This is a genomic window from Pseudomonas sp. FP2300 (genome assembly GCF_030687595.1).
In the GTDB taxonomy this organism is placed as follows: domain Bacteria; phylum Pseudomonadota; class Gammaproteobacteria; order Pseudomonadales; family Pseudomonadaceae; genus Aquipseudomonas; species Aquipseudomonas bijieensis.
Genome location: NZ_CP117440.1, coordinates 633,735 through 691,405, shown reverse-complemented (window position 1 = coordinate 691,405; position 57,671 = coordinate 633,735). Strand labels below are relative to the sequence as shown.

General features: G+C 62.1%; 49 protein-coding genes and 1 riboswitch (2 of these 50 cut by a window edge). Of the genes, 12 read left to right on the top strand and 37 right to left on the bottom strand.

Going from position 1 to position 57,671, the window contains the following annotated elements; genetic code table 11:
* A protein-coding gene (motB, locus tag PSH86_RS02935) for a flagellar motor protein MotB (protein ID WP_109752156.1) crosses the window boundary here: on the bottom strand, positions 1-857 show its 5' portion. It extends 181 nt beyond the left edge of the window; only the first 857 of its 1,038 coding nucleotides appear in the window; the start codon lies at positions 855-857; its stop codon lies beyond the left edge, outside the window.
* Positions 858-860: 3 nt separating this feature from the next.
* Positions 861-1,712: a flagellar motor stator protein MotA gene (motA, locus tag PSH86_RS02930; protein WP_003197198.1), complete on the bottom strand. Its 852-nt coding sequence runs from the start codon at positions 1,710-1,712 to the stop codon at positions 861-863.
* Positions 1,713-1,878: 166 nt separating this feature from the next.
* Between motA and PSH86_RS02925 the strand changes: the two genes are divergently transcribed.
* The 4 genes from PSH86_RS02925 (at position 1,879) to PSH86_RS02910 (ending at position 7,041) form a co-directional block, all read left to right on the top strand.
* Entirely contained in the window at positions 1,879-3,417 is a 1,539-nt protein-coding gene (locus tag PSH86_RS02925) for an HDOD domain-containing protein (protein ID WP_163855563.1), read from the top strand.
* A 42-nt stretch (positions 3,418-3,459) separates the two neighbouring features.
* Positions 3,460-4,275, top strand: coding sequence for a rhodanese-like domain-containing protein (locus tag PSH86_RS02920; RefSeq protein WP_109752154.1), 816 nt, complete (start codon positions 3,460-3,462; stop codon positions 4,273-4,275).
* A gap of 19 nt (positions 4,276-4,294) precedes the next feature.
* Positions 4,295-5,155: an archaetidylserine decarboxylase gene (asd, locus tag PSH86_RS02915; RefSeq protein ID WP_109752153.1), complete on the top strand. Its 861-nt coding sequence runs from the start codon at positions 4,295-4,297 to the stop codon at positions 5,153-5,155.
* Between the two features lie 125 nt (positions 5,156-5,280).
* The gene (locus tag PSH86_RS02910) at positions 5,281-7,041 is read left to right on the top strand and encodes a molecular chaperone (RefSeq protein WP_109752152.1); all 1,761 of its coding nucleotides are present in this window, start codon (positions 5,281-5,283) and stop codon (positions 7,039-7,041) included.
* Positions 7,042-7,225: 184 nt separating this feature from the next.
* Here PSH86_RS02910 and serB read toward each other — a convergent pair whose 3' ends face one another.
* Positions 7,226-8,440 (bottom strand): phosphoserine phosphatase SerB, encoded by a 1,215-nt coding sequence (gene serB / locus PSH86_RS02905; protein WP_003197189.1) that lies wholly within the window; start codon positions 8,438-8,440, stop codon positions 7,226-7,228.
* Positions 8,441-8,573: 133 nt separating this feature from the next.
* On the opposite strand from serB, the gene PSH86_RS02900 reads away from it, so the two are divergent.
* A complete protein-coding gene (locus tag PSH86_RS02900) occupies positions 8,574-10,091 on the top strand; it encodes an AhpA/YtjB family protein (RefSeq protein ID WP_109752151.1) in 1,518 nt (505 codons plus the stop codon).
* A gap of 236 nt (positions 10,092-10,327) precedes the next feature.
* Here the strand turns inward: PSH86_RS02900 and PSH86_RS02895 are convergent, their stop codons facing one another.
* From PSH86_RS02895 to PSH86_RS02850, 10 genes are all read right to left on the bottom strand, one after another.
* Positions 10,328-11,032, bottom strand: coding sequence for a membrane integrity-associated transporter subunit PqiC (locus PSH86_RS02895; RefSeq protein ID WP_163855565.1), 705 nt, complete (start codon positions 11,030-11,032; stop codon positions 10,328-10,330).
* Between the two features lie 179 nt (positions 11,033-11,211).
* Positions 11,212-13,476, bottom strand: a complete 2,265-nt coding sequence (parC, locus tag PSH86_RS02890; protein WP_116834037.1) for a DNA topoisomerase IV subunit A — start codon at positions 13,474-13,476, stop codon at positions 11,212-11,214.
* Between the two features lie 10 nt (positions 13,477-13,486).
* Positions 13,487-14,008, bottom strand: a complete 522-nt coding sequence (locus PSH86_RS02885; RefSeq protein ID WP_109752147.1) for a TIGR02281 family clan AA aspartic protease — start codon at positions 14,006-14,008, stop codon at positions 13,487-13,489.
* A complete protein-coding gene (locus PSH86_RS02880; RefSeq protein WP_305487713.1) occupies positions 14,005-14,991 on the bottom strand; it encodes an esterase-like activity of phytase family protein in 987 nt (328 codons plus the stop codon). Before PSH86_RS02880 ends, PSH86_RS02885 begins: the two co-directional genes overlap by 4 nt.
* On the bottom strand, positions 14,991-16,895 hold the full coding sequence (gene parE, locus PSH86_RS02875; protein WP_116834034.1) for a DNA topoisomerase IV subunit B: 1,905 nt from the start codon (positions 16,893-16,895) through the stop codon (positions 14,991-14,993). The genes PSH86_RS02880 and parE overlap by 1 nt, the downstream gene beginning before the upstream one ends.
* A 42-nt stretch (positions 16,896-16,937) precedes the next feature.
* Positions 16,938-17,546, bottom strand: coding sequence for a YqiA/YcfP family alpha/beta fold hydrolase (locus PSH86_RS02870; protein WP_116834033.1), 609 nt, complete (start codon positions 17,544-17,546; stop codon positions 16,938-16,940).
* Between the two features lie 590 nt (positions 17,547-18,136).
* Positions 18,137-18,493, bottom strand: a complete 357-nt coding sequence (locus PSH86_RS02865; protein ID WP_305487708.1) for a DUF6124 family protein — start codon at positions 18,491-18,493, stop codon at positions 18,137-18,139.
* Positions 18,494-19,416: 923 nt separating this feature from the next.
* On the bottom strand, positions 19,417-20,232 hold the full coding sequence (cpdA, locus tag PSH86_RS02860; protein ID WP_305487705.1) for a 3',5'-cyclic-AMP phosphodiesterase: 816 nt from the start codon (positions 20,230-20,232) through the stop codon (positions 19,417-19,419).
* Between the two features lie 99 nt (positions 20,233-20,331).
* Positions 20,332-20,784 carry a DUF1249 domain-containing protein gene (locus PSH86_RS02855; protein ID WP_003186471.1) on the bottom strand — a complete coding sequence of 151 codons (453 nt, stop codon included), beginning with the start codon at positions 20,782-20,784 and terminating at the stop codon, positions 20,332-20,334.
* Positions 20,775-21,392: an NUDIX domain-containing protein gene (locus PSH86_RS02850; protein ID WP_109752140.1), complete on the bottom strand. Its 618-nt coding sequence runs from the start codon at positions 21,390-21,392 to the stop codon at positions 20,775-20,777. Before PSH86_RS02850 ends, PSH86_RS02855 begins: the two co-directional genes overlap by 10 nt.
* 214 nt (positions 21,393-21,606) lie before the next feature.
* On the opposite strand from PSH86_RS02850, the gene PSH86_RS02845 reads away from it, so the two are divergent.
* Positions 21,607-22,353 carry a DUF3298 domain-containing protein gene (locus tag PSH86_RS02845; RefSeq protein WP_109752139.1) on the top strand — a complete coding sequence of 249 codons (747 nt, stop codon included), beginning with the start codon at positions 21,607-21,609 and terminating at the stop codon, positions 22,351-22,353.
* Here the strand turns inward: PSH86_RS02845 and cytX are convergent.
* Positions 22,322-23,614: a putative hydroxymethylpyrimidine transporter CytX gene (gene cytX, locus PSH86_RS02840; RefSeq protein ID WP_305487700.1), complete on the bottom strand. Its 1,293-nt coding sequence runs from the start codon at positions 23,612-23,614 to the stop codon at positions 22,322-22,324. The two genes, PSH86_RS02845 and cytX, sit on opposite strands and share 32 nt — an antisense overlap.
* 171 nt (positions 23,615-23,785) lie before the next feature.
* The gene (gene thiC / locus PSH86_RS02835; RefSeq protein WP_109752137.1) at positions 23,786-25,675 is read right to left on the bottom strand and encodes a phosphomethylpyrimidine synthase ThiC; all 1,890 of its coding nucleotides are present in this window, start codon (positions 25,673-25,675) and stop codon (positions 23,786-23,788) included.
* A gap of 175 nt (positions 25,676-25,850) precedes the next feature.
* A riboswitch (TPP riboswitch) is annotated at positions 25,851-25,956 on the bottom strand.
* 154 nt (positions 25,957-26,110) lie between these two features.
* On the opposite strand from thiC, the gene PSH86_RS02830 reads away from it, so the two are divergent.
* A complete protein-coding gene (locus PSH86_RS02830; RefSeq protein WP_109752136.1) occupies positions 26,111-27,550 on the top strand; it encodes a TolC family outer membrane protein in 1,440 nt (479 codons plus the stop codon).
* 132 nt (positions 27,551-27,682) lie between these two features.
* Here PSH86_RS02830 and waaA read toward each other — a convergent pair whose 3' ends face one another.
* Positions 27,683-28,957, bottom strand: a complete 1,275-nt coding sequence (gene waaA, locus PSH86_RS02825; protein ID WP_305487695.1) for a lipid IV(A) 3-deoxy-D-manno-octulosonic acid transferase — start codon at positions 28,955-28,957, stop codon at positions 27,683-27,685.
* Between the two features lie 22 nt (positions 28,958-28,979).
* A complete protein-coding gene (locus tag PSH86_RS02820) occupies positions 28,980-29,870 on the bottom strand; it encodes a LysR family transcriptional regulator (protein WP_109752133.1) in 891 nt (296 codons plus the stop codon).
* Between the two features lie 104 nt (positions 29,871-29,974).
* Here PSH86_RS02820 and PSH86_RS02815 point away from each other — a divergent pair, with 104 nt between their 5' ends.
* The 4 genes from PSH86_RS02815 (at position 29,975) to PSH86_RS02800 (ending at position 33,495) form a co-directional block, all read left to right on the top strand.
* Positions 29,975-30,307: a multidrug efflux SMR transporter gene (locus PSH86_RS02815; protein WP_109752132.1), complete on the top strand. Its 333-nt coding sequence runs from the start codon at positions 29,975-29,977 to the stop codon at positions 30,305-30,307.
* Positions 30,308-30,510: 203 nt separating this feature from the next.
* On the top strand, positions 30,511-31,686 hold the full coding sequence (locus tag PSH86_RS02810; protein ID WP_305487690.1) for an FAD-binding oxidoreductase: 1,176 nt from the start codon (positions 30,511-30,513) through the stop codon (positions 31,684-31,686).
* Positions 31,683-32,495 (top strand): aldo/keto reductase, encoded by an 813-nt coding sequence (locus tag PSH86_RS02805; RefSeq protein WP_109752129.1) that lies wholly within the window; start codon positions 31,683-31,685, stop codon positions 32,493-32,495. The genes PSH86_RS02810 and PSH86_RS02805 overlap by 4 nt, the downstream gene beginning before the upstream one ends.
* A gap of 34 nt (positions 32,496-32,529) precedes the next feature.
* Entirely contained in the window at positions 32,530-33,495 is a 966-nt protein-coding gene (locus PSH86_RS02800; RefSeq protein WP_305487685.1) for a metal ABC transporter ATPase, read from the top strand.
* 141 nt (positions 33,496-33,636) lie between these two features.
* Here PSH86_RS02800 and hldE read toward each other — a convergent pair whose 3' ends face one another.
* The 5 genes from hldE to PSH86_RS02775 all read right to left on the bottom strand — a co-directional run bounded on the left by hldE (position 33,637) and on the right by PSH86_RS02775 (position 39,771).
* The gene (gene hldE / locus PSH86_RS02795; RefSeq protein ID WP_305487682.1) at positions 33,637-35,058 is read right to left on the bottom strand and encodes a bifunctional D-glycero-beta-D-manno-heptose-7-phosphate kinase/D-glycero-beta-D-manno-heptose 1-phosphate adenylyltransferase HldE; all 1,422 of its coding nucleotides are present in this window, start codon (positions 35,056-35,058) and stop codon (positions 33,637-33,639) included.
* Between the two features lie 99 nt (positions 35,059-35,157).
* Positions 35,158-35,766 (bottom strand): adenylyl-sulfate kinase, encoded by a 609-nt coding sequence (gene cysC / locus PSH86_RS02790; RefSeq protein WP_249015882.1) that lies wholly within the window; start codon positions 35,764-35,766, stop codon positions 35,158-35,160.
* Positions 35,759-36,463, bottom strand: coding sequence for a sulfotransferase family 2 domain-containing protein (locus tag PSH86_RS02785; RefSeq protein WP_109752124.1), 705 nt, complete (start codon positions 36,461-36,463; stop codon positions 35,759-35,761). Before PSH86_RS02785 ends, cysC begins: the two co-directional genes overlap by 8 nt.
* Before the next feature lie 314 nt (positions 36,464-36,777).
* Positions 36,778-38,583, bottom strand: a complete 1,806-nt coding sequence (gene msbA, locus PSH86_RS02780) for a lipid A export permease/ATP-binding protein MsbA (protein ID WP_109752123.1) — start codon at positions 38,581-38,583, stop codon at positions 36,778-36,780.
* A 15-nt stretch (positions 38,584-38,598) separates the two neighbouring features.
* Positions 38,599-39,771 carry an O-antigen ligase gene (locus tag PSH86_RS02775; protein WP_163855578.1) on the bottom strand — a complete coding sequence of 391 codons (1,173 nt, stop codon included), beginning with the start codon at positions 39,769-39,771 and terminating at the stop codon, positions 38,599-38,601.
* Between the two features lie 107 nt (positions 39,772-39,878).
* On the opposite strand from PSH86_RS02775, the gene PSH86_RS02770 reads away from it, so the two are divergent.
* Entirely contained in the window at positions 39,879-40,484 is a 606-nt protein-coding gene (locus PSH86_RS02770; RefSeq protein ID WP_116834023.1) for a toluene tolerance protein, read from the top strand.
* Here PSH86_RS02770 and PSH86_RS02765 read toward each other — a convergent pair.
* From PSH86_RS02765 to glnE, 15 genes are all read right to left on the bottom strand, one after another.
* Positions 40,470-41,573 (bottom strand): glycosyltransferase, encoded by a 1,104-nt coding sequence (locus PSH86_RS02765; protein WP_109752120.1) that lies wholly within the window; start codon positions 41,571-41,573, stop codon positions 40,470-40,472. The two genes, PSH86_RS02770 and PSH86_RS02765, sit on opposite strands and share 15 nt — an antisense overlap.
* Before the next feature lie 48 nt (positions 41,574-41,621).
* Entirely contained in the window at positions 41,622-42,386 is a 765-nt protein-coding gene (locus PSH86_RS02760) for a hypothetical protein (RefSeq protein ID WP_109752119.1), read from the bottom strand.
* Between the two features lie 55 nt (positions 42,387-42,441).
* Positions 42,442-43,398 carry a glycosyltransferase gene (locus PSH86_RS02755; protein ID WP_109752118.1) on the bottom strand — a complete coding sequence of 319 codons (957 nt, stop codon included), beginning with the start codon at positions 43,396-43,398 and terminating at the stop codon, positions 42,442-42,444.
* 84 nt (positions 43,399-43,482) lie between these two features.
* Positions 43,483-44,883, bottom strand: a complete 1,401-nt coding sequence (locus PSH86_RS02750; RefSeq protein WP_109752117.1) for a PIG-L deacetylase family protein — start codon at positions 44,881-44,883, stop codon at positions 43,483-43,485.
* 8 nt (positions 44,884-44,891) lie between these two features.
* On the bottom strand, positions 44,892-45,788 hold the full coding sequence (locus tag PSH86_RS02745; RefSeq protein WP_116834021.1) for an antimicrobial resistance protein Mig-14: 897 nt from the start codon (positions 45,786-45,788) through the stop codon (positions 44,892-44,894).
* Positions 45,788-46,918, bottom strand: coding sequence for a glycosyltransferase (locus PSH86_RS02740; protein WP_109752115.1), 1,131 nt, complete (start codon positions 46,916-46,918; stop codon positions 45,788-45,790). The genes PSH86_RS02745 and PSH86_RS02740 overlap by 1 nt, the downstream gene beginning before the upstream one ends.
* Positions 46,902-48,659, bottom strand: coding sequence for a carbamoyltransferase (locus PSH86_RS02735; protein WP_109752114.1), 1,758 nt, complete (start codon positions 48,657-48,659; stop codon positions 46,902-46,904). The genes PSH86_RS02740 and PSH86_RS02735 overlap by 17 nt, the downstream gene beginning before the upstream one ends.
* A 358-nt stretch (positions 48,660-49,017) precedes the next feature.
* Positions 49,018-50,478 (bottom strand): lipopolysaccharide kinase InaA family protein, encoded by a 1,461-nt coding sequence (locus PSH86_RS02730; RefSeq protein WP_305487662.1) that lies wholly within the window; start codon positions 50,476-50,478, stop codon positions 49,018-49,020.
* A complete protein-coding gene (locus PSH86_RS02725) occupies positions 50,478-51,230 on the bottom strand; it encodes a lipopolysaccharide kinase InaA family protein (protein ID WP_109752112.1) in 753 nt (250 codons plus the stop codon). The genes PSH86_RS02730 and PSH86_RS02725 overlap by 1 nt, the downstream gene beginning before the upstream one ends.
* Positions 51,227-51,961 (bottom strand): lipopolysaccharide kinase InaA family protein, encoded by a 735-nt coding sequence (locus PSH86_RS02720; RefSeq protein WP_163855584.1) that lies wholly within the window; start codon positions 51,959-51,961, stop codon positions 51,227-51,229. The genes PSH86_RS02725 and PSH86_RS02720 overlap by 4 nt, the downstream gene beginning before the upstream one ends.
* Positions 51,961-52,767, bottom strand: a complete 807-nt coding sequence (gene rfaP, locus PSH86_RS02715; protein ID WP_109752110.1) for a lipopolysaccharide core heptose(I) kinase RfaP — start codon at positions 52,765-52,767, stop codon at positions 51,961-51,963. Before rfaP ends, PSH86_RS02720 begins: the two co-directional genes overlap by 1 nt.
* Positions 52,764-53,888, bottom strand: coding sequence for a glycosyltransferase family 4 protein (locus PSH86_RS02710; protein ID WP_163855588.1), 1,125 nt, complete (start codon positions 53,886-53,888; stop codon positions 52,764-52,766). Before PSH86_RS02710 ends, rfaP begins: the two co-directional genes overlap by 4 nt.
* Positions 53,888-54,946 carry a lipopolysaccharide heptosyltransferase I gene (gene waaC / locus PSH86_RS02705; protein WP_109752108.1) on the bottom strand — a complete coding sequence of 353 codons (1,059 nt, stop codon included), beginning with the start codon at positions 54,944-54,946 and terminating at the stop codon, positions 53,888-53,890. Before waaC ends, PSH86_RS02710 begins: the two co-directional genes overlap by 1 nt.
* A 1-nt stretch (position 54,947) precedes the next feature.
* Positions 54,948-55,982 carry a lipopolysaccharide heptosyltransferase II gene (gene waaF / locus PSH86_RS02700; RefSeq protein WP_109752107.1) on the bottom strand — a complete coding sequence of 345 codons (1,035 nt, stop codon included), beginning with the start codon at positions 55,980-55,982 and terminating at the stop codon, positions 54,948-54,950.
* Positions 55,983-56,326: 344 nt separating this feature from the next.
* Positions 56,327-57,671, bottom strand: partial view of a bifunctional [glutamate--ammonia ligase]-adenylyl-L-tyrosine phosphorylase/[glutamate--ammonia-ligase] adenylyltransferase gene (gene glnE / locus PSH86_RS02695; protein WP_109752106.1) — the 3' portion only. It continues 1,595 nt past the right edge of the window; only the last 1,345 of its 2,940 coding nucleotides appear in the window; its start codon lies off the right edge, out of view; the stop codon is at positions 56,327-56,329.

Genomic DNA, 57,671 nt, shown 5'->3' with positions numbered 1-57,671 from the left:
GGGTCGTCGGTTTGCGAACCTTCGATGGCCTGTTGGGCCTTCTTGGTCAACACCACGATATCGATACGCCGGTTGACCGGGTTGAACGGGTCCTTGCGGTCGAACAACGCCGAGGATGCGTAACCGACCACCCGCGCCACCTGTTCGTCCGGATAGCTGCCAGCCACCAGGGCACGACGCGCCGCGTTGGCGCGGTTGGCGGACAGCTCCCAGTTACCGAAATCACCTTTGCCGACGTAGGGCTTGGCATCGGTATGACCGCTGATGCTGATCTTGTTCGGCACCGCCTTGATGGTGTCGGCCATGGCCAGCAGGATGTCTTCGAAATAAGGTTTCAGGCGCGCGCTGCCGGAATCGAACATCGGCCGGTTCTCGGCGTCCATGATCTGGATGCGCAAGCCGTTCGGCGTGATCTCGAACAGGATCTGGTCCTTGAATTTCTGCAGCTGCGGGTTCTCCTCGACCTTGTTCTGCAATTCCTGCAGCAACAATTCCAGGCGCTCGCGCTCGATCTGCTCGGCCATGCCTTCGACCTGCTCGGAATCCACCGTCACCTTGTCGGGCTGGGGCTCGGATTTGACTTCAGGATTGAGGGTCGTGTCCGGCGCCAGGGTCGGTGAACCACCCAGGTCGATGATGTACGGCGTGCCGCTTTCAGTAAAACCGACCGGGTCCTTGAAGTAACCGGCGATGGCGATCTTCTGTTCCGGGGTCGCGGTGGACAGCAGCCACAGCACCAGGAAGAACGCCATCATCGCCGTCGCAAAGTCGGCGAAGGCGATTTTCCAGGCGCCCCCGTGATGCCCCGCGGCTATGCGCTTGACGCGCTTGATGATGATCGGCTGGTTATTTTCCATGACTTAACGACCGCGAACCGCTTGTTCCAGCTCGGCGAAGCTTGGACGGTGCGCCGGGTACAGGACCTTGCGACCGAACTCCACCGCCAGCGATGGCGGCATGCCCGAGGCCGAGGCCACCAGGGAAGCCTTGATGGCTTCGTAGACGTTGAGTTCTTCCTTGGCGTCATGGGCCAGGGAGTGGGCCAGTGGACCGAAGAAACCGTACGCAGCCAGAATACCGAAGAAGGTCCCCACCAGTGCCGCACCCACGTGCAGGCCGATGGACTTCTGGTCGCCGTCGCCCAGGGAAGCCATGGTTACCACGATGCCCAATACCGCCGCGACGATACCGAAGCCGGGCATGGCGTCGGCGATGCCGGTGACTGCGTGGGAAGGGTGCTCCAGGTCTTCCTTGAGGCTGTACAGCTCCATGTCGAACAGGCCTTCGAGCTCATGGGGCGCCATGTTGCCGGACGACATGATGCGCAGGTAATCACAGATGAACGCCGTCATGCGGGCATCTTTGAGCACCGCAGGATACTTGGCGAAAATCGGGCTGGCAGCGGCGTCTTCAATATCGCCTTCAATCGCCATCATGCCTTCGCGGCGGCTCTTGTTGAGGATCTCGTAGATCAGGCCCAGCACTTCGAGGTAGAAGGTGTGGCTGAAACGCGAACTGAACATGCCCAGGGACTTCTTGAGCACGTGCATCGTCATGTAGCCGGGGTTGGCCTGCAGGAATGCGCCAAGGGCCGCGCCACCGATGATCATCACCTCGAAAGGCTGGATCAGGGCGGCAATCTTGCCATGGGAGAGCACGTATCCGCCGAGTACGCTCGCGAACACGACAATGATGCCGATAATTTTAGCCATAGATAGAAAGTACTTATTTAAGTCGGGTTCAAGGTCATATTCGGAAGCTGAAAAATCTCTTCTTCTACTTATCGGCAAAACTGCGCCAGACTATAGCCAGTTCTGGCGAAAAGCCAGTTTGGCCCGCTTCGGGCGTAGAGAATTCATACGATGATCACGTCCAGCCATGACTAACGAAACTAAGGTTCCAACGCCGCGACCGACCACGCTCGAAGGCTGGGTAAAGCTGCTGGACGGCGTGCACCTACCAGTGCCCCAGGCCAGTCATGACTTGGTCTGCAAGGCCATTGCCGACAGCCGCCGCTCGTTGCGCGACATCGCCGAACTGATGCAGGACAGCCCGGCCCTGGCCCTGAGCGTCATCCGCGAGGCCAACCATCACACCCATGGCAGCCTTGCAGAACCGGCGGAAAATCTCGAAGTAGCCATCAACCGTCTCGGCCTCAAGCGCACCGAGGAACTGCTCGCTCGCTTGCCGTCGTTGCCGGGGCAAGAAATCCCCGTTGCCTTGCGCCAGCTGCAATTGATCAGCCAGCACGCCACGCAACAGGCCAATGGCTTTTTTGCCAGCCGCCTGGCGCGACTGTGGCAGGACATACACTGGGGCAGCCTGTTGTTTCTGTCGCCGCTCTGGCCCCTGGCACTGACTCACCCGCGGTTGCTGGGGGAGTGGGAGTTGCGGGTCGTCCATAAAGGTGAGCCCGCGAGCAAGGTCGAGCGCGAATTGTTCGGCGTCAGCCTGCTGAAGATCTGCCTGGCGCTGGTAGAAACCTGGCGCTTGCCGATCTGGGTGATGCAGGGCTATCGCCTGCTGCTCAATGAACGCCGCGAGCTGGTGAGAGTGCTGCGCATCGCCCGGGACAGCGAACACCCACTGCGCCAACAGAATCGCCTGGACGATGACCCGACGCTGCGGCGCTGGCTCAATCAACCGGCCAATACCGTATTGCTGGCCAACGGCCTGGCACTTTCAGCGCAACAGGCCTGGGATAGCCCCCACATTGTCCGCTGGCAATACCTCACCAGTTTGTATCTGCAGATGCCGATGGATGAGGTCCAGCAACAACTGCACCAACAAGCTGTCACCAGCGCCCGTCATGACGCCATGCCGGACCTCTGGCACCCGGCCGTGGCGTTGCTCTGGCCCTGGGACAGCCGTCGCATCCACCCCGGATTGCTCCCCCCCGCCCCACCCAGCGCCGAAGACCTGAGCCAGTGGCGCAAGCAATGCTCCGCACTGTTGGTGGAACCGAGCCCCTTTCGCAATGCCATGCACTTGACCACCTCGGCACGGGACGTGCTGGTGGCCTGTGGCATGCGCCGGGTGATGATCCTGATGCCCGACCGCAGCCAGGCCAGCGTGCGCGTACACCAGACCGCCGGCCTGCCGAAAGAAGCCGCGGCCATGAGTTTTACCATCAGCCAGAGCAAGATATTGCAGCGGTTGCTGGCCCAGCAGGCCCAGGTTCGCCTGAACCCGGACAACAATGCGCAGTTTTCGGCGCTGCTGCCACCGGGCCTGCGTAGCCTGTTCCGGGGTGAGCACCTGCTGTTGCGCTCACTGACCTGCAATGGCCGAGTCATCATGCTGGTGGCGGTGGACCAGGGCGGCGGGCCGTTCTCGGACGTGACCGTGCAAGCCTTCGGCAAAACCGTGCAATGCATCGAACGGGCCCTGCATACCTTTACCAACCGCGGCCGCTGAACTTGCTACAATCCTTTCCCTTTGCGCCCCTGGAGACCTCACATGCCTGACTTCTCTGGCTTGCCACTGGTGATCGAGCCGAGCGAACTGCTACCGCGCCTCGACGCCCGCGAACTGATTCTGGTGGACCTGACCAGCGCCGCCCGCTACAGCACCGGGCATATTCCCGGTGCACGCTTCGTCGATCCCAAGCGCACCCAGCTCGGCCAGCCGCCAGCCCCGGGCCTGCTGCCAGCCAAAGCCGACCTCGAAGCACTGTTCGGCGAGCTCGGGCATAACCCGGATGCGGTCTACGTGGTCTACGACGATGAAGGCGGCGGCTGGGCCGGGCGTTTTATCTGGCTGTTGGACGTGATCGGTCACTCGAACTACCACTACCTCGACGGCGGCTTGCTGTCGTGGCTGGCCGAAGGCCTGCCGGTGTCCGTCGACGTCCCTGCACCGGTTGCAGGCCCGGTCAGCCTGACACTGCACGATGCTCCCACCGCTACCCGCGAGTATCTGCAAAGCCGTCTCGGCGCTGCCGACCTGGCCATCTGGGACGCTCGCGGCCCGCTGGAGTATTCCGGCGAGAAAGTCGTCGCAGCCCGAGGCGGACACATTCCCGGAGCGGTCAATTTCGAATGGACTGCTGGCATGGACCAGGAGCGCAACCTGCGCATCCGCAAGGACATGCCGCAAATCCTCGAACAATTGGGCATCACGCCCGACAAAGAAATCATCACCCACTGCCAGACTCACCACCGCTCCGGCTTCACCTACCTGGTGGCCAAGGCGCTCGGTTATCCACGAGTCAAAGGCTATGCCGGTTCCTGGGGTGAATGGGGCAACCACCCCGATACCCCCATCGAGCTTTGAAGGTTCTTAAGGACAGTTAATGAAAAACCGTTTGTTCATCCTCACTCAATACCTGCTGCCCCACCACCTGCTGTCGCGGCTGGCCGGCTGCATTGCCGAATGCCGCGTGCGCTGGTTCAAGAACGCCTTCACCGCGTGGTTTGCCAAGCGCTACCAAGTGGACATGTCCCAGGCCCTGGTGGAAGACCTGACGGCGTACGAGCACTTCAACGCCTTCTTCACCCGCGCCCTGAAAGACGGTGCGCGTCCGCTGGACCCAACCCCGGGCGCCATCCTCAGCCCCGCCGACGGTGCCGTCAGCCAGCTCGGCCCGATCGAGCACGGCCGGGTATTCCAGGCCAAGGGCCACAGCTTCAGCGTACTGGAGCTACTGGGCGGCGATGCAGCCAACGCGGCGCCGTTCATGGGCGGCGATTTTGCCACCATCTATCTTTCCCCCAAGGACTACCACCGCGTGCACATGCCGCTGGCCGGCACCCTGCGGGAGATGGTTTATATCCCAGGACGAATTTTCTCGGTCAACCAGACCACCGCCGAAAACGTTCCAGAACTGTTTGCTCGTAACGAACGCGTGGCGTGCATTTTCGACACCGAACGCGGGCCGATGGCCGTGGTGCTGGTGGGCGCGATGATCGTGGCGTCCATCGAAACCGTCTGGGCCGGCCTGGTGACACCGCCCAAGCGCGAACTCAAGACTTTCCGCTACGACGAAGTCGCCCGTGCGCCGATCCACCTGGAAAAAGGCGCCGAACTGGGCCGCTTCAAGCTAGGTTCGACCGCCATCGTGCTGTTTGGTCCGGATCAAGTGAAATGGGCCGAGGAACTGGTGGCCGGTTCGCCCGTGCAGATGGGTCAAGGCCTGGCACTGCCAAAAGCCTGAGTCATCGGCCCCTGTGGGGAGCGAGCTCCCCACAGGGCATGCTGCATAGATAGAGCACCTCTTTCGCCCACAACTGCTAGAGTTGGAAACATCACGTTTATTTCCCGCCGGAGCCCGACCACGGCATGAATGAGACCAGCCCTCTCCAGCTATTGCGCGTCCAGCCCCCAACGCAATCACGCCTGTCGTTCTGCGATGCCACGCCACGGGACCTCAAGCGCTGGATCGCCAACCTGCCCAAGGCCAACATCGGCGAAACCGCCCGCCTGTTGTACCAGGCCCTTGGTGAACTCAACCAACTGCTCACGCCCAGCGACAATCGACTGCAACTGCTCGAGCTGCTGCGGCCCGAGGTGTATTACGTCTGCAAGCACCTGGAGCGGCACTTCCTGCAACAGGCCATCGTGCTGGATGAGCGCTCGCGCAAGATCGTCAACCTGTGCCAGGCCCTGCAAACCCAACTGGCGATGGGCTACAAACAGATCGTGGCGCGTATCGCCTCGAAATACACCAAGGATCGGGCTCGCCTGCTGAGCACCGCGCTGCAACGGGCGATACATGCCCTCAACGGCCCGCTGCTGCGTGCCAGCCAGCTATACAGCCCAGTACCTGAAGGGCTATGGCTCGATTTGCATCAGCTGTACCGGATCGCTTGCCTGCACCGCTTGCAGCACCTGAGCGTGAGTGATGACCTGGCCAGCCAGGTTCATCAATTGAACGCCGAGCAAACCTATGTCGTCGCCCTGCTGCTGGGCGCGTCACGCAGCAATCAACTGCGCCAGAGCCAGATCGGGCGACTGACCCAAGTGCTCGAGTCCTGGAGCCAGTGGGTCAAGCTGGACCCTGCCACCGCTGCCAGCAGCCTGTTCGCGGTCGCGCCGGAGCTGGATGTCGGGCCGCGCTACCGCTCCAAGTTCCGAGCCGAACAGCAGCCGACCTTGCAGGGCTTCGATCCCCAGCCCCTGGTGCGTGCAATCGCCACTCACCTGGAACAACCTGCCGAGAACAACCTGCCAGTACCTGGCGGCATGAGCGTCGACACCTTGCATCACCTGCAAGCGGCCTGGGGCGAAGCGGCCGAACGCAGCTTCCAGCGCACCGAGGGCAACGGCACGCTGACCCTGTGCGTGGGCATGAGTGCGCTGCACTACTACCTCGGCGGCGAGCGCTCTTTCAACGAAATCCTGAAAAGCCCCACCACCCGCAAAGCCCGCTTCGAAGCCTCGCCGAGCAAGACAAACGACGCCTGGAAGCAGGCCTTCGACGCCGCCCCCGCCGGTGACAGCGACCTGCTGCCCTATGAAGAAATCGAGTACCCGGTCAACCCGGCCGATGACGACGGCACCAGCTCCGACAATCAGCACCACTTTCCCACCTACGACCTGCCGATCATCAACCACAGCCCTGGCGGTTATTGCCTCGGTTGGCCCAAGGAAGTGCCGGAACAGCTTCAAGCCGGTGAAATGATCGGCATTCGAGACAGCAGTGACCAAGCCTGGAGCGTTGCCGTGGTGCGCTGGATCCGACAAGTGCGCAACGGCGCCATGCAGATGGGCATCGAACTGGTCGCACCCCATGCCCAGCCTTGTGGGCTGCAACTGGTCCGGGAAGAGAACGAGCACGGTCACTACCTGCGCGGCTTGTTACTGCCCGAGATCAGCGCCATCGACCTGCCTCCCACCATGATCGCCCCACGCCTGCCGTTCCAGGAGGGCCAGCGTGTACTGATCAACACCAACGGCCAGGAACGCCGCGCCGGCCTGGACCGCCGGGTGACCAGTACCCACAGCTTCAACCAGTTTTCCTATCACCCGGAAGACTCAGCCGAGACTGAGGGTGGCGGCGACCAAGAGGGGAATTTTGATTCGTTGTGGAAGTCGCTCTAAACAGCGCATAGCCCCCTGTGGCGAGGGAGCTTGCTCCCGCTGGGGCGCGTAGCGGCCCTAAACCTGAGACCGAGGAGTGTCAGGTTGGCCGCCTTGGGCCTGCTGCGCAGGCCAGCGGGAGCAAGCTCCCTCGCCACAAAGTGCGTGCCTCCCCAGAGTCGGCGTATTGCTCAAAGCATGTTACTTAGAGCTGCCCGTCACGATCCCTGAAACCCAACAGGTACAACACCCCATCCAGCCCCAGGGTTGAAATCGCCTGCCTGGCCGACTGCTTGACCAGCGGCTTGGCGCGGAACGCCACGCCCAGGCCGGCGATCGCCAGCATCGGCAAGTCGTTGGCGCCGTCTCCCACGGCGATGGTCTGCTCCAGGCGCAAGCCTTCCTTTTCAGCCAGCTCTCGCAGCAGGTCCGCCTTGCGCTGGGCATCGACGATCGGCTCCACGGCCACGCCGGTCACCTTGCCATCCACCACTTCCAATTCGTTGGCGAATACGTAGTCGATACCGAGCTTGGCCTGCAATTGCTTGGCGAAGTAGGTGAAGCCGCCGGACAGGATGGCGGTCTTGTAACCCAGGCGCTTGAGTTCAGCGAACAGGGTCTCGGCACCTTCGGTCAGGCGCAGGGAAGCGCCGATGGAATCCAGCACACTGACGTCCAGCCCCTTGAGCAGCGCCAGGCGCTCCTTGAAGCTGGCGCGGAAGTCCAGCTCGCCGGCCATGGCTCGTTCGGTGATGGCCGAAACCTTGTCGCCGACGCCGGCCGCCTTGGCCAGTTCATCGATGACTTCGGCCTCGATCAGCGTCGAATCCATGTCGAACACCGCCAGGCGGCGGTTACGACGGAACAGCGAATCTTCCTGGAAGGCGATGTCGACGTTCAGTTCCTGGGCCACGCTGAGGAACTCGGCACGCAACGCCTGGGGGTCAGCCGGCTCGCCACGCACGGAAAACTCAATGCAACCCTTGCCCTTGTCGTCCGGGGTGTCCAGCGGCATGCGCCCGGACAGTCGGTCGATATGGTCGATGTTCAGGTCATATTTGGCGGTGATCGAGCTGACGCGCTGCAATTGTTCGGCAGTGACCTTGCGGGTCAGCAGGGTAACGATGTGGCGCTTCTTGCCCTGGCCGGCCACCCAATGCCGGTAATCGTCCTCGGACACCGGGGTGAAGCGCACCTGTTGGTCGAGCTTGTAGGCGGTGAACAGGATGTCCTTGAGCACCGACTTGCCTTGTTCGGCGTCCGGAATTTCAACCAGGATGCCGAACGACAGCGTGTCGTGGATCACCGCCTGACCGATGTCGAGAATGTTCACACCACCCTGGGCCAGAACGCCGGTAATGGCCGCAGTCAGACCCGGACGGTCGCTGCCAGTGATGTTTATCAGGACGATTTCGCGCAAGGCGCACCCCCGCAGGTGGAAAAAAACCGCATTCTACCCACATTCAGTGACCATCGGGCACCGCCAGTGCTTTGCCGGTCATGGGGCTGTCGCTATACTGCGCGTCAATTTCACGGACAAAGAGCCGAGCTCAGTGAACCGGCCCACGCCAGTCAAAACCGACAACTTCTTCCTGCTGATCTTCCGTGCACTGCGTCACCGTCGTGTACCGATTGCATTGCGCATTGCCAGCCATAACGTGATCCTGGTCGCCCTGGCCCTGGTTATCTATGCCTGCGTGATGGGCTTGCAATTCAAGCAGGCGATGCACGAGCAGGCCGATGCCCTGGGTGAAAGCCTGACCACCCAGACCGCCACGTCCGCCACCGAGCTGCTGGTGTCCAACGACATCCTCAGCCTCAACGTGCTGCTCAACAACCTGACCAAGAACAAACTGGTGGCCCACGCCGCCATCTACAGCGTGGACAACCGCATCCTCGCCGAGGCCGGCCAACGGCCCAAGCCGGGCCTGCTGGGTGAGTCCGGCGGCATGTACCAGAGCAAGATCACCTTCCAGGACGTGACCGCCGGACAACTGCGCATCAGCCTGGACATGGACCAGTTCCAGCAACCGATGACCATCAGCCTGCAAAGCATGGGCATCCTCAGCGCGATACTGCTGGCCCTGGCTTTGGCCTTGAGTCTGCGCCTGGGGCGGCACATCTCCACGCCGCTGTTGCAATTGCGCGTCTGGCTGCGGGACATCGACGAACACACCCCTGCCACCCAGCGCCAGGATGAAATCGGCGACCTGGCCCGGCAACTGCACGCCAGCTTCGCGCCGGAACCCGAGCCCTTGCCGGAACCTGAAGACATCGACTACGTGGACGACGAGGACACTGAGCCGGGCTTCGAAGTGCGTAACCTGCGCGACCCGGGCTTTGATGAAAGCCAGCCGATGCCCGCCTCCAAACCGGCGCCACGCCACGTGGTGCGCACGGTGGAGGATGAGGAAGACGATGACGCCTTCGCCGACCTGCGTGACGAATCAGTCGATGGCGCACCTCAACCGCTCGCCAGGCCCGCTGCCTCGAACCTGCCCCAGCACAGTGCCGTGCTGGCCGTGCAACTGGGCGCCCAGGACCAACTGCGCCGCTTGCCCCAGGCCCGCCTGAAGGAACTGCTCGAACGCTACCGCGACTGCCTCGACCAGGCCGCCTCGCTTTATCAGGGTGAACTGCACACCCTGAACGACGGCAGCACGCTGATGCTGTTCCACACCGAAGACAGCGGCGACGACTACCTGACCAACGCCATTTGCTGCGGTGAGTTGCTGCGCGCCTTGGGCCACCAGTTGCAGATCGAAGTCGCCGACAGCGGCATCACCTTGCAACTGCAATTGGGCCTGACCTTGGGCGATGGTCTGTTCGGCCTGAGCCAGATCGACCTGCTGCTGACCGAAACCGCCCAGGACGCCCTGGCGTTGTCGCAACACAGCCGCAACCTGCTGCTGGTGGAACGCAAGATCAACGACGACGCCCTGATCCGCCAGCGCGCCCGCATCCGCCCCATCGCCAGCCCCGAAGGCGCGTGCTGCGTGGAGCGCTTGATGGAGCCTTATCCATCGTTGCTGGAGCGGCAACTGGCGCGGATGCATGAGCGCCAGGCCTGAGTCCCGGTACTTGAAGTAACGAAGCCCGCAGATGAGTGATTGTCTGCGGGCTTTTTGTTGTCTTCAGCGCCGCCATCGCGAGCAGGCTCGCTCCCACATTGGGTCTGTGGCTTGCAGAGCTCCCCTGTGGGAGCGAGCCTGCTCGCGATGAGGCCGGTACAGACACTGAAGAACCAACCCGCAGAAACAACAAAGCCCGCATCAATGCGGGCTTCGCTTTGCATCCAGGCCTGGCGTCAGAACCTGAACACTTCCATGTCCGTACGAATCGGCAAGGCCATGGGAATCTTGTCCTTTTCCTTTTCCACCGGCTTGGCTGGGGCTGGAGTGGGCTTGCGTGGCACTTCGGCGACAGGCGGCTGGTTGGCCAGGGGCTTGAGCGATACAGACAGTTGTTCGGCCAGGCGTTGCAGGAGCACGCCTTGAGCCTGGACCTGCGCGGCGGTGGTGCCGGCATGTTGCTCTTGCAGATGAACGATGCGGTTCTCACGCACCTTGCCACGACGGTCGATCAACCGCCATTGGGCATCGAGCACTGCCGGTTGCGCTTTACCCGAGTCCAGGCGAGTAATCGACAGCAGCACCTGCACATCCGGGGTGAAGCCCTGGGTCGCAGGCGCCAGTACCACACGCTGGCTGTCCAGGTGCCCGGCGACCTGACGCAACAGCAATTGATCGATGTCGGAAGACAGGCTGCCAGCCCAGCGTCCGTCGGTGGCGGCCTGCAGGCTACCGTCCGGTTGGCGTTGCAATAAGGTTTCGCGTTGCAGGTAATCGGCGATCAGGACCGGCCCCAGCAATACTGCCATGCCTGTGCTTTGCGCAGGCTGGGCCGGGGTTCCGCTGTCGAGTTGGTACAGCGACACCGGCTGGTTCATGCTGCAACCCGCCAGGCCAAGCAGGCCGGCGAGCCACAAAATAGGAAGGCGCAGAGCAGTCATCGTTCCGTCCAGGTGGCAGCCACAAGGCTTGCCACAGTGAAAAAATACTCGGTCATTATGAAGAACGCTCGGCCACGCCGGCGCTTGAAAGGGCCTATCATCCGTGAATATGCGCCGCGACTCCAGCGCCAAAGCATCGATCTGCGGCTTTTAATCGCAGACCGAGCCCTCTAGCACGCCTAATTGAGGTTTTCGACGAGCAGTGCATCCACCCGCTGGAAACCTCTTGGAAGCTTGTTGCCTCGCCGCCCGCGCTCACCTTTGTAATGTTCAAGATCGTCTGCTTTCAACGAAAGCGTACGTTTTCCAGCCTGTAGCACAAGCGTGGCGCCTTCCGGTAACACTGCAATATCCGTGACATATTCCTCGCGACTGGCCACCCGTTCGCCGGAAATACCGATGATCTTGTTGCCCTTGCCTTTACCCAACTGAGGCAAGTCGCTGATTTTGAACACCAGCAAGCGACCTTCGGTCGTTACCGAAGCCAGCCAATTGTTCTCTCGATCGCTGACCGCCCTCGGGGCAATGACCTTGGCGTTGTTCGGCAGGCTCAACAACGCCTTGCCCGCCTTGTTCTTGGCTTGCAGGTCTTCACCCTTGACCACGAACCCATAACCCGCGTCCGATGCAATAACGTACAGCCCATCATCATCAGGCATCAGCACGCATTCAAAAGTTGCACCCGGCGGGGGCGTTAAACGACCGGTCAGCGGTTCGCCCTGGCCGCGAGCCGATGGCAGGGTGTGGGCCGGCACCGAATAGCTGCGCCCGGTAGAATCGACGAACACCGCAAACTGGTTGGAACGCCCGGCCGCCAGCGCCTTGAAACCGTCCCCAGCCTTGTAGGAAAGCCCGGTAGCGTCAATATCATGACCCTTGGCCGAGCGCACCCAGCCTTTTTCCGACAGTACGACGGTCACTTTCTCGTTCGGTAGCAGGTCGTGCTCACTCAATGCCTTGGCTTCGGCGCGCTCAACGATTGGCGAACGACGATCATCACCATAAGTCTCGGCGTCCTTGAGCAGTTCAGTGCGCACCAGCTTCTTGAGTTTGGCTTCGCTGCCCAACAAGGCTTGCAACTTGGCTTGCTCCTTGAGCAGTTCATCCTGCTCGGCGCGCAGCTTCATCTCTTCCAACCGCGCCAATTGCCGCAGGCGGGTGTCGAGGATGTAGTCGGCCTGGATTTCGCTCAGGGCAAAGCGCTCGATCAGGCTGGCCTTGGGGTGCTCCTCGGTGCGGATGATGTGGATCACTTCATCCAGATTCAGGTAGGCAATCAGCAAACCGTCCAACAGATGCAGGCGGCGCTCGACCTTGTCCAGGCGGAACTGCAGGCGCCGACGCACGGTCTTGACCCGGAACTCCAGCCATTCGACCAGCAATGCCCGCAGGTTCTTCAACTGCGGTTTGCCGTCCAGGCCGATGATGTTGATGTTGACCCGGTAGCTGGACTCAAGATCAGTGCTGGCGAACAGGTGCTGCATCAGCGCGTCGTGGTCGACCCGGCTGTTGACCGGAATGATCACGATGCGGCAGGGGTTTTCGTGGTCGGACTCATCGCGCAAATCGGCGACTTGTGGAGCTTTCGACGGTTTTGCCTGCATCATCGCCGCGATTTGCTCCAAGACCTTCGCCCCGGAGACTTGGTGCGGCAATGCCGTGACGATGATGTCGCCGTCTTCGATGTGGTACACGGCGCGCATGCGCACCGAACCGCGACCGGTCTCGTAGATTTTCAGCAGGTCGGCGCGCGGCGTGATGATTTCCGCTTCGGTCGGGTAATCCGGGCCCTGGATGTGTTCGCAGAGTTGTTCCACCGTGGCTTTCGGTTCATCCAGCAGACGCACGCAGGCCGTGGCCACTTCCCGCAGGTTGTGGGGAGGTACGTCAGTGGCCATGCCCACGGCAATGCCGGTGGTGCCATTGAGGAGAATATTCGGCAAACGTGCAGGCAATACGAGGGGTTCTTCAAGGGTGCCGTCAAAGTTCGGGCCCCAGTCCGCCGTACCTTGGCCCAGTTCGCTGAGCAGAACCTCGGAATAACGCGACAGCCGCGCCTCGGTGTAACGCATGGCAGCGAAGGACTTGGGATCGTCCGGCGCACCCCAGTTACCCTGCCCGTCCACCAGCGTGTAGCGATAGCTGAACGGCTGGGCCATCAGCACCATGGCTTCATAGCAGGCCGAGTCGCCGTGGGGGTGGAACTTACCGAGCACGTCACCGACGGTCCGCGCCGATTTCTTGTGCTTGGAATCGGCATCCAGCCCCAGCTCACTCATGGCATAGATGATCCGCCGCTGGACCGGCTTCAGACCGTCGCCAATGTGCGGCAAGGCGCGGTCCATGATCACGTACATGGAGTAATTGAGGTAGGCACTTTCGGTGAAGTCAGCCAGCGATCGGCGTTCTACGCCGTCTAAGCTGTCTGCAAGAATGTCGCTCATGCGGGCCTCATCAGTTCGTTGTCTGGCGCAGCAGCATGGTGCCGTCGCGCTGGGTAAATTCAAGTTTGTTCAGGGCGCTCATGCCCAGCAGCACTTGCGTGCCACCCAGGCCTGGCGCCACCAGGGCACGGACATCGCGCAAGACGATGTCGCCCAATTGCAGCCGGTCGACGCGGGTACGGTAGCCCTCGCTCACACCGTTGGCGGTGCTCAAGGTCACGCCGAAACCCTTTTCCAGCTTGAGGCGCTCGGCCAACTCCATCGGAATCGCCACGTCAGTGGCTCCGGTGTCGAGCATGAAGTCCACCGGCTGACCGTTGATCTGGCCGCTGGCGACGAAATGCCCCTGTTGATTGCCGACCAGCTTCACCTCGATAAAACCTTCACCTCTTTGCGAGTACACCTGGGTATTGGGGTTTTGCTGGCGCTGTTCCCATTGGGCAAAAAACCGCGTCGCCAGAAACAGCGCCGCGCACCAGGCCAATATCATCAACACCCGGCCAGCACGCTTGCCCGGCGGCTGCTGACTCATGGCGAGGCGCCCCAACCACCGTCCGGCGCGGCAAAGCGCCAGATGATCGGCCGCGTTTCGCCGTCGGCGCGAGCACCATCGTTGTTGTCCAGGCCGATCCAGGCGCCCTCGGCGTCCACTACCAGCGCTTCGGCCAGGCCATAGGCCTGCGCGTAACGACGATTATCCAGCAACGCCTCGGCGGCGAACGACCAGCAGCGCTCCACTTGGGCGGTCTGCGAGTCACGCCGGCAGATCTGAAAGGCGTTGCGCTCCAAGGTAAACAGCTTGCCATTGAACAGTGACAGATCGGCGAAATCACGCGGAACCGCCTTGGCCTTGGGGAACTGCGCTGGCTGCATCTCCAGCCCCGCTTCGCTCAGCAATACACAATTGCCATCGCAGTCCCACACCGTCTGCTTGCGCTTGATCAGCAACAGGCCGCGACTTTCGCGCTCGGCCGCCAGCCACAATTGATTGCCAGCCGGGTTGATCGCCAGGCCTTCGAACAGGGCATTGAAATGCAGCAACATGCCACTGGCACGGGCCTGGCGGATCAGCGTCGGGGCGATTTTCAACCACGACGCAGGTCCCGATGGCGGCACCTGCAACACCGCGGCATGGGACTCACTGACCACATAGCGATTGCCAGCACTGTCGCAGCTGATGCCTTCGAAATCCAGCTCGCCACCGCGCAGGAACGACGCCGCCCAGGTGCGGGATTTCAAGCCCCAGGGAAAACCGCTGTCCGGCACCTCAGGCACCTCGATATCGACCACTTGCGCCGGCCAGACTGGTGCCTCGGAGGGTGTGAGGCGGTAGATCCGATCATCGTCGCGATCAGACACCGTCCACATTTCACTGCCGCACAGGGCCAGCCCGGACAGATTGCCACCGCGCATGCCCTCGACGACGTGCTCGGACAGCAACTTCAGTTCCGGCGCCGGTCCTGCGACCACAACCCCCGCCCACAGCAATAACGCCAGGGCGAAACCGTTGCGCATCAGGCCAGCACCTCGGCCAGGTCCCCTTTGGATTCGAGCCAGGACTTGCGATCACCGGCGCGCTTCTTCGCCAGCAACATGTCCATCATTTCCGAAGTCGCTTCGAAATCATCCAGGGTCAACTGCACCAGGCGGCGAGTGTTCGGATCCATGGTGGTTTCGCGCAGTTGCGGCGGGTTCATTTCGCCCAAGCCTTTGAATCGGGTGACCTGCGGCTTGCCACGTTTCTTCTCGGCCACCAGACGATCGAGGATGCCGTCACGCTCGGCTTCGTCCAGGGCGTAGTAGATTTCCTTGCCCAGGTCGATCCGATACAGCGGCGGCATTGCGACGTAGACGTGGCCGGCATCCACCAGTGGGCGAAAATGCTGGACGAACAAGGCGCAGAGCAACGTGGCGATGTGCAGGCCGTCGGAGTCGGCGTCGGCGAGGATGCAGATCTTGCCGTAGCGTAGCTGGCTCATGTCCTCGGCGCCCGGATCGACACCGATGGCCACTGCGATGTTATGCACTTCCTGGCTGGCCAGCACTTCGCTGCCGTCCACTTCCCAGGTGTTGAGGATCTTGCCCCGCAGAGGCAGTATCGCCTGGAACTCTTTGTCCCGCGCCTGCTTGGCCGAACCACCGGCGGAGTCACCTTCCACCAGGAACAGCTCGGAACGCATCGGGTCCTGCCCGGCGCAATCGGCGAGCTTGCCCGGCAACGCCGGCCCTTGGGTGATGCGCTTGCGCTCGACCTTCTTGCTGGCCTTGAGGCGACGGCCGGCGTTGTTGATCGCCAGTTCCGCCAGGGCCAAACCGGTTTCCGGGTTGGCGTTGAGCCACAGGCTGAACGCGTCCTTGACCACACCGGAAACAAACGCCGCCGCTTCGCGGGACGACAGGCGCTCCTTGGTCTGGCCGGAAAACTGCGGTTCCTGCATCTTCATCGACAGGACAAAGGCGATGCGTTCCCAGACGTCTTCCGGCGCCAGCTTCACACCACGGGGCAGCAGGTTGCGGAACTCGCAGAACTCGCGCATGGCATCGAGCAAACCCTGGCGCAACCCGTTGACATGGGTGCCGCCCTGGGCCGTGGGGATCAGGTTGACGTAGCTTTCCTGGACGCTTTCGCCACCTTCAGGCAGCCACAACAGCGCCCAGTCCACCGCTTCCTTGTTACCGGCCAGGCTGCCGCAGAACGGCTCGTTGGGCAGGCGTTCGAAATCGTTGACCGCGTCCACCAGATAAGAACGCAGGCCGTCTTCGTAATGCCACTCGACTTTCTCTCCGCTGGCCTTGTCCTCGAAACTGACCAACAGCCCCGGACACAACACCGCCTTGGCCTTGAGCACGTGCTTGAGGCGGCTGACGGAAAACTTCGGTGAATCGAAATACTTCGGATCCGGAGCGAAATACACGCTGGTCCCGGTGTTGCGCTTGCCGACGGTGCCGACCACTTCCAGCTCGGTGGCCTTGTAGCCGTCGGCGAAGGTCATCTGGTATTCGTTGCCATCACGCTTGACCCGCACCCGCACCTGAGTCGACAAGGCGTTGACCACAGAAATACCCACCCCGTGCAGACCGCCGGAGAACTGGTAGTTCTTGTTGGAAAACTTGCCGCCGGCGTGGAGCTTGGTGAGGATCAGCTCGACGCCCGAAACACCCTCTTCAGGGTGAATGTCCACCGGCATGCCGCGACCGTCATCGCTGACTTCCAGCGAGTGATCGGCGTGCAGGATGACCTGCACCGACTTCGCATGCCCGGCCAAGGCTTCGTCGACACTGTTGTCGATGACTTCCTGGGCGAGGTGGTTCGGCCGACTGGTGTCGGTGTACATGCCGGGGCGCTTGCGCACCGGGTCGAGGCCCGAGAGGACTTCGATGGCGTCTGCGTTATAGGAGCTAGCGCTGGGAGTGGCCATGGGGTCTCGTCGTCAGTGTTCAATGAAAAAGGGGCGATGGGCTCACAGCGACGTGAAGTCGATCGCCTGGTACAAATCGGCGCCAATGCCGGCAAAACTCAACAGCGCCGGCAACTGCTGGGCAAACCCTTGGAAACTGTGGTCGCCGCCGGCCTGGATGCGCAAGGCACAGGCGCGGTAATACTGCTGGGCGTGGCGATAATCCAGCGTTTCGTCACCGGTTTGCAACCATACCTGAAACCGCTGCGGATCCCGGGGCGCCGGCACTTCCAGTTCGGCCAAGGCCGTGACGTGGTCGTGGGTCAATTCCCAGGTTTCGTCGGTGTACAAATTCTTCTGCGTGCCCAGGTAACCGTCAAACATCCGATGGGGGCTGACGGCAGGGTTGATCAACAGGGCCTTGAGGCCGTGGCGCTCGGCCAAGTGAGTCGCATAGTAGCCGCCGAGCGAGCTGCCGACCAGCAGCGGCCGTCCCAGTTGTGTAATCGCCTGCTCCAGCTGACCGATGGCCTGGCGGGGGTGGTGGTGCAAGGCGGGCACCTGTAATTGGTCGCTCAGGCCGAGGCGGGCCATCACCTCGGTCAACTGACAGGCCTTGGTCGATGCTGGGGCGCTGTTGAAGCCATGGATATAGAGGATTGAACCCGACATTGCCGACTCCCTGGGTGTTGGGCAAAGGCCGGAGTTTACAGGGAGTTTGTGGGGGTTTGGGGGATTTGACTGTCTTGTTGTTGCCGATGATCAGTTGATCACGGTGCCTGTGGGGGCAAAGCTTGCTCGCGATGGCGGCCTGACAGCCGGCCGGGATGTTTTTGACTGAGTACATATCCATTTTCGCGGTAACGGCTACTTATGGTTTCGCCCTTACGGCGAGTCACTTTCGAAAAGCGCGAAAGTAACCAAAGCGCTTATGCCCCACCACTCGGTGCCTCGCTTAGGCTCGGCATGCCCTCACTCCGGCATTGCTCCGTGGGCCCGCCGCGAAGGGCCATCCATGGCCCAGCGCGGCTATCCCGGCATCCATGCCGGGATGCCCACTCCACAATGCCTGCGTTCGGCCATCGTGGTTAACGGGGCGCCGAGATCAACGTCCACCGCGAGGCGGCCTTATAGCCGACCTGGTTCTTGGTGGGACCGCATTTCTCCTGTGGGAGCGGGCTTGCTCGCGAATGCGTCGGATCAGCCAACATCAATGTGGAATGACACCCCCAAGTGCCCCCACACAATGCTCGTGCTCGACGCTAGCGCGGATCGACGATGTCCAACGCCCGGTTCGCCAATAGCTCACTGAGCTCGATCATCTGCTGGACTCCCAGGGCGAAATGCCGACGCGAGCCTTCCAGGTCGAAGGTCAAGTTGCCGAGCATGGCGTTGGCGGAGGCCAGGGTTTCGCTGAGGTTGGCTAGGAGGGTTTCGGTGTCTGCGCTCTCCGCGACGGAGAACAATTGGCTTGAGGGTTGTTTCTTCTTGGGTTGGGGCTTGGGGTCGAGGTAATGGTCGATGGCGCGCTTGGCGGCTTCATCGAGTTTTTGGGGATCGAGCCCGGCGTGGGCTGATGAGGAATCGGTTTCAGGGGGATTGGGCGTGGCTTTGAACATGATGTAGTTCCTTTTACGTAGTGGAACCGCCATCTCCCGTTTTCCAGGCGAGAAGGTGGCAGCTATGCACGGGCTGGAAAACCGAGGTAAAAGGCAAACCCGGCAGACTCGAAAGTCTCCCGCGCACAGCCGCCATAACGCAGAACTGAACGCTCAAAAGCGCCGCAGTATCTCACGGGGCTCGCTGATATGCCTTTTACTCATCGGGTTTCCAGGCCCGGCCGCTGAATTTGCAGCGACGGGAAAAGACTAGCGACAGCCCTTCCCACCCGGCAACCGCCAGAGTTCGTCGGAAAAATCTGCTTGAGTCAGGAAGTTTGTCCGACCATTCCCACAACCCTGGTCGGCTGTCAGGACGCTATCGCGAGCAAGCTCGCTCCCACACAGGTTTTTGGTCGTTTATAAGATCAGTGTCCATCGCCGATCCCTGTGGGAGCTGAGCTTGCTCGCGAAAGCGGTGGGTCTGCCTGCATCAATGCTGAATGTACCGCCGCCTTCGCGAGCAAGCTTTGCTCCCACAGGTCCAGCTCAAACAAGTCTGATGGGTGTACACCCCACAAGAGCCAGGCCGGCTATCAGGCCGCCTCGCGGTGGACGTTGATCTCGGCGCCCCGTTAACCACGCTGGCCGAACGCAGGTATTGCGTAGTGGGCATCCCGGCATGGATGCCGGGATAGCCGCGCTGGGCCATGGATGGCCCTTCGCGGCGGGCCCACGGAGCAATGCCGGAGTGAGGGCATGCCGAGCCTAGGCGAGGCACCGAGTGGTGGGGCAGGAGCGCTTTGGTTACTTTCGACTGGGCCGGCTTCCGGGCTTTTCGAAAGTGACCCGCTGTAAGAGCGGAACCATAAGTGGCCGTTACCGCAGCAACGGATATGTACCCGGTCAACAAAATCCAGGCCGGCTGCAAGGCCGCCTCGTCCTCAATACCCATTGGACTCGTAATCCGGAGTGAACTCAAAACCAACCACCCGCTCAACCCCCGTCTCCAACCGCCCATCCGGCCAAAGCCGCAACCACCGATACCCCGGCGCCTGCGAGCCCACCGCAAAATCCTCACTCCCCGGCTCAAACTGAATACAGGTCGAAGGCGAAGCCAACAAACGAACCCCCTCCCGCACCCGATCAACCTCCTGATGCACATGCCCCCACAGCACAGCACGCACCTGAGGAAACCGATCCAACACCGCAAACAACGCCTCCGGATTACGCAACCCAATCGGCTCCATCCACACACACCCAATCGAAACAGGATGATGATGCAGACACACCAGATGATGCCGCTCCGGCGCCTCACTCAAGGCATTGGCCAACAGAATCAACTGCTCCTCGGCCAAAAACCCCGGCACCGAACCTGGCACGGCAGAATCGAGCATCGTCACCCGCCAATTGCCAATGTCCACCACCGGATCGAGCAACGTGCTCTTGACCGCCGCCTCGAGCATCACCTGCGGCTCATCATGGTTACCGGGAATCCAGCGCGCCGGAGCCTCGATTAGTCCACTCAACTGCCGAAACGCTTCATAGGATTCCAGCGTCCCGTCCTGGGACAAATCCCCAGTGGCAAGCATCAGGTCGATGTCGGGCTGCTGCTTGAGCACCAGGTCAATGACCGCCCGCAAACTGTCACGGGTGTTCATGCCCAGCAACGAAGCATCGGCCTCGGCGAACAAATGGCTATCGGACAGTTGGACCAACAACGCCGCATCGGCAGTGGTCAGGCTGGATACGCTCGGCAAATCGCTCTCTCCCAGGCGCAATCACGCCGTTGCATGAAGCCGCAATTATGCTGGGGGACGATCGAAAGGGGAAACCCGCGAACCGGAACCGGTTCACAACTACCGAACGACTTCGAACTCGTGACCCAACGCCAGGCAATGACTCAGCCATTCACCCAAAAACAGATTCAACTGGGCTTTTTCGTCCGGCTGGTGCATTGACGCATTGGGGTAAGGATAGATGCCACGAAAGCGTCGTGCATGTTCAGCGCTCACGACTTCGGCCATGCGCGCATCGTGATAGACCTGCACTTCCAGTTGCGGCACCGGCAACCAGGGCAGGCTGTGTTCCTGGCGCACCTGCAAGGTGGTGGTGTAGGGACAGGTCTGCAATACCTCGAGGGCCAGCACGCCGAGCATCTGGTCGCCGTGGGTCACGGCGATGCGCCGTGGCGCCGGGTCGTTGCGCATGTCCGGCAACAGGCGCATCAGGCGGGCGTAGTTGGCCTCGCAGGCGGCCTGCAGCCCCACCAGATCGACGCGATAACGATCGCGCAGCTTGTTCAGGACCATAGCCCCCTCACTTCATCGCGATTCAAGGCCAGCCATTGCAAGGCAATGATGCTGGCCGCGTTGCAGATACGTCCGTCGCGCACCGCCTGCAAGGCATCTTCGAAAGCCCAGACCTTCACCCGAATGTCTTCAGCTTCCTCCTCCAGGCCATGCAGGCCTCCGGCCCCCGTGCTGTCGCAACGCCCCAGGTACAAATGTACGAATTCATCACTGCCGCCCGGCGATGGAAAATACTTGGTCATCGGCCAGAGCGCAGCGAAGACAAGCCCAGCTTCCTCCTGCGCCTCACGATGAGCAACTTCTTCCGGTTGCTCGTCCTTGTCGATCAGGCCGGCCACCAGTTCAACCAGCCAAGGGTTGGTCGTCTTGCCTATGGCGCCCACGCGAAACTGTTCGATCAACACCACTTCATCGCGCTGCGGGTCGTAGGGCAACACGCACACCGCGTCATGGCGTACGAACAGTTCACGGTTGATTTCACGGCTCATGCCACCGGCAAACAACTCGTGGCGCAGGACGAGGCGATCGAGCTTGTAGAAACCCTTGAAGCAGGTTTCACGCTTGACGATGTCCACGGTGCTGGGTGCGGCGTTGGCGAAGTCGGTCATGACAATCCTCGTGTGCAGTGAATCAATACGAGGTTCCAACCTCGGCTTCGCGCCATCCTAACGCGCCCGTACCCTTTGATGCAGCCCCTTTCCACTCATCGGGATGGACGGCAGAAGGTGAAAGAACTCTAATGAGCTTAGTGGCGAACTGATTGTCCTGCTGGCAGTCGAAGCGGGTAACTTTTCGCCTTTCCCTGTTCCATGAAGGACGCCCATGTCGCTTTTCAAAACTGCCTCCGTGGCCGCCATTGCCCTGACCCTGGGCGCTTGCCAAAGCCTGTTCCAACCCAACTACCGCGCCCCGCTGGAAACCACCCGCGATGCCTCGGAACAACTGCAACAAGGTTGCGCCAGCGCCGACTGCCCATTGGTAAACATCGACACCTTGCACTTCCCCACCGAACCGGTCCTGGACGGCATTATCGAAAAACGCCTGTTGGAACTGACCCGCACCACCCCGGGCGCCCCCGTGGCACCGACGCTGGCCGCCTATCGCGAGCAGTTTTTGCGCAGCGCCGCACCGCGTAACAGCAGCTATTTGCAAGCCAAGGTACGTGAGCAACATGACGGCCTGGTGATCATCGAACTGTCCAGCTACCTGGACACCGGCGGCGCCCACGGCACGCCGGGGCGCGGCTTCATCAACTATTCGCGCCAGCAACACAAGGTGCTGACCCTGTCGGACATGCTGCTGCCGGGCCAGGAAGAAGCCTTCTGGAAAGCCGCGCAGGTCGCTCACAACAGTTGGCTGATCAGCACCAAGCTGGATCAGGAACCCGATTTCCTGAAACAGTGGTCCTTCCAGAAAACCCCACACGTGGCGCTGACCTACGGCGGTGTGATCCTCAAGTACGAAGTGAGCACCATTGCGCCCTACGCCCTGGGCCACATCGAATTGAAGATCGCTTACCCGCGCCTCAATGGCATTCTCAAGCCCGAGCTGTTTCCTGGCCGTAGCTGAAGGCCCGGCCCAGCAACAGCTGCAGCAACCCTGCCAGGATCAGCGACGGCAGGGTTGCGCCGATGTCCGGATAGAAGTTCGCCAGTAGGTGATAAGTGCTCACCCCGCCCAGCCAGGCCAACAGTGCCGGCCAGCGCAACGCGGCTGACAGCACCTGGCTACGGCGTTTGCGCAGGATGAAGTGGTCCACCAGCACCACGCCGAACAGCGGTGCGAACACCGAGCCGATCAGCAACAGGAAGTTCTGGTATTGCGCCAACGGCGCGAAGCAGGCGATCAAGGTGCAGATGACGCCAATCGCCAAGGCCAGGTGTTCGACTTTCAGCCCCGACAGCATGCCACTGGACACCGCCGCCGAGTGAATGTCAGCGAAGGCATTTTCCGACTCATCCAGCAAAATCAAAAGCAGTGGAATCCCCAACCCGGCGCCCGCCAGGGCCAGCAGCAGCGCATTGACTTCGCCGCTTGGCGCAAACGCCAGGGTGTAGGCCACGCCCAGGCTCATCAGCCAGAAATTACCGATGAAGAACCCCAGCGCGGTACCGCCGAAGACATTCTTGGCGCGTTTACCGAAGCGCGAATAGTCGGCGATCAGCGGCAGCCACGACAGCGGCATCGCAATGGCGATGTCAAACCCCACCGCCAGCGGCATCGAGCCGTCACCCGCCTGGGCCCACAGCGCGGCCAGGTCAGCCTTGGCGAACAGGTTCCAGGTCAGCCAGATGCATGCCGCCAGCAACAGCCAGATACCCCACTTGCGCAAAACCTTCCGTACGAAGGTCAGCGGTCCACTGACCGCGAGCAAGGTCGCCAGGGCGCCAAAGAACAGCGTCCACAGCAGTGGACTGGCCCCCAGGCTACCTTCACTGAAAGCCCGGGCGCCAAGCAGGCTGGCGGCGTCACGCATGACAATGATTTCGAATGAACCCCAGCCGATCAGCTGCAGCAGGTTCAACACCGCCGGCACGCTCGCGCCCTTGCCGCCAAGGCTGAGCTTGAGGGCGGCCATGGCCGACAGGCCAGTGTCGCTGCCGATCACCCCGACGGCCGCCAGCAGCAGGACGCCCACCAGCGTGCCGAGGAAAATCGCCAGCAGCGCACCACTCAGGCCCAGGCCCGGCGCGAGCAAGGCGCCGACCTGCAAGACCATCAGGCCGATGCCGAGGGAGAACCACAGGGAAAACAGGTCGCGAGCGCCGAAGACGCGTTTGTCCAGGGGGACGGCGGTGTCTGGGGAGTAGGTGCTGGGTTGGATGTTCAAGAGTTGTTATCTCAGAGGAATATTTGTTGTTCTATCGATCGCTTTCGCGAGCAGGCTCGCTCCCACAGGGGACTTGCGGCGAACACGAGATGGGTGAACGACCGAGATCCATTGTGGGAGCGAGCCTGCTCGCGAAGGCGGCGGTGAAAACACCGCCGCCCACAGCTCACATCACACTTTCTTGTAAAGCTGACTACCTTCCTTCTTGAACCGCTCAGCCTGTTCCGCCAAGCCCTGGGCGACATCGACATCCACCGCTTCAATGCGCTGGTTGGCCGCGTACTCGCGTACTTCCTGGGTGATTTTCATCGAGCAGAACTTCGGCCCGCACATCGAGCAGAAATGCGCGACCTTGGCCGAATCCTTCGGCAGGGTTTCATCGTGGTACGAACGGGCGGTGTCCGGGTCCAGGCCGAGGTTGAACTGGTCTTCCCAGCGGAACTCGAAACGCGCCTTGCTCAAGGCATTGTCGCGGATCTGCGCGCCCGGGTGCCCTTTGGCAAGGTCGGCCGCGTGGGCGGCGATCTTGTAGGTGATGATCCCGGTCTTGACGTCATCCTTGTTCGGCAGGCCCAGGTGTTCCTTCGGTGTGACGTAGCAGAGCATCGCGCAACCGAACCAGCCGATCATCGCCGCACCGATGCCGGAGGTGATGTGGTCGTAGCCCGGCGCGATGTCGGTGGTCAGTGGGCCGAGGGTATAGAACGGCGCTTCATCGCAGCACTCGAGCTGCTTGTCCATGTTCTCCTTGATCAACTGCATCGGCACGTGGCCCGGGCCTTCGATCATGCACTGCACATCATGCTTCCAGGCGATCTTGGTCAGCTCGCCGAGGGTTTCCAGCTCACCGAACTGCGCTTCGTCGTTGGCGTCGGCAATCGAGCCCGGACGCAGGCCATCGCCCAGCGAGAAGCTGACGTCGTAGGCCTTCATGATTTCGCAGATGTCTTCGAAGTGGGTGTAGAGGAAGTTCTCTTTGTGGTGCGCCAGGCACCACTTGGCCATGATCGAACCACCACGGCTGACGATACCGGTGACGCGCTTGGCGGTCATCGGCACGTAGCGCAGCAGCACGCCGGCGTGAATGGTGAAGTAGTCGACGCCCTGCTCGGCCTGTTCGATCAGCGTGTCGCGGAACAGCTCCCAGGTCAGGTCTTCGGCCACGCCGCCGACTTTTTCCAGGGCCTGGTAGATCGGCACGGTGCCGATCGGCACCGGCGAGTTGCGGATGATCCATTCGCGGGTTTCATGGATGTGCTTGCCAGTGGACAGGTCCATGACCGTGTCCGAACCCCAGCGAATACCCCATGTCAGTTTCGCCACTTCTTCTTCGATGGACGAACCCAGGGCACTGTTGCCGATGTTGCCGTTGATCTTCACCAGGAAGTTACGGCCGATGATCATCGGTTCCAGTTCGGTGTGGTTGATGTTGGCCGGGATGATCGCGCGACCGCGGGCGATTTCATCGCGTACGAATTCCGGGGTGATGACTTTCGGCACGCTGGCGCCGAAGCTGTGGCCGGCGTGTTGCTGGTCCAGCAGGCCGGCGGCGCGGGCCACTTCCAGCTTCATGTTTTCGCGGATGGCGACATATTCCATCTCGGCGGTAATGATGCCTTTGCGCGCGTAGTGCATCTGGCTGACGTTGGCGCCCGGCTTGGCACGGCGCGGGTTGTTCACGTGGGCGAAGCGCAGCTTGGTCAGCTCGGGGTCGGCCAGGCGTTCCTGGCCGAAGTTGGAACTCAGGCCAGCCAGGCGTTCGGTGTCGCCACGGGCTTCGATCCACGGCGAGCGCACATCGGCCAGGCCCTTGCGCACGTCGATGATCACGTTCGGGTCGGTGTAGGGGCCCGAAGTGTCATATACCACCACCGGCGCGTTGATTTCGCCGCCGAAGTCGGTGGGGGTCACGTCGAGGCTGATTTCGCGCATGGGCACGCGAATATCCGGGCGACTGCCCTGGACATAGATTTTTTGCGAGCGGGTAAAGGGCTGGACCGATTGCTCATCGACCTGGGCCGATTCACTGAGGTTGGTCGCGTTTTTTGCTTTTGTCGTCATCACGGGCTCTCCAGACACACATCCAGGCAGTGGATTTTTGTCGGAGCGAACCTGTAGCGAATGGACGCGTCCCTGCACGAGAGTGCGGACGCTGTGCTTGCTGCTCGAGGATGCTCGAAAATCGAAAGTCGATGGTCGAACAACATCCCGGACGAAGCACAAGAGGACTCGCCGGGTGACGAGAAATCTTGTTCCCTACGCAGGCGTTAACCTGATCAGGTTCAACGGGATCCGAAATTATTCGATCTCAGCCTCATAGCAAGGCACCCCGACAAGAACCCGGCCAGTCTAGACACAACTACCAGAGAACGCCATCGCCAGGGCAAAAGGCGTGATGAATGGCGCATATACAGGATTGTTGCCGTGCCATCGCGCAACTACACTCGCTACGCCGCGCCTCTTGTGCGCACTCATCCGTGAAATAGGGATCGCCTCATGTTGCGCAAACTCTCACTGGCCCTAGCCGTGTCTTGTGCGTCCAATGGAATGGCCTGGGCTGCCGAAGCGCCCATCACCACCAAAACCGATCTGGTGAGCGTGTACCAGGAAGCGGTAGACAACAACGCCGACCTGGCCGCCGCCCGCGCCCAGTACGGCGCCCAGAAGGAAGTGGTACCCCAGGCGCGTGCCGGATTGTTGCCAAACCTGTCCGGCGGTGCCGAAGTCGCCAACGTGCGCACCGATATCGACCAGCCTGCCGCGGTCGCCAACCGCAGTGCCCGCTCGTATCAGGCCACACTCTCCCAGCCGCTGTTTCGTGCCGACCGCTGGTTCCAGTTCCAGGCGGCCAAGTCGGTGAACGAACAAGCGTCGCTGCAACTGTCGGCCACCGAACAGAACATGATCCTGCAAAGCGCCGAGAGCTACTTCAATGTGCTGCGCAGCCAGGACAACCTGGCCTCGACCAAGGCCGAAGAAGCCGCGTTCAAGCGTCAGCTCGACCAGTCCAACGAGCGCTTCGACGTGGGCCTGTCGGACAAGACCGATGTGCTGCAATCCCAGGCCAGCTACGACACCGCCCGGGCCAACCGGATCCTGGCCCAGCGCCAGGTCGAGGACGCCTTCGAAGCGCTGATCACCCTGACCAACCGCCAGTACAACTCGCTCCAGGGCATCGTCCATACCCTGCCGATCCTGCCGCCGACGCCCAACGATGCCAAGGCCTGGGTCGACACCGCCGCCAGACAGAACCTTAATCTGTTGGCCAGCAACTACGCCGTCACCGCCGCCGAAGATACTTTGCGCCAGCGCAAGGCCGGTCACGCGCCAACCCTGGACGCCGTTGCGAAATACGAAAAAGGCGACAACGACGCCCTGGGCTTCAGCAACCCGAACGCATTTGGCCGCGCCTACAGTGGCGACGTCGATCAGCGCACGCTGGCCTTGCAACTGAACATTCCGATTTTCAGTGGTGGGCTGACCAGCTCCCAGGTGCGCGAGTCCTACTCGCAACTCACCCAGACCGAGCAACAACGCGAAGCCCTGCGCCGCCAGGTCGTGGAGAACACCCGTAACCTGCACCGCGCGGTGAACACCGATGTGGAGCAGGTCCAGGCCCGACGCCAGTCGATCATCTCCAACCAGAGCGCGGTGGAAGCCACGGAGATCGGCTACCAGGTCGGCACGCGCAACATCGTCGATGTGCTCGATGCCCAGCGTCAGCTATATACCTCGGTGCGCAACTACAACAATGCCCGCTACGACTACATCCTCGACAACCTGCGTCTCAAACAGGCCGCCGGCACGTTGAGCCCGGCGGACCTGCAGGACCTGTCACGCTACCTCAAGCCCGACTACAACCCCGACCGCGACTTCCTGCCGCCGGACCTGGCCAAGGCGGCAGCGGAGCAGTTGCGTTCGCGGCCGGCGCAGTAACCCCTTGGAGGGAAGCCCTGCCAACAACATCCTGTGGGAGCAAGGCTTGCCCGCGATGAATACCACTCAGTCTCCCTGGAACCGGGGCGCTTGCATCGCGAGCAAGCTTTGCTCCCACAGATATTCAGTCGCTCAATCAATCAACCGCCCCAACCCCTCCAGCAACCGCTGCAACGCGCCCTGATTGCGGCGCATCACCGCAAGCCCCGCCTCGGCCATGCGCTGGGCATCGCGGGGCAGTTCGAACAGGCGCTGTACCGCCAGGGCCAGGCTTTGGGCATCGTCCACTTCCGCCAGGGCACCGGCGGCACGCAGTTGCGCGGCGATTTCGAGGAAGTTGAACAGGTGCGGCCCGCTGAGCACCGGTTTCGCCAGCGCCGCCGGCTCGAGCAGGTTGTGTCCGCCGTTGGGCACCAGGCTGCCTCCGACAAAAGCGCTGTCGGCCAAGGCGTAGAGAAACAGCAGTTCGCCCATGGTGTCGCCCAGCAACACTGACGTCTGGGCGGTGACCGGTTGAGCGCTGGAGCGCCGGGCCGTGGCGAAGCCTTGGTTCTCACAGAGCTGATGCACGGCATCAAAACGCTCGGGATGCCGCGGCACCAGGATCAGCAAGGCATCGGGATAGCTGTCGAGCAGCCGACGATGGGCGGCCAGCACCACTTCGTCCTCGCCTTCATGGGTGCTGGCGGCGATCCATACCGGACGCTCGGTCGCCTGCCACTGGCGGCGCAAGGCGCTGGAGCTCTCCAGCAATTGCGGGTCGATGGTCAGGTCGAACTTGATGGAACCGGTGACTTCGACGGTTTCCGTCCGAGCGCCCAACTGGCGAAAACGCTCGGCTTCGGCTTCGGTCTGTACAGCGAACAGGCTCATCTCGGCAAGCATCGGTCGGGTCAACTTGGGGAACCGCGCGTAACCGCGTGCCGAACGCTCCGACAGCCGCGCGTTGGCCAGGGCCACGGGAATGCCGCGCCTGGCGCATTGGTGGATGTGGTTGGGCCACAGCTCGGTTTCCATGATGACCGCCAGGGACGGTCGGACCCGGTCGAGAAAACGCTTGGCCGCGCAAGGCAAATCGTACGGCAAGTAGCAATGCTGGATACGCGGCTCGTTGGCGAACATGGCCTGGATCCGCTCCGAACCGGTGGGCGTCATGCAGGTAACCGTGATCGGCAGCTGTGGATAACGTTGCAGCAAGGCACGGATCATCGGCGCGGCGGCAATGCTCTCGCCCACCGACACCGCATGGACCCAGATGCCCCCCGGCACCATGACCGGCAGCCCCCAGGAAAACCGCTCGCCAATGCGCCGGGCGTAAGCCGGCGCCTTGCGGGCCCGCAACCATAGCCGAATCGCTACCAGTGGCAGCCCCAGATAAAACAATGCGCTATAGAGAGTTCTGTTCATGGCGGCGGAGTTTATCGGTTTTTCAGCCGATCGCCTGCAACTGCACGGCAAAACGTTCCGCCAGCCAACGGGCGGCTGGGCCCAGGGGTTCGTCGCGGCGCCAGACCAGTTCCACCACCAGGGCCGGAGGGGTCCATTCGCTGCTGAGTTCGATCATGTCGCCCAGGTACGCCGGGTATTGCACCACATGCCGTGGCAACCACGCCCAGCCCAGGCCACTCCTCAGCCATTCGGCCAGCACATAGAAACTGTCGGCCCGCCAAACTTGCGGGCTGGCCTGTTCGCTGCCGGGGTAGACGCTGGACTGGGTCGCCATCAACAATTGGCGATGCCGGGCCATTTCCCGGCAGGTCACATAACCATGGTCCGCCAATGCATGGCCCCGGCCGCACACCGTGACCATTTCGACGCTGCCCAACACCCGGCGTTCCAGCGCCTCGGGGATCTGGTCGTGATAGAACAGCAAGCCGAGGTCGGCGCGCCGCTCCACCAGTTTGCGCGCCACATCGCCCTGGGCGGCGCTGGCCAGTTGCACTTCGAGGGTGGGAAATTGCTCGGCCAGGGCCGCCAGGCTGTCGATGACCGGTTGATAGGGCATGGCTTCGTCCTGGGCCAGGCGCAGCGACGCTTCCTGCCCGCGCATCAGGGCCAGGGCCCGGCCATTGAGGCGCTCGCACTGGCGCAGCACCTCCCTGGCTTCTTCGAGCAGGGCTTCGCCAGCGTCGGTGAGCCTCGGCTGACGGCCGCTGCTGCGCTCGAACAGGCTCACCCCCAAGTCGTCTTCCAGCAAGGCAATCGCACTGCTGATGGCCGACTGCGCCTTGCGCTGGTCCCGGGCCACGGCGGAAAACGAACGCTTCTCGGCGACGCCGACAAACAGTCGCAATTGCTCCAGGTTCCACTGTACGTTCATGGCCCAACCTATCTTGATTACAGATAGGTAATGACTTTACCGCATCTGGGCAATCTCTAGAATGGCCTCCATCGAAAGACGCAACCGTCGAAGAGGAACTGCCTATGAACGCCTACTACTACCTGGCCATCGCCATCTGCGCCGAAGTGATCGCCACCGTTTCGATGAAAGCGATCAAGGGCCTGAGCACACCCCTGCCCTTGCTGCTGGTCATCGCCGGCTACGGCACCGCGTTCTGGATGTTGACGCTGGTGGTACGCACCGTACCGGTGGGCGTGGCCTACGCGGTCTGGGCCGGGTTGGGGATCGTCATGGTCAGCGTGGCGGCGCTGTTCATCTACGGGCAGAAACTGGACGTGCCGGCGATGCTGGGGATGGCCTTGATTGTGTTGGGGGTGGTGGTGATCCAGCTGTTTTCCAAGACGGCAGGGCACTGAAGACACAGCTTAATAGGGCTGAAAATACATGTTTGGCAAGGAGGAATCTGGGAGCAAGGCTTGCCCGCGATGAAAACGACGCGGTCTCTCTGGAACCGAGGCGCCTGTATCGCGAGCAAGCTTTGCTCCCACAGGTTGAGCGGCGAAAACTCCACCCATCGAGTCTGTATACTGCGCCCTCGTCTTGAACACTGAGGTCGCTCATGTCATCCGTTATTTCCACCGACATCCTGATTGTCGGCGCAGGCGTCGCCGGTCTCTGGCTGAACGCCCGCCTGCGGCGCCAGGGTTTTTCGACCGTGCTGGTGGAAAGCGCCAGCCTCGGCGGCGGGCAGAGTGTCAAATCCCAGGGCATCATCCATGGCGGCGCCAAGTACGCCTTGCATGGCGCCCTGACCGGTGCCTCGGAAGCCATCGCCGACATGCCGCGCCGCTGGCGCGAAGCCCTGAAAGGGGAAGGTGAACTGGACCTGTCCGGTGTGCGTATGCTTTCCGACGCCCATTACCTCTGGTCCCCCGGCACCCTGGCCGGCAACCTCACCAGTTTCTTTGCCAGCAAGGCCGTGCGCGGGCGAGTCGACCAGGTCAAGGGCGATCAACTGCCGCCGGCCCTGCAAGACAAGCGCTTCAAGGGCAAGGTCTATCGCCTGGCCGAACTGGTGGTGGACGTGCCCAGCCTGATCGCGCGCCTGGCGGAACTGGCCGGCGACAGCCTGCTGGCCGGGCAGCGCATCGAGCCATTGCGCGAAGCGGGTGAGCTGGTCGGCCTGAAGGTCGACGACCGCGAGATCCGTGCCCAACGCATTATCCTCAGCGCTGGCGCGGGCACCGCTGACCTGCTCAAAGCCCTGGGCCTGGACAAACCGGCCATGCAGACCCGGCCGTTGCACATGGTTTTGGCCAAGGGGCCGAGCCTCAAGCCCCTTTACGCCCATTGCCTGGGCGGGGGACCGAAGCCGCGCGTCACCGTGACCACCCACCCGGCCGCCAATGGCCAATGGGTCTGGTACCTGGGGGGTGACCTCGCCGAAGGCGATGCCATCGCCCGCGAACCCGCCGAGCAGATCGCCGTCGCTCAGAAAGAACTTGGCCAATTGCTGCCGTGGATCGACCTCAGCACCGCGCAATGGGCCACGCTGCGGGTTGACCGCGCCGAACCGTTGCAGTCGGGCCTGACCCGCCCGGACAACGCCTTCCTCGCCGAGCAGGATCGTCTGCTGGTGGGTTGGCCGACCAAACTGGCCCTGGCCCCGGACTTCACCGATCGGGTGGTCAATGCGCTGCAACGCGATGGCATCCAACCCAGTCACCCTGCCCCCTTGCCGGAGCTGCCGAAGCCGCCGATGGGCGTGCCTGCCTGGGAGCAACTGTTGCCATGAGCCAACCGACCCTGCATGACCTCTATCGCCCCTTGGGCCATGATGGCCCGCGGGTCTCCCCGTTGGGCCTGGGCACCGTCAAGCTGGGCCGCGACCAGGGCGTCAAATACCCCAACGGCTTTCGGATCCCCGATGACGACGAAGCGCGCATGTTGCTCAAACAGGCACGCGACCTGGGTATCAACCTGATCGACACCGCGCCGGCCTATGGCCGCAGCGAAGAACGTCTCGGCCCGCTGTTGCGTGGCCAACGCCAGGACTGGGTGATTGTCAGCAAGGTCGGCGAAGAATTCAGCGATGGCCAGTCACGCCACGACTTCAGTGCCGCCCATACCCGCTTCTCGGTGGAACGCAGCCTCAAGCGCCTGGAAACCGACTATATCGACCTGGTGCTGGTGCATTCCGACGGCAACGACCTGGCGATCCTCAACGACAGCGAGGTCTACCCGACCCTGGCGGCACTCAAGCGCGAAGGCAAGATCGGCGGTTTCGGTTTTTCCGGCAAGACCGTCGACGGCGGCTTGAAAGCCTTGGAGCAAGGCGATTGTGCGATGGTCACCTACAATCTGAACGAACGAAACGAAAAGGCGGTCATTGACTACGCCAGCGAGCACGGCAAAGCGATCCTGGTGAAGAAAGCCCTGGCCAGCGGTCACGTCTGCCTGAGCCCGGGCGTGGACCCGGTCCGTGCCAGTTTCGAACTGTTGTTTGAGCATCCCGGGGTCGCCAGTGCTATTGTCGGCACCATCAATCCGCTGCACCTCGCCCATAACGTCGCGACCGTAGCCAAGGTCCTGCGTAAAAACTGACGCCGCCCTACGCGGCCTTAAGGAAGGAGCCGACATGCCGCGTACGCTCATCAGAAAGAATCCAAGCAACTTCAAGACCCTGCCCCTGTTCGTCGAAGCAACACCCGAAGGCCTGACTTACCAGAGCGTCGGGATGCCACTGAATTTCGCCCAGACCTTGCAGCGCCGCCGCCCTGTCGCGGTGGCCGATGCCGAGCGCTTCTCCCTGGAGCTGGCCAACCTGGGCGTCTCGGTGCGCCTGACCCTGCATTGGCAGAACCGCGATTACTGGGTGCTGGTGCGCCAACGCCGACAGGATCGCGGCGACGTGGTGCTCAAGCTGATTTCCGGCTACGTCCCGGCCCATGAACTGAACCTGCCGCTGCTCACCGCCATCAGCGAGATCGCCGAAGAATGCCTGCTGGAAACCCCTGAAGGCTGGCTTGGCGGGCGTTTCAACGACACCTGGCTGCCGGCCCCCTACGCCACGGCCCTGCATTATCGCGAAGCCTTGCCGTTTCGCCTGACGCCGCTGTCGGGCTCGGCCCGCCCGGTGCGCAGCGCCAACCTGCAACTGATCGAGCGGCCACGGGCCTACGTGCACCTGCCGACGGCATCACTGCAACTGATCTATGACTTACGCCTGGATGTGCCCAGGGAAGCCAAGTCCCTGAGCCTGTTTCACGTTGATGAGCGCCTGGAGGGCGATCAACTGGTTGCGCGCCTGGACCGCAAGCGGCCTGACCTGTACCTGATGCCGCTGCAGGATGGGCAGCCCTTGCCTGAGCTGTACACCTTGAAAAAGGATCAGTTGTACCCGGCCAGCACTCGGGGGCTGTACCTGGCGGAAAGTTTCGCCCGACAGGATGGCTGGCTGGTGCGCGACGAGCGGATTCGCTGGAAGGACTGGCTGCGCCAGCAAGGGCTGACACCACCGGGCAAAGAGTCGGGCCTGACCCGACTCAAGGGCAAGGCCCGGCAATTGCTCAAGAAGATCGTGCCGCGCAAGATGGCTCGTTAGTTACAGCAATTGGAACGCTTCTGTGGCGAGGGAGCTTGCTCCCGCTTGGGTGCGCAGCGCCCATAAAAAAGGGGTTGCTGCGCAACCCAGCGGGAGCAAGCTCCCTCGCCACAACAGCCGCCAGGCCCTACAAACTGCGGCTCAGTTATTGCGGATCTTTTCCACAATCGCCGTCGTCGAGCTGTTTTCCACCAGCCCCAACACCTTCACCGTACCGCCGTAGGCCGTGACGATGTCCGCGCCCACGACCTGATCGATGCCGTAGTCACCGCCCTTGACCAGCACATCCGGCTTGACCTGGCGCAGCAGGTTTTCCGGCGTGCCCTCGCTGAAGCTGATCACCCAGTCCACCGCGCCCAGGCCGGCCAGGACCGCCATGCGCCGGTCGACGCTGTTGATCGGGCGACCCGGTCCTTTGAGACGGCTTACGGACGCATCGTCGTTGACCGCGACGATCAGGCGATCGCCTTGGGCCCTGGCCTGCTCCAGGTAGGTCACGTGACCAGCGTGCAGGATGTCGAAGCAACCGTTGGTGAAGACGATTCTTTCGTTGTGAGCTCGGGCGTCGTCAACGGCCAGCAGCAGTTGTTCCAGGCCCAGCACGCCTCGCTCGGAGCCTTCCTCGCGCTGGATGGCGCGGCGTAGCTCGGGAGCGCTGATGGCCGCCGTGCCGAGCTTGCCAACGACAATGCCCGCCGCCAGGTTCGCCAGGGCTACCGCGTGGGGTAATTCCTCGCCGGCAGCGATCGCCGCGGCCAGGGTGGAAATCACGGTATCGCCGGCCCCCGTCACGTCGAACACTTCGCGGGCACGGGCCGGCAGGTGCAACGCGGGGTGATCAGGACGCAGCAGGGTCATGCCGTGCTCGCCACGGGTCACCAGCAAGGCACCGAGGTCGAGGGCCTGCATCAACTGCGCGCCTTTGCTCACCAGGTCGTGCTCATCGACGCAACCACCGACGATGGTTTCGAATTCGCTGAGGTTCGGCGTGATCAGGCTCGCGCCACGGTAAATGGAAAAATCCTTGCCCTTGGGGTCGGCCACTACCGGAATACCACGGGCACGGGCAGCCTGGATCAGCACCTGGTGGTTTTTCAACGCGCCTTTGCCGTAGTCCGACAACACCAGGACCTTGATACCTTCGAGCAGGTTGTCGACCTCGGCACCGAGGGCCAAGGGATCAGTGGCGAACGGTTCTTCGAAGTCGATACGCAGCAGTTGCTGGTGACGACTCATGACCCGCAGCTTGACGATGGTCGGCTGGTGCGCGATGCGCTGGAATATCGCCCGCACACCCGCCCCCTTGAGGCTGTTGGTCAGGCTGTCGGCAGCCTCGTCGTCGCCGGTCACCCCCACCAGGGAGGCCGGCGCGCCGAGGGCGGCGATGTTCAGGGCAACGTTGGCGGCACCACCGGGGCGATCCTCGATGTGCTCGACCTTGACCACCGGTACCGGGGCCTCAGGGGAAATCCGTGAGGTACCGCCATGCCAGTAGCGGTCGAGCATGACATCGCCGACCACCAATACAGGGGCTTGATCGAATCGCGGCATGGACAACTTCATGGAGCATCCCACATACAAAATGAACAGGGCCGCGATATTAGCACAGGGTTGGCGAAGGCTTATCCATGGCTGCAAGGCGACCCCAGGATGCGCGCTCGATCAAATCTGCAGCAACGCCGACAGCCGGGCACAGGCCTGGGCCATTTCCACCTCGCTGGTATCGATCGCGCAGTCCGGCGCGAGTGGCTCCTCGTAGGGACTGTCGAGCCCGGTGAAGTTCTTGATCCGCCCGGCACGGGCTTCGCGGTACAACCCCTTGGGGTCACGCTGGGCACAGACGTCGAAAGGCGTACTCACATAGACTTCCACGAAGGTGCCTTGGGCAAACAACTGTCGAGCCGCTTCCCGGTCGGCGCGAAACGGTGAGATGGCCGCAACGATGACGATCAGGCCGGCGTCGACCATCAGGCGCGCCACCTCGGCAATGCGGCGGATATTTTCCTTACGGGCCTCGGCATCCATGCCCAGGCCCCGGCACAGTCCCTGGCGCAGGTTGTCGCCATCGAGCAGGGCGGTGTGCAAACCCTGCTGGTTGAGTTGCACCTCCAAGGCATTGGCCAGTGTCGACTTGCCCGCCCCCGACAGTCCGGTCAGCCAGATACAACGTGGGCGCTGGGCTTTGATGGCAGCCCGATCCTCGGGCGTGAGCGCCTGCGCATAAGGACGAATCTGCACCTGTTGCATCGATACCTTTGACGTTTCATTCATAACCAAGCATCTCGTAGTCACGTTGGTACACCCGCCGCACCAGCCGACGGGTCCGTACCGAGCAAATGTCCCGTACCGGCACCACGACGCGCTGGCGGGTGCGGTTCACATGGGGCAACGTCGCAGCCAGCCCCAGGTACTCGCACACCCGCTGATAGTCCCGCTCCAGGTATTCCTGATAACCGATGAAGTCCAACGCCAGGTGGCCGAGGGAGTCGGTGAGGAAATCTGTCTGCGCAGCGAAATGCAATTGCCGGGTGATGTTCTCCGGATGCAGCCAGCGAACGACAAAATCGTCGAAGTCGCGGTATTGGCCGACCAGTTTCTGAGCCGCATGGTCGCGCGACCCCAACGTGTTGCCCCGCAGGAAAGCATAGGCCGAATATGCACGTTCCAGCGGATCACGGACAAAGGCAAACTTGAAACTGGCGGCGTACTGCTGCGCAAACTGCTCTTCGTACCAGTACAACGGCAGGTGGCCCGGGCTGTAGCCATCGAAAAGCCCGACGCAAATACTGCTGCCGGCGCATTTTGGCACATGGATGAACAAACAGCCGCGTTGGGCGAAAGCTTCGGGAAAACGGCAATTGGCCGACATCGATTTGTTCACGACCTGTCGGTCGACAACCGACAGGCGCCCCAACAGAAAGGAGCGCTGCGACTTGGGCAGTAGCTTCCAGAGATAGCGTTGCAACATTCAAGCACCCGCGCGAGAGGGATGGCCCCCTCGATGACTAAGTTGGTCCAGGAAAAGTCCTGTGGCCAGACCTTAGCAGTCACGAGTCGCGGATTTATTGTGGGTTGGTCAAGGCGGGTAAGGATTTCGATACAAACTTGTGGGAGCGAGCCTGCTCGCGATGGCGTCGGAACATTCGACATCGCCGCCCCGGAGACACCGCTATCGCGAGCAAGCTCGCACATTGGTACTGGCTGCACACAACATTTGTGTCCCACAGTTGATCGAAGCCGGCCGAGAGAAACAGGCCGGCTGTCACAGCCTGGAATCCGAACTCAGGCGATATTCTCGGCGGGGGCGTCCAGCCCCATGGCGTGAAGACGCGCGTAGTAGCCGTTCTGCGCCAGGAGCTCGCCATGGGTTCCCCGCTCGACGATACGGCCCTGGTCCATCACCAGGATCATGTCGGCTTTTTCGATGGTCGACAGACGATGGGCGATGACCAGGGTCGTACGGCCTTTCATGACCTGATCCAGCGCGGCCTGGATATGCCGTTCGGATTCGGTGTCCAGCGCCGAGGTGGCCTCGTCGAGGATCAGCAGCGGCGCGTTCTTCAACAACGCCCGGGCAATGGCCAGGCGCTGGCGCTGGCCGCCGGACAGCAACACGCCGTTTTCGCCGACCTCCGTGTCCAGGCCATCGGGCAACTGCTCGATGAAGTCCATCGCATAGGCATCCCGAGCCGCCTTTTCAATGTCGGCCCGTGGCGCACCGGCCAGGTCACCGTAGGCGATATTGTTGGCCACCGTGTCATTGAACAGCGTGACATGCTGGGTCACCTGGGCGACATGACGACGCAGGTTACGCAGGCGGTAGTCTTCGATTTCCACGTCGTCGAGCAGAATCTGGCCGACCTCATGGTGATAGAAGCGCGGGATAAGGCTCGCCAGGGTCGATTTACCACTACCTGAACGGCCCACCAATGCAATCATCTGTCCGGGTGCCGCCGTGAAGCTGATGTCCTTGAGTACCTCGCGCTCAGCGTCGGGGTAGGTAAAGCTCAGGTTGCGCACATCGAGACGACCACTGACCCGCTCCTGCTCAACGGTCCCCCTGTCGATCTCCGGCTCGACATCCAGTTGCTCGAAGATGCTCTCGGCACCGGCCACGCCTTTCTGGATGGTGGAGCTGACTTCCGAGAGTTGGCGAATCGGCTTGGGCAGCAGACCAGCAGCCGTGATGTAGGCCACCAGGTCACCGGCCGTCGCGTCGCCGCGCAGGAACAGCACCAGGAACATCAGGGCCGCCATGGCGGTGTAGATCACCAACTGCAACATCGGCGTGTAGACCGCGCCGGTGCGAGTCATGCGCAATTGCTTGTCGGTGTTGCCCTGGCTGGCGTTGGTAAAGCGCTGCTCCTCATAGGCCTCACCGCCGAAGCTGCGCACCACTCGGTAGCCCTGGATGGTCTCGGAGGCAACGTGAGTCACGTCGCCCATGGCCACCTGGATCTTTTTGCTCTGCTTGCGGAATTTCTTGCTGGTACTGCTGACCATGACCGCGATCAGCGGCAGGATCGCCAGCATCACCAGGGTCAGCTTCCAGTTCATCCACACCAGGTAGGCGAAGAGGAACACCACGGAGAGACCTTCGCGGATCACCACCTTGATGGCATCGGTGGCAGCACCGGTGACCATGGTCACGTTGAAGGTGATGCGGGAAATCAGGTGCCCGGAATTGTGGGTGTCGAAATAGCGATTAGGCAGCACCAGCAACTTCTTGAACAACTCGACTCGCAAGTCGTGCACCAGCCCCAAGGAAACCTTGGCCAGGTAATAGTTGCCCAGGAACGACCCCAGGCCCTGCCAGGCAGCGATCAGAACGATCAGCAGCGGCACCGCCATCAGCAGTTTCAAATCCTTGAGGTACGGCACGTTGGGGAAGAGCACCGCATCGGGGTTGCTCAAGCCGTCGACGAAATATTTGAGAATCCCGGCCAGCATGGGCTGGGTCGAGGCAAATATCACGAAACCCACGATACTCAGCAGAAAAATGCCCGCGTAGGGTTTGACGTATCCCAGCAACCGAAAATAGATCTTCAGGCTGGAATCCTGTTCCGCTTTGGGCGGTGCGTCACTCATCGTCGGGCTCACTGGTTAGGAAGAACGCGGAATTTTATCACAGCCACCGGCATTGGCCTGCGCCCAGGTCAAAACGCTGGCCAGACCAATCGGCAGCCAGGTAATGAACCATTCGGCGCGGGGGGTTCCGGTCAGGCTCGCAGCGTCGAACTGCATCGCCAGGAATGAAAACACCCACATACCGAGCACGCCCCGGCCCAGCAGGCTTTCCCGGGCACGCCAGGCTTCGCGCAGCACGGCGAACCAGACGATGCACCACAGCAGCAGCCCCGGCAGCCCGAGTTGAATGGTGACATGGCTGAACAGATTGTGGGCGTGATCGAACTTGAGGCCGTGGACGATAACCCGGTAATCAGCCGCCGCGCCAAGGCCGCCCCACGGGCGCTCGGCAATCATGTGCAGGCTCGACATGAGAATTTCGGGTCGATAGGAAGCACCACGCTCCATGACCAGCGGTTCGAGCAACCAGAAAGTCAGCATCGCCAGCACCAGGGTCGTGGCGGCGATAATCCGGGCCCTCTGGTCACGACAATAGATCGGCATGGCCAGTACGCTGAGCAGCAAGGCCAGCGCAGCGCCGCGACTCTGACTCGCCACGACGAATATGCCCAACAGCGCCAAGGCCACGACCCAAAGCACTTGCAACCCCAAATGACGTGGCATCCAATGCAACATCCAGATTGCCGCCAACCCGATCACGTAGCCGCCAAGGATTGGATGAGACAACTCCCCCAATCCTTGCAGACGCACATTCCAGTGATGGTTCGCATACCCATAGAAATGGATGATGGCCAACAAGGCCGTCAGCGCAAGCCCCAGGCCGCCCCATTGCATGATACGAATCACGCGTTCGGGCTGACCGTTGGCAAAGATCGGGAAAAACAACAGGAACGCCAGGATGTAGAGCAATCGCTTGGCCTCGCGGGCAGGCTCTGCCACTTCGGCCCAGGCCAGTGTCACCAGGGCCCAGGCCATCAGCGCCAGCAGCGCCGTGTAGATCACGCGTTGGGCACGCCATACCTCCGCCAACCGATGACGGGCCGGCCAGGCGAAGACGATCACCGGCAGCCAGACAAATACAACCAACCCCTGTTGATAAATCTTGTTAGTCGGTGCCAGGGCTATCGCCAGCAAAAACCATAACAAGCCAAAGGCCATCCAGCCCTGTGCCCAACGTGTTGCCTGCATCTAACGCTCCTAAACGGTCTACCAGCCAAACCGGCATGGTGAAAACAAAAACTTTTGGGCATCATGGCCCGCCACGGCACCGGTTCTTTCAACAAGGTTTCCCTACGATGCAATCCTCACGGCTTCCCCAAGCCGCTTTGAATCAATTGATTGAAGGCGCCAGCATTCTGGAGGCCGACAGCTACGGCCCAAAAGTCTATCTGCTGCAGGATGGGAATATCCTCAAGCTGTTTCGCCGCAAGCGGCTTTTTTCTTCGGCCTTGCTGAGGCCTTATTCAACGCGATTCATCAATAATGCGGCCCGCCTGCAGAAGCTCGGCGTACCGACCCTCGAAGTGCTGGCCTTCTACAAACTGCAAAAACCCGGCATGACCGCCGTACTGTATCGACCGCTTCCTGGTAAAACCCTGCGTCAATTATCAAGTCAGGAAAACTTCAGCTGGCAGCATACCCTTCCAGCGCTTGTCGAGTTGATCCGCAGCCTGCATGCCAGCGGTATTTATTTTCGCTCGCTGCATCTGGGCAACATCGTCGTCACGCCTGAAAACCAACTGGGGTTGATCGATGTGGCCGACATGCGCTTCCTGCGCTCGCCACTGCCACGCTATCTGGCACGTCGCAACTTGCGGCATTTCGCTCGTTATATTGCCCGAGAGAACCTGAACGGGAGCTTTCCGATGCAAGCATTGGAAAATGCCCTACTGACTGCCTGAGATCAACTGCCGGGCGACCTGGCTGAAGCTCGACCAGGCCTCGTCAGGGGCCAGTGCCCGGTACTGAGCCGCTGCGACCGTATCGGCCGAAGCCTGCGCCGCTCGTTCGATCGCCTCGCTCCAGCCACTTTCGTCGTTGGGCATCGCGTACCAGCCGGTGTCGCCCAGTTGTTCACGAAAGACCGCAAGTTCGCTGGCCAGCACCGGGACACGAGCCAGGACAGCCTCTTGGAGGGTCAGTCCAAGGCCCTCGTCCAGGGACGGGATCAGCACCCAGTCAAATGCCCGATAGAGCGTCGCCACATCCTCCAGATGCCCCACCAGCAAGACTTTGTCGACCAGATCCGGCCGGGCGATCCTCGCTTGCAGCGCTTCGCGCCTCGGTCCCTCGCCGACAATCACCAGGCGCCAATCGGGGTGGTGGATCGCCGCCCGGCCAAACGCCTCCAGCAGACAGGCAAACCCCTTGCTGTCCACCAGCCGTCCCACCGCGCCAAATATCCGCGTCTGCGAGTCTGGTAGACCCAGTCGGGCACGTGCCGCTTCGCGAGACAGCAGCGCGGCCTGGAATTGCGCCGGATCGAACGCGCTACGCAGCGCAGCGACCTGCATGCCCAACTCGTCCTGGAGCGACATCGCCAGGGTCTGGGAGACCGCAGCCAGGGTCAGGCGGGAGGCAGGGAAGCCGCGCAACAGCTCGCGCCCCGCAGGATTGAGCCGTGTCGCGCCATGGAAGATCACCACTACGCGGATCTGCGGCATGACCTTGAGGACCGGCAACAGGGTACGGGCCACACCGATGCCATCGAGCAATACCACACGCGCATCGCTGTCGAGCAACGCCTGACGGAAACGATTGTGCATCAGGGGTTTTAGCAGGCGCCAAACGTGTCGACCCTTGAGCCGGGCCGATGTCATATTCCACTCAAGCGCCGCCCCGACATCAATCTGGCAGGCAGCCGCCGACCCCTGCAAGAGCCATGTCTTGACAGGCATCGCTGGTTCCATCCGCGAGAGAATCTGATTATGGACCTTGTGTACCGAAGCGAACGGTGCACCGCCCGCCCACATGACATTGATAATGCTCATCGAGCAGCAAACCTTTTATCGCGGACCAGGATTCATGCTTCGCGGCATTCAGTAGTTGATAAGCCAGCCAATGCAGACCCCGAGCAAGAGAACCAGGGACAACTTGACTTGCTCGCGGCGCTTGCGGCGGGCCTTGCGCTGGCGCTCCACGGGTACTTCCACATGCACCCCGAATCCGGTATGCAAAACAGCATCCCCTTCGAGCGTGACCGCCGTCAAGTTCAGTTCGGCATAACGAAGCGACAAGGCTTTTTCACCGCCGAAACCGGCGAAAGGGGCACACAGCCGATACTCCTTCAACCGCCGCAGACCAGGATTGAGGGAGAAGCTTTGCCATTCGGGCTTGTCTGAAATCAATGGATAACAGGGCACGCCGCCGATGACTTCACGCTCGCCCAGGCGAATGTAGGGACTGTGCACGCACAAATCGTAGACATAGTTACGCAACCACACCTGAAGAATATCTGGCCGTTGCTCCAGGATCGTGCGCGAATCTTCCACGAAGGCCGGGCGATAGAACGCCCAGTCATCTTCACAGTGAAAGATATAAGGCGTCTTGACGTGCTCGTACGCCAGGTCGATCGAAGCCAGTTGTCCCAGCTTCGGTCGATTGACGAAGGCCGTCGTGCGGTCCTTCCAGTGAGCGGGAATGACCGCATGTACGCCTTCGTCGCCGGCATCTTCGGTAATGAAGACCTCACGGATCGGCGCGGTGTTGAAACGGTCGAAGCTCTCCAGGGTCTGCTTGAGCAGGTCGAGCCGGCCGCAACTGGTTACCACCAGGGTAATGTCACTATCGTCGGAAAACTGCACTGAAATACCATTTAGTCAAACGCCATCTGAACACCGGATGGCTCAACGGTTCGTATCAAACGCCCAGTTTCAGGCGCAATGTTTCCAGCAGATTCAATGGGGCTCGAGGCCGCAGCGGCGGCTCCAATGCTTCAACGATTTTCTGCCCGATGCGCGCGAAGCTGAACTGCTCAAGCGCCAGCTTCTGGCCGTTGTGCGCCACACTGCGCGCCAGCTCGGGGTCGGCGCGCAGCCGGGAAAGTTTTTCCTGGAGCTGTGGGATGTCACGGTACAACACCACGTTGTGCATGTCCTGCAACCCCAACGCCCGCGCCTCCTCGACGCCCTGATCGAACGCCAGCAGCACACAACCGCAGGCCATCGCTTCAAAATTCTTGATCATGAATTCGCCCATGCCTACGTCGGCACTGACGAAAAAACGGATACGGTTAAGGGTTTCGCAATACTCTTCGCCGGACTTGGTCCGGGTCACGACCAGCGGCTCAACGCGCCCCAGCTCATCCAGCAGGGCCTTGCGACCACTGTAGGCGACACTGTTGGTGCTGCCGACGAAGGCCAACTCGATGTCCCGCTCACGCCCCTGATCCTGCAATAACGACTGATCGTAGCCCTTGGGCACGAAAACCGCATCGAAACCTTCGCCGCGCAGACGTTCGGTCACCATGAAGCCGGAGCTGATCACCCGCACCCACGGCAGGCGACGGTAATGCGCACTGAACTTGCCGGTGTATTTGCACGGGATGTAATTCTGGTAGGCATCGTGCTCGAGGATCACCAGGTTGGGGATCGTGCGGATGAAACCAGCCTGGCGGATCTCCTGCTTGAAACGCAGGAAAAACACGATCCGGTCATAACGCGATACATCCACGTGGCGGCGGAAATATCCCCGCAGGTTGCGTTGTTCCTTGCTGTCGAGCCAGCGCAAGTCGCACTCGCAATGAGCGGCCACGCCTTCGTAGAGTCGGTCCAGGATGGCCCGCTGTTCTTTCTGCACCAGAAACAGAACTTTCATCGTTTTCCTTGCGGCACCGAACGACTTGATAAATAACCGGAGGCCGGTTTGCGCCGTAGCGCAAAGCCTCCCCACCTTGGGCCGTTACAACCGCCAGAACAGCTCATGGCGACGCACAGCCTTGCGAAAAAACTCGTTCTCGCCATACGGCGAGCCCGTGCGCCCGGCCAGCAGGCGCTGGATGCCACGGCGCAAGCGTCGCTTGAACGGCGCGCGCGGTTGCAGGTCATGCATCATGCCCAGCGCCATGGCCTTGTCGCGCTGTCCAGGCAACGCCAGCGGCAGGCTGACAGGCTGCATCGGCTGGGCCGGCTCGAAATACGGCGGCAACGCAATGCCTGTGCCCGCATCCCCCATGGGCCAGCGATCATTGTCGTGCAGGTGATTGGCGTAGCCCAACAGCGTGGTCGGTTGCCACTCCAGGCCTTCGAGGGCTTGCAGGACGGCATGATGGGCGCAGAGATGATCGGGGTGCGGATCGAGGGTCGGATGTGGCAATACAATGACTTCGGGACGCGCCTTGAGCAGCAGTTCGCGCAGGTCCGCCAGCAGGTTGTTCCAGGTCGGCGCGCCGTCGGCATCGCCCGGCAAGGTGAACGGGTTCAACTGGCGGAACAGCCGGATATCGCTCAGGCCAGCCTCGCGAGAGCCTTGTGGTTGGCTCGGCGCCGCCTGCATGGCCGCCAGTTGCAGGCAGAAATACCCCAACTGCACACAGTGCGCTTCAGGCACCCCAGCCCAACGCGGTACGGCAATGCTGTCCCAGGCGCGCAAACGGCCCTTGAGCCGCGCGGCCTCGACACGGTCCAAGCCCATCTGTTGATAATGCTCAGCTTCGATTTCACCGGCGGTCAGCGTCACAATCCAGGTTTCGTCTGCCTGGCTGTACAAACCATAGGCAGCCAGTTCCGCATCATCGGCGTGAGGGGCGATGACCATCACCCGCTGGCGCTGGACTTGTGGTGGCGTGAAAGACCACAGCGTCGGCTCGCCCAGCAAACGGCAATGGCGCCCACGCAGACGCAGCTCGCCCCGGGACAACGCCGGACCCTGCTCGCTGAGATTGAGATAGCGCAGGCCATTGACCCCGCGCTCGAAAGTTTGCAGGTCCCTTTCGCCGCCCGACAATTCGACGAGCGGGTCGATAAAGCGTCCCAGCCAAGTGCTCTTGATCCGCAGCGCGAGGATCAGCGTCGCGCCATCGTCCAGGATCACGCCTTCGTCCAACCGTAGCCGCCCGGCATTCAAATGCACCTTGGGTTGCTGGGTGAACGGCGGAAAGCTGTATTGGTAATCGTCCCGGGGCGAATAGAACAAGTGATCGGCGAACCACGCCTCGTGGGCGATCCAGCCCAGCACCGCCAGTACCAGGGGCAGCCACCAGGCCACCGCGACGCCCAGCGACACCAACACCACCAGGGCGAGTAACAACCCCACGCGCTTGTTGCGACGGTGGCGCCGGAGCAGCTGTTGCTTGCGACTCATGGGCGGGTTCATACGGTAAACACCGGCACGGGGTTGCACCAACGGTCCTTGTATTCCCGGTCCGCCCGGCCGAATGAAAAACGCAACGGCTTGCCGGCGGCACGAGCATGTTCCCAGGCGCTTTGGGTGTTGAGGAAGCTCAACACGCTGCCGGGGCTGAATTCGCGGGTCTGCGGGTCGACGCCACCGTTGATGTACTCGACGCTGATCCACTCGGGCGCTTCGACGCGATACACCAACTGGATGGCAATCGGCGCATCGTTGAGAAAAATCACCGAGCCGATCAACCATTCGCGCAGCAACTCGATCACCTCGCCCATGCGCTCGGCACCGGTGGCCGCAAAGCCCCAGCGACGCAGGAACAGGTCACAGTAGATCGAGGCCAACTCGGCGCTGGAAAACTCGTCGACCGGCCGTACCACCCCGCCCGCCTCTTCCAGCAAACGCAACTCGCGGCGCTGGTTGTAGCGAAACTTCTTGGACAGTTCTTCCGGCGTGCGGGCCATGGCCAGTTGTTCCTGCTGCAACTTCAAGCCGCTGAAGCGTCCCTCATTGAGGGCCGACAGGTAACGTCCACGATGCCGCAACGGGGCTTGTGCATCGGGCGCCGCCGGCAGGATCAGCTCGGCATTGCCCAGGTCGAACAGGCCCTTCTTGCCGCTGCGCTTGAGCACGTCTTTGGACAGCGCCAGGTCGCGGCCCCAGGTCGGTATGGCGGCCTTGAGTTCGCCATCCTGCTCGAACGCCAGGTAGCGCACGGGAATCCCGGCCAGGGCCGCCAGGCGCTCGACCACCAAAGGATGGGTCGCCACACTGCCGCCAAAACGCTGCCAGGCCTGGGCATAAATCGACGCATCGACAGCGGTCCAGCCGCGCTCGCGCCAGCCTTGGAATCGGTTGAGCATCAGGCCCTCGGCGCCAGTTCGGTGACTTGGGGCAAACGCCAGAATGCCTCGCGTACGGCGCGATCCGAGAAGCGTTCGCGCAAGCGGTCGAGCATCAGCTCGGCGCATTGGCGACGCTGCAGATCGTCCATGGCCGCCAGGTGTTGCAGCCCCTGGGCCATGTGCTCGGCGTCGCCCAGCGGAAACAGGATGCCCACGTCCTCGACCACTTCCTTGGCGCCGCCGCAGGCCGTGGCCAGCAACGGCACGCCAGCGGCCATGGCTTCGAGCAGCACCATGCCGAACGGTTCGTGGTCGGAGCTCAGGGCGAACACATCAAAAGCGCGGAAATAACGGCGCGCCTCGGGCACCTGGCCAAGGAACAGCACGCGATCAGCAATGCCCAGCTCACGAGCCAGTGCCTTGAGATCCTGCTCCAGACGGCCCTTGCCGAGAATCGCCAACTGGCTGTTGACCGGCAGATACTCCAGTGCCGCGGCAAAGCCGCGCAACAGTGTGGCCTGGTCCTTGTCCGGGTGCAGACGGCCAACATTGCCGACAATCCAGGCGTCCGTATCCAGCCCGAGCGTATGCCGCGCCTCCTCCCGGGAGACTTGGCCGGCCTGGGCGGCATCGAGGTCGATGCGGTTGTAGAGAGTCTGGATCCGCGTAGCCGGCCATTTCGGCAGGCAGCGACGCATGTCGTCACGCACCGCATCGGACACTCCGAGCAGGCTCAGACGCTTGCGAAACACATGGGCGAACAGCCGGCGTGTACGCCGCTGGTAGTCACCAAAGGCATGGTGCACGCCGATCACCGGCAGGCGCGTGCCCAGCAGGGCGATGTAGATCGGCTTGAAGCGATGGGCAATGCAGAAACTGAAATTGCGTGAGGCGGCGATCTTGCGCAGATCGCTGATGGCACCCAGCTTCAGGCCGCGAACGGCACTGGAGCTGTACTCCATGAACAGCACCTCGTCCGAGGCACAGCCGGCGGCGACCTCAGCATCGGCCGCCCCAGTGAGAAACACCGTGGTCACGCGATAGCCAGTGCCCGCGAACAGGCTGGCGTACTGACGGGCGCAGTCGAGGAACGGCCCGTCATAACCGTGGCAGAACTGCAGCACATGTCGCTCAGCCGAGCGTGTCATAAGCGTCCACGCCGTCTTTGACCACCAGGATGTCTTCCATGATCAGGTACTGCAGGTCGGAACCATAGAACATGTTCAGCGCGTCGGTCGGCGAGCAGATCATCGGTTCGCCACGACGGTTGAGCGAAGTATTCAGCGACACGCCGTTGCCGGTCAGGACTTCCAGCGCCTTCATCATGTCGTAGTAGCGCGGGTTGTATTCACGCTTGAGCACCTGGGCCCGGGACGTGCCGTCTTCATGGACGACTTCCGGCACGCGGGTTTTCCATTCTTCGGCCACTTCGAAGGTGAAGGTCATGAACGGCGCCGGGTGGTCGACCTTGATCATCTGCGGCGCGACGGTGTCGAGCATCGACGGGCAGAAAGGCCTCCAGCGCTCGCGGAACTTGATCTGTTCGTTGATGCGATCGGCCACGCCGCTGGCGCTCGGGCAGCCAATGATCGAGCGACCGCCCAGGGCGCGTGGGCCAAACTCCATGCGCCCCTGGAACCAGGCCACCGGATTGCCGTCGACCATGATCTTGGCGATGCGCTCAGGCGTGTTGTCGATCTTGCGCCATGCCGGCTTGCTCGGATGGCGGGCGCATGCAGCGATCACGTCTTCGTTGCTGTAGGCCGGGCCGAGGTAGACATGTTCCATCTTCTCTACCGGCACACCACGGGCGTGGGACACATAAGCCGCCGCACCCACCGCGGTACCGGCGTCACCGGAAGCCGGTTGCACGAACAGCTCCTTGACGTCGTCGCGGGCGATGATTTTCTGGTTCAGCTTGACGTTCAACGCGCAGCCGCCGGCGAAAGCCAGCTTGCCGGTTTCCTTGAGTACGTCGCCCAGGTAGTGATCGATCATTTGCAGCGCGAGCTTCTCGAACAGCGCCTGCATGCTGGCCGCGTAGTGAATGTACGGCTCGTCGGCGATGTCGCCTTCGCGTTTCGGGCCGAGCCACTCGATCAGCTTCGGCGAGAAGTAGAAACCCTTGCCCTTCTCTTTATAGCGACGCAGGCCGATCACGTTGGCATAGTCGGTGTTGATCACCAGCTCGCCGTTTTCGAACGAGGCCAGGCGCGAGAAATCGTACTTGCTGGCATCGCCGTAAGGCGCCATGCCCATGACCTTGAATTCACCGTCGAGCATTTCAAAACCGAGAAACTCGGTGATCGCGCCGTACAGGCCACCCAGGGAGTCTGGGTCGAAGAATTCCTTGATCTTGTGGATCTTGCCGTTTTCGCCGTAGCCGAAGAAGGTCGTGGCGTATTCGCCCTTGCCATCGATGCCCAGGATCGCGGTTTTTTCCTGGAAGCCCGAGCAGTGGTAGGCGCTGGAGGCGTGGGCCAGGTGGTGCTCGACCGGCTCGATCTTGATTTTTTTCGGATCGAAGCCCAGTTGCTCCAGGCACCAGACGATCTTGCGGCGATAGCGCTTGTAGCGACGGTTACCCATCAGGATCGCGTCGAGGGCGCGGTCCGGGGCGTACCAGTAACGCTTGGCGTAGTGCCAGCGAGCCTCGCCGAACAGGCTGATCGGGGCGAAGGGAATCGCCACCACGTCAACGTCGGACGGTTTGATGCCAGCCTGTTCCAGGCAGAACTTCGCCGACTCGTAGGGCATGCGGTTCTTTGCATGTTTATCGCGTACGAAGCGCTCTTCCTCGGCCGCCGCGATCAGCTTGCCGTCAATGTACAGCGCTGCGGAAGGATCATGGCTAAGGGCGCCGGACAGGCCAAGAATCGTCAATGCCACAGGGGTCTAGCCTCTTATGTCTGCATACGGGCGACAAGCGCCGCGAAAAATTGATGTGCCGCGCGCCAAGGGTGCGGGGCAGCTAAAGGGCGGGATTATAGCTTAAAAGCGGCCTTAAGCCTCTAGCGGTGAGTGGCGAGCGTGCAGCACACGATTGCCTGGCGCTTGCAGGGCAGCGTACCTGTGGCGAGGGAGCTTGCTCCCGCTCGGCGGCGCAGCCGTCGTAAACCGGTTGATGCGGTTTTCCTGCGGGAATGCGCCGGCCTTTTTGGGGCTGCTGCGCAGCCCAGCGGGAGCAAGCTCCCTCGCCACGGTGCATCGGCGACCTCACGTGAACAGCACGGTCTTCACTTGCGATTCATAGGGCGGACGAGGCGCTATCGATTGTTTTGGGCAACCGCCCATCAATCACCCGATACAACGCACTGTCCTGCGGCCAATTGCGCATGAACCGCGCGCGATCCCGGGCGTAGGCCGGGGCGAAGCTGGCCTGGGTGCGGTGTTGGCACATGGAGTCGAGGTCGATCAGCGCCCAGCGGTCGTGCTGCCAGAACAAGTTGTGGCCCTTGAAGTCGCCATGGCTGATGCGCTCGCGGATCAGGTCGGCAAACAAGCGATCCAGCGCCAGCAATTCAGCTTCGGGGGCTTCACCGTTCTCCACGTAAGGGCCGAAGCGCTCGATGATGTCCGGCCCCGCCAGGTGTTCGGTGACCAGGTAGGCGCCGCGGCGCAACCACAGGAAGCGCTTCTCCAGCAAAGCCAGCGGCTTGGGTGTGGCAATGCCGAGGAAAGCCAGGCGATGGCCTTCGCGCCAGGAATGCCAGGCACGACTCGGGCGCCAGAAGCGCTTGAGCCAGTGGGCGAAGTTCTTGATGTTGTAGCGCTTGATCACCAAGGTACGACCGTTCGCCTCGACTTTGCCGACGCTGGCCGCGCCACCGGTCTTGTACAGATGGCCCTGGTCAAGCAACGCATCGGCCTGCTCCAGCACCGGCGTCATCGCCGCTTCTTCATCACGACGGACCGCCCGCAGGCCGAACGCCCCGCGCTGCACACTGAACAGGCTGCACTCACGCCCGACTTTTGCCAGGAAGTCCTTGAGACGCCAGGCTTGCACCTTGTCGATCTGTTTTTGCAACGCTTCCATGGGCAGCGCGTGTTCGGCGTTGCCCAGCAGGTAATACACCAGCAGCTCTTCATTGAACGGATGGAGGGCTTTGGGCAGCTGGGCGAAAAATACCCCCAGGTTCTCCAGGACCTTCTGCCGCGACAACGGTTGCCCCGGGGTCTCAGCGCGGATGCCAGCGCCGTCGATCAAATAGAGCTTGCCGTCATGGCGCAGCAGATTGTCCAGGTGCAGGTCTTCCTGCCAGAGGCCTTTGCCGTGCAGTTGCGCGATGGCGCCGAGGGCTTCGGCCAGCACCGCCGCCTGCTCGTCGGCCAGCAACGGCAGGTGTTCGACCTGTTTCCAGGCATCGCCCAGGCTCTCGGCGTCTTCGAGCAATTGGAACAACAACCAGCCGCCTTCACCCTCTTTCAGGCCATCGGCGAGCAATAACGGCGTGGTCAACCCTTGCTCGGCCAGCAAGCGCACGCCTTGCAATTCCCGCTGGAAATGCCGGGCGGCCTTGCTGCCCACCAATAATTTGGCCAGCACCGGCCGACCACGCCAGACGCCCGCGCCGACATAACGCTGCCCCGGCAACACCCGCAACAGCGAAAGCAGCTGCAATTGCGCCGCGCCAGCAGCGTCGGCCAGTTCCAGGCTCAGCGGCAGGCTGGGGCTGCGGCCGGCATTCTTCAATTCGGACAAATGCATCAACGGGCTTCCTTGTGGCTACGCCGGGCGGTCAGGCGGGTCATCCAGCTGTCGACCAGCCCACTGTCGAGCGGCTGGTCCAGGTAGGTAGACAGCAATTGGCGCACATCGGCATCGCTCCAGACTGCCGCGCGACGCAGCAGAGGCTCCAGGTCCTTGACCCGATCCCGTTGGCCGAACAGCAGTGGCCGGGTCTTTTCCAGGTCGATCAATTGCGCCTGGTAACCGCTGGCGGTGGCTTGCAGGAAGATGTGTTTCGGATAAAAGCAGCCGTGCACCTGATGCATGCCGTGCAGTCGCCGCGCCAACTGACCGCAGGCGTCGAGGATGGTGGTGCGCTGCGCCGTCGTCAGGCTCGGCCAGCGTTGCAAGAGTGAATCCAGGTCGTCCCAGCCATCCAGGGCGCGGGTCAGCAGGATCGCTCGCACCTCGCCATCCACTTTGCGCTGGCCGTAGAACACCGCTTGCAGGGCCGGAATCCCCAACTGGCGATAACGGCTGATGTTGCGAAACTCCCGGGAAAAACTCGGTTCGCCAAACGGGTGGGACCAGGTTCGGGTCAGGTAATTGCTCTGGCGCTTGAGGTAATAACCCTGCCCTTCCAGCTCCAGTCGGAACACGCTGCTCCAGCCGTCGCCCGAGGTATTGGGTTCGTCCACCGCCTCCAGTTGCCGCGCCCACAAGGCCTCGAAGCTGTCCAGGCCATGACGCTGCAACAACGCCCGGTCTTCAGCGGCCAGAAAATCAGTCATTCACGCCCCTCGAAAAATCTCACCACGTGACGGATGCGTTTCTTGTCGCACGCATCGAGCCGGTCGCGCTGACGGTATTGCAGATAAAAACGCAGGCGCTGCGTGGCCGACAAATGGTATTTGGCCACTTTATCCAGGCACGCCAAATCCTTGGTGATACGGTACTTGAGCCAGAAACCACGCCAGAAGTCGCCGTTTGGACAGTCGATCAGAAACAGCCGCGAGCGATCGTCGATCAACAGGTTGCGCCACTTCAGATCGTTATGGGTGAAGCGATGGTCATGCATGGTCCGCGTGTAGCCGGCCAATTGCCGGCTCACGCCATCGACCCAGGCGCGATCCGCCAGTCGCGGGTCGTGCCGCTCGGCCAGGGCCGAGAGGTCTTCGGTATGCGGCAGTTCGCGGGTGATCAGCGCGCCACGGGCATAAGTCGCGCCGTTTCGCTCCAAGCCCCAGCCCACGACTTCGGCGGTGGGGATGCCCCATTTGGCGAAGCGCTTGAGGTTCTGCCACTCGGACTTGACCCGCGGCTTGCCCAGGTAGCGGCGCAAACCCTTGCCGGCGCCGACGTAGCGCTTGACGTAATAGTTCACGCCGTTGCGCTGCACCCGGATCACCTCTGACAACGGGTCACGGGTCAAACGCTCCCCTTGCAACGCGAACACCGCGTCGAGACTGCCAAAGTCCTGCGCCAGCTCAACGTACTCTGGTTCCAGATTCCAACCCGACATCAGAGCGCGTCCCCGTACCGCTGCTTGCGGGCATACAGCTTGTTGGCCTTGCCTTCGAGCCAGGCCAGCAACGCAGCCTCTTCGGCGAGAATCCGCCGTAACGGCTGCTGGAAATAGCCCTTGAGGAAACGCAACTTGTCGCGGCGGGTCAGGCCGATGTCCAGCGCCGAGAAATACAGTGCCGCCAGGTCCTTGTTGCGCCAGCGAGTGGTGATGGCCGGGCGGGTCTGGGCGCGGTGCAGGTCGATCACCGAGAGTTTGAAATCCGCCGGCGTCACCGGCTTGTCGGTATGCAACAGGAAGTGGCAGATGTAGCAGTCACGATGATTGACCCCGGCGCGATGCATCATGCCGGTCATGCGCGCCACTTCGGCGATCAGGGCACGCTTGAGTGTCGGTTGCGGCGGCTGCTTGACCCAGTCGATGCTGAAGTCTTCGAGGCTGACGGTCGGCGCCAGCTCTTCGGTGACGATGAACGAGTGCTGGTCCGCCGGGTTGCGGCCTTTCTCGCCGTAGGCTACAGCCGTCATGGTCGGTACGCCGACTTCCTGCAAACGCTGGATCGCCTTCCACTCCTGACCCGCGCCGAGTACCGGCAGCTTGGCGGTGAACAGGTTCTTGAAGATCTCGCCCCAACCGATACCACGGTGGATCTTCACGAAAAAACCACGACCGTCCACCTCCGTGCGCAAGGTGCGCCGGGCTTCCAGTTCGCGATAGACCTCGCCCTTGAGCGCCTCGACTTCGGCGAACGCATCGCGCCCGGCCCAAAGGCTCTTGAACGGTTCGGCCAGCATCAATTTCATTGTGCGTGCTCCGCCAATATCACATCGGCCGCGTGCTGCGGCATGCTGTAGAGGTCGGCCGTCTCGGCGAAGGCCAGACCATTGCGGCTCCAGGCCGCCCGGGCATCGGCGTCGCTCAACATACGGCCCAGGTACTCGGTGAGCTGTGCTTGTTCGAACGGCTCGTCCAGCACCAGGCCACTGTCGGCCTCGGCGATGTAATGGGCGTACCCACATACCGCGCTGACCAGTACCGGCAACCCGGCCACCAGCGCTTCGAGCAGCACGGTGCCAGTGTTCTCGTTGTACGCCGGATGGATCAACAGGTCGGCGCCCAACAGGAAACGCGGGATGTCGCTGCGGCCCTTGAGGAACCGCACATTGTCACCGAGCCCCAACGCAGCGCTCTGCAGTTGGAATACTTTGGGGTCGTCCTGGCCGATTACAAACAGCCGGGTGCGTTTTCGCAGTTCGGCTGGCAACGCGGCCAGGGCCTTGAGGCTGCGATCCACGCCCTTGGTCTTGAACCCGGAGCCGATCTGCACCAGCAGCAGGTCGTCGGCGGCCAGCTCGAATTCAGCCCGGAACGCGGCGCGGATCTCCTCGGCATCGGCGGGCCGACGGCGGTCCTGGGCGATGCCCGGTGGCAGCAGGTGAAAGCGTTCCAGCGGCGTGCCGTAATGCTTGATGAACAGTGGCTGCTGGACTTCGGAGATCATCAGCACGTCAGTCTTGGCGTCCTTGGCGAACACCGCCCGCTCGTACTCGGCGAAATGCCGGTAGCGACCCCAGCGCCGGTACAGCGAATTGCGCAGGTTCTGCGCCTTGTCTTCGAAGCAGCCGTCGGCGGCGTAGTACACGTCCAGGCCGGGCATTTTGTTGAAGCCGATCAAACGGTCCACCGGGCGCTTGGCCAGATCGGCCTCCATCCACGCACTGAGCTTCTCGTTGCGGCGATGGTTGAACAGCGCCTTGACCGGCGCCACCAGCACCTCGAAGCCAGGCGGCACGTCGCCTTCCCAGATCAGCGTGTAGACACGGATCTGGTGGCCGCGTCGCTGGCATTCCAGGGCGATGCGCATGAAGTCACGCTGCAGGCCACCGAAGGGGAAGTACTTGTAAAGGACAAAAGCCAATTGCATCAGCGCGGCTCCTCAGCCAATAACGTGCTCAGGTGGCTGGCAACACGCTCGGGGTTCAGACGCGTGAAGCACAGGGGCTGCTCGCGTTTCAGGTCAAACCGCCGAGCATCTTCGGCGGTCGGCGGGTAAGTGCATTGTTTCTGCATGCACGGCGCGCAGGGGAAATCACTGGCGAGGTGAATCTGGCCCTTGCCGTAGGCGCCGGTCAGCACCGGATTGGTCGGACCGAGCAGCGAAATGGTCGGCACGTCCAGGGCCGCGGCCAGATGCCCCAGACCGGTGTCCACGGCCACGCAGGCCTGGGCGCCGGCAAGCACCTTGCCCATCCCGCCCAGGTTCAGTTTCGGCAGTACCAAGGCGTTGCGCAGCCCGCTGGCGATGCGTTCGGCCCGGGCCTTTTCGGCGGGGTTGCCCCACGGCAGTTTTACCACCACTCCGAACTGCCCCATGCGCTCGGTGAGCTGGCGCCAGTAAAGTTCGGGCCAATGCTTGGACTCCCAGGTCGTGCCGTGCAGGAACACCACGTAGGGGTAGGGGCGTGGCAATTCCACCAATCGGTCGATGTCGAGGCCATAACTGCCCTGGGTTTGCGGCAAGTCATAGCCCAGCGCCAGAGCAAACAACTGGCGCACGCGCTCGACCGCATGCTGACCACGGGCCACCGCCAGGCGCCGGGAATAAAAGCGCGCCGCCAGGGGTTCGCGGGCCGAGTGCTTATCCAGGCCGGCGACCGGGGCCTTGACGTAGCGGGTCAGCCAGGCGCTTTTCAGCAGGCCCTGGGCGTCGATCACCAGGTCGTACTTTTCGGCCCGCACGTTCTGTTTGAAGCGTCGCCATTCGCCACTCTTGATGGTTTGCCAGAGGTTCTTGCGCCAGCGCCGGATCGCCACCGGGATGACCTTGCCCACGGCCGGGTGCCAGGTGGGGATTTCGGCGAAGCCTTCTTCCACCACCCAATCGAACTTGATGCCAGGAATCGCTCGCGCCGCGTCGGTCAGCGCCGGCAGGGTATGAACCACATCCCCCAGCGAAGAGGTCTTGATCAGCAATACCCGCAAGTTACCGGACCTCCACGGGTGTGCCTTGCAAACGTTCCAAGGCTTCGTTCACGGCAGGCGGCATAAGCTGGCGCAGGCAGTTGTAATGACCGAAGCGGCAGGTGCGGTCGAAGCACGGGCTGCACTCGATGCCCAGGCGCACGACTTCGACCTTGTCGGCCAACGGTGGTGTGAAGCCTGGCGAAGTAGAGCCGTAGACCGCCACCAATGGCCGATTCAGGGCGGCGGCCACGTGCATCAGGCCGGAGTCGTTGGACACCACGGAATCGGCGCAGGACAGCAGGTCGATGGCCTCGGCCAGGGAGGTGTCGCCGCTGAGGTTCACCGACTCTTCCCGAAGCCCCGGGATCAACCGCGAGCGGATGTCCTCGCCCACCGGATGATCTTTTTTCGAGCCGAACAGCCAGACTTGCCAGCCTTCGCGAATCTTCGCCTCGGCAACCTGGGCGTAATGCTCCGCCGGCCAGCGCTTGGATTCACCGAACTCGGCACCCGGACAGAGAGCCAGCACCGGACGATCCAGGCTCAGGCCGAACTTGGCCAGCGCCGCTTCACGGGTCACCGGGTCGATCGCAAGGCTCGGTCGCGGATAGGGTTTGGGCAACTCGACCCCAGGCTCGTAGGCCAGGGCCATGAAGCGCTCGATCATCAGCGGATAACGTTCTTTATCCAGTGTGCGCACATCGTTGAGCAGGCCGTAGCGAAACTCGCCACGCCAGCCGGTGCGCTTGGGGATACGGGCGAAGAACGGCACCAGTGCCGATTTCAACGAATTGGGCAACAGGATCGCCTGGTCGTACTGGCCGGCCAGGGATTTGCCGATACGCCGACGGGTCGCCAGTTCCAACACGCCGTGGCCGAGCGGGAAGCTCAAGGCCTTGCGTACTTCGGGCATGCGCTCAAGGATCGGCCGGCTCCACTCGGGGGCCAGGACGTCGATTTCGCACTGCGGATGGCGCTGTTTCAGGCACTGGAACAGTGTCTGCGCCATCACCATGTCACCGACCCAACTGGGCCCAACGATCAGAATATTCATGTGCTTTCCAAAAACGATACAGGGAGGCCTACGCCTCCCCGCCTCGAGAATCACTGTGGCTTAGGTCGTTGCCTGTTGCCCTAATCTACAACACACCCCCATCAACTGTGGGAGTGAGCCTGCTCGCGATGAGGCCGGTACATTCAACATCAATGTCGCCTGACACTCCGCCATCGCGAGCAGGCTCGCTCCCACAAGGGGCCTTCATCTGTTTCAAGTACGGTGCCGCACCGCAAATCCACTGTGGGAGCGAGCTTGCTCGCGATGAGGCCATCACATCCAACCTCAATGTCGCCTGACACTCCGCCATCGCGAGCAGGCTCGCTCCCACATTCATTCAATACTCAGCTCAGCCCCAGCTCCCGCCAGATCCGCAAGACCTGCCGGCGTTCATCCACGAACTGGTCGCCTGCGATCACCCCGGTATCTTTCTGCAAGGCCTGGCGGTGGGCAGCGGAGCGGTAGGCTTTATAGGCTTCGCGCAACAGCGTGGCATCTTCGGCCGGCATCAACCCGAGCTCCTGCAACCCGTCGAGGATGCGGATGTTATCGGTGTAGCGCACCAGCGAGGGGTGTTCCTCGGACCACGCCAGGGCCGCGTATTGCACCATAAATTCAATATCGACGATACCTCCGGCGTCCTGCTTGAGGTCGAAGGGCGCCGCGGCCTCGAAGGCATTCGGCGCAGTCCCGGCGGCGGTAGCCTTGCTGCCAAGGTTGTCCCGCATCTTGGCGCGCATTTCGCTGACTTCCTGACGCAGCATCGGCAAGTCACGCTTGCGTCCCAGCACCTGGGCGCGGACCTTCTCGAACGCCTGGCCCACATCCTGGCTCCCCACCAGCACCCGGGCTCGCACCAATGCCTGGTGTTCCCAGGTCCAGGCTTCATTCTCCTGATAACGGGCAAACGCCCCAAGGGAACTGACCAGCAACCCCGACGCCCCGGACGGTCGCAGGCGCATGTCCACTTCGTACAACTGCCCGGAGTTGGTCTGGGCGGTCAGCAGGTGGATGATCCGCTGGCCGAGCCGGGTGAAGAACTGCGCGCCGTCGATGGGTTTCGGGCCATCGGTTTCCGCCTGTGGGTCGCCATCGTGGATGAACACCAGGTCCAGGTCGGAACCATGCCCCAGTTCCAGCCCGCCGACTTTCCCATAACCGACAATAATGAAGCCCGGATCGCACAGACTGCCATCGGTGCGCAATGGCACGCCGTGCTTGGTCACCGTCTGGCGCCAGGCCAGGGCCAGCACTTGCTCGAGAATCGCCTCGGCCAGCCAGGTCAGGTAATCGCTGACTTTCATCAGCGGCAGGCTGCCGGCGATTTCCGAAGCCGCTACCCGCAGGCGATGCGCCAGCTTGAAATGCCGCAACGCCTCCATCTGTTGCTCCAGATCATCCTCGGGAATGCGCGTCAGGCGCTCACGCAACTCCGCCGCCAACTCCGGCGCCAGGGGCGGCTTGAACAGCCGGCCCTCATTGAGCAATTCATCGAGCAACAATGGGAAACGGGTGATTTGTTCCGCTATCCAAGGGCTCGCCGCGCACAGCGTCAGCAAGCGTCGCAGGGCTCCGGGGTTTTCCGTCAGCAACACCAGATAGGCCGAACGGCGGGCGACAGCCTCTACCAATGGCAGCACCCGCTCCAGCACCAGGTCCGGATTGGCATGCTCCACGGCCTGGGCCAAC

Bases quoted from the DNA above. Each gene is read 5' to 3' on its own strand.
- motA (WP_003197198.1), bottom strand. From the start codon at position 1,712: ATGGCTAAAATTATCGGCATCATTGTCGTGTTCGCGAGCGTACTCGGC.
- PSH86_RS02925 (WP_163855563.1), top strand. From the start codon at position 1,879: ATGACTAACGAAACTAAGGTTCCAACGCCGCGACCGACCACGCTCGAA.
- PSH86_RS02920 (WP_109752154.1), top strand. From the start codon at position 3,460: ATGCCTGACTTCTCTGGCTTGCCACTGGTGATCGAGCCGAGCGAACTG.
- asd (WP_109752153.1), top strand. From the start codon at position 4,295: ATGAAAAACCGTTTGTTCATCCTCACTCAATACCTGCTGCCCCACCAC.
- PSH86_RS02910 (WP_109752152.1), top strand. From the start codon at position 5,281: ATGAATGAGACCAGCCCTCTCCAGCTATTGCGCGTCCAGCCCCCAACG.
- PSH86_RS02895 (WP_163855565.1), bottom strand. From the start codon at position 11,032: ATGACTGCTCTGCGCCTTCCTATTTTGTGGCTCGCCGGCCTGCTTGGC.
- parC (WP_116834037.1), bottom strand. From the start codon at position 13,476: ATGAGCGACATTCTTGCAGACAGCTTAGACGGCGTAGAACGCCGATCG.
- PSH86_RS02885 (WP_109752147.1), bottom strand. From the start codon at position 14,008: ATGAGTCAGCAGCCGCCGGGCAAGCGTGCTGGCCGGGTGTTGATGATA.
- PSH86_RS02880 (WP_305487713.1), bottom strand. From the start codon at position 14,991: ATGCGCAACGGTTTCGCCCTGGCGTTATTGCTGTGGGCGGGGGTTGTG.
- parE (WP_116834034.1), bottom strand. From the start codon at position 16,895: ATGGCCACTCCCAGCGCTAGCTCCTATAACGCAGACGCCATCGAAGTC.
- PSH86_RS02870 (WP_116834033.1), bottom strand. From the start codon at position 17,546: ATGTCGGGTTCAATCCTCTATATCCATGGCTTCAACAGCGCCCCAGCA.
- PSH86_RS02865 (WP_305487708.1), bottom strand. From the start codon at position 18,493: ATGTTCAAAGCCACGCCCAATCCCCCTGAAACCGATTCCTCATCAGCC.
- PSH86_RS02855 (WP_003186471.1), bottom strand. From the start codon at position 20,784: ATGGTCCTGAACAAGCTGCGCGATCGTTATCGCGTCGATCTGGTGGGG.
- PSH86_RS02850 (WP_109752140.1), bottom strand. From the start codon at position 21,392: ATGACCGACTTCGCCAACGCCGCACCCAGCACCGTGGACATCGTCAAG.
- PSH86_RS02845 (WP_109752139.1), top strand. From the start codon at position 21,607: ATGTCGCTTTTCAAAACTGCCTCCGTGGCCGCCATTGCCCTGACCCTG.
- thiC (WP_109752137.1), bottom strand. From the start codon at position 25,675: ATGACGACAAAAGCAAAAAACGCGACCAACCTCAGTGAATCGGCCCAG.
- PSH86_RS02830 (WP_109752136.1), top strand. From the start codon at position 26,111: ATGTTGCGCAAACTCTCACTGGCCCTAGCCGTGTCTTGTGCGTCCAAT.
- waaA (WP_305487695.1), bottom strand. From the start codon at position 28,957: ATGAACAGAACTCTCTATAGCGCATTGTTTTATCTGGGGCTGCCACTG.
- PSH86_RS02820 (WP_109752133.1), bottom strand. From the start codon at position 29,870: ATGAACGTACAGTGGAACCTGGAGCAATTGCGACTGTTTGTCGGCGTC.
- PSH86_RS02815 (WP_109752132.1), top strand. From the start codon at position 29,975: ATGAACGCCTACTACTACCTGGCCATCGCCATCTGCGCCGAAGTGATC.
- PSH86_RS02810 (WP_305487690.1), top strand. From the start codon at position 30,511: ATGTCATCCGTTATTTCCACCGACATCCTGATTGTCGGCGCAGGCGTC.
- PSH86_RS02805 (WP_109752129.1), top strand. From the start codon at position 31,683: ATGAGCCAACCGACCCTGCATGACCTCTATCGCCCCTTGGGCCATGAT.
- PSH86_RS02800 (WP_305487685.1), top strand. From the start codon at position 32,530: ATGCCGCGTACGCTCATCAGAAAGAATCCAAGCAACTTCAAGACCCTG.
- hldE (WP_305487682.1), bottom strand. From the start codon at position 35,058: ATGAAGTTGTCCATGCCGCGATTCGATCAAGCCCCTGTATTGGTGGTC.
- cysC (WP_249015882.1), bottom strand. From the start codon at position 35,766: ATGAATGAAACGTCAAAGGTATCGATGCAACAGGTGCAGATTCGTCCT.
- PSH86_RS02785 (WP_109752124.1), bottom strand. From the start codon at position 36,463: ATGTTGCAACGCTATCTCTGGAAGCTACTGCCCAAGTCGCAGCGCTCC.
- msbA (WP_109752123.1), bottom strand. From the start codon at position 38,583: ATGAGTGACGCACCGCCCAAAGCGGAACAGGATTCCAGCCTGAAGATC.
- PSH86_RS02775 (WP_163855578.1), bottom strand. From the start codon at position 39,771: ATGCAGGCAACACGTTGGGCACAGGGCTGGATGGCCTTTGGCTTGTTA.
- PSH86_RS02770 (WP_116834023.1), top strand. From the start codon at position 39,879: ATGCAATCCTCACGGCTTCCCCAAGCCGCTTTGAATCAATTGATTGAA.
- PSH86_RS02765 (WP_109752120.1), bottom strand. From the start codon at position 41,573: ATGAGCATTATCAATGTCATGTGGGCGGGCGGTGCACCGTTCGCTTCG.
- PSH86_RS02755 (WP_109752118.1), bottom strand. From the start codon at position 43,398: ATGAAAGTTCTGTTTCTGGTGCAGAAAGAACAGCGGGCCATCCTGGAC.
- PSH86_RS02750 (WP_109752117.1), bottom strand. From the start codon at position 44,883: ATGAGTCGCAAGCAACAGCTGCTCCGGCGCCACCGTCGCAACAAGCGC.
- PSH86_RS02745 (WP_116834021.1), bottom strand. From the start codon at position 45,788: ATGCTCAACCGATTCCAAGGCTGGCGCGAGCGCGGCTGGACCGCTGTC.
- PSH86_RS02740 (WP_109752115.1), bottom strand. From the start codon at position 46,918: ATGACACGCTCGGCTGAGCGACATGTGCTGCAGTTCTGCCACGGTTAT.
- PSH86_RS02730 (WP_305487662.1), bottom strand. From the start codon at position 50,478: ATGCATTTGTCCGAATTGAAGAATGCCGGCCGCAGCCCCAGCCTGCCG.
- PSH86_RS02725 (WP_109752112.1), bottom strand. From the start codon at position 51,230: ATGACTGATTTTCTGGCCGCTGAAGACCGGGCGTTGTTGCAGCGTCAT.
- PSH86_RS02720 (WP_163855584.1), bottom strand. From the start codon at position 51,961: ATGTCGGGTTGGAATCTGGAACCAGAGTACGTTGAGCTGGCGCAGGAC.
- rfaP (WP_109752110.1), bottom strand. From the start codon at position 52,767: ATGAAATTGATGCTGGCCGAACCGTTCAAGAGCCTTTGGGCCGGGCGC.
- PSH86_RS02710 (WP_163855588.1), bottom strand. From the start codon at position 53,888: ATGCAATTGGCTTTTGTCCTTTACAAGTACTTCCCCTTCGGTGGCCTG.
- waaF (WP_109752107.1), bottom strand. From the start codon at position 55,982: ATGAATATTCTGATCGTTGGGCCCAGTTGGGTCGGTGACATGGTGATG.